This window comes from Streptomyces sp. NPDC003032, from assembly GCF_053591415.1.
On the sequence record NZ_JBSFTT010000002.1, the window covers coordinates 57,009 to 114,348 of the forward strand.

Sequence of the window (57,340 nt, forward strand, 5' to 3'; positions counted from 1 at the left end):
AAGGCCAGCTCGGTCACCTCGACGCCGCCGGTGCCCAGTGGGCGCCGCGCCAGGGCGTTCATCCGTTCACCGGCCGCGGGCGCAGGCCCTGCATGCCGCCGTCGACGGCGAGCGCGGTGCCGGTGGTGGCGCCGGACAGGGGGCTCGCCAGGTAGGCGATGGCGCCCGCGACCTCGTCGGCCGTGACGAGGCGGCCGGTGGGCTGGCGGGCCCGGAGCGCGGCCCGCTCGGCCGCCGGATCGGGCGCGGCGTCCAGGAGGCGGCCGACCCACGGGGTGTCGACGGTGCCGGGGTTGACGCAGTTGACGCGTATCCCTTCGCGTACGTGGTCGGCGGCCATCGCGAGAGTCAGGGAGAGCACGGCGCCCTTCGACGCCGAGTACAGGGCGCGCTGCGGCAGGCCGGCGGTCGCGGCGATGGAGCAGGTGTTGACGACGGCGGCCCGCGAGGAGGAACGCAGGTGGGGCAGGGCGGCGCGGGTGGTGCGGACGATCCCGAGGACGTTGACGTCCAGGACGGTGTGCCACTGGGCGTCATCGTTGTCCTCGACGGTGCCCTGGGCGCCGATGCCCGCGTTGTTGACGAGGATGTCGAGGCCGCCGAGGTCGGCGGCGGCCGAGGCGACCGCCTGCCGCACGGATGCGTCGTCGGCGACATCACCGGCGTACGCGCGCAGCGGCTTCTCCACACCGCTCGGGTCGAGGTCGAGGACGGCGACCTCGGCGCCGCGGACGGCGAGGAGGTCGGCGGTGGCGCGGCCGATACCGGACGCGCCGCCGGTGATCAGTGCCTTGAGCCCGTCGAAGTCGGTCATGCCGCTGCTCCCTTGCCCTGAGCGAGGTCGGCGGCCCAGAACGTGCCGCCCGGATAGGTGAACTCGGCGACGGACTCGGCCCGCATCGTCGCCGAGAAGCCCGGCGCGGTCGGGGCCGTGTAGTGGCCCCCGCGCATCACGACGGGGTCGATGAAGTGCTCGTGGAGGTGGTCGACGTACTCGATGACGCGGTTCTCCGTGGTGCCCGACAGCGCCACGTAGTCGAACATCGACAGGTGCTGGACCAGCTCGCACAGGCCCACGCCGCCCGCGTGCGGGCAGACGGGGACGCCGAACCTGGCGGCGAGGAGGAGGATCGCGAGGTTCTCGTTGACGCCGCCGACGCGCGCCGCGTCGATCTGGAGGACGTCGATGGCGCCCGCCTGGAGGAGCTGCTTGAAGACGATGCGGTTCTGGACGTGTTCGCCGGTGGCGACCTTGACCGGGGCGACGGCCCCGCGGATCACGGCGTGGCCGAGGACGTCGTCGGGGCTGGTGGGCTCCTCCACCCAGTAAGGGTCGAACGCGGCGAGGGCGCGTGTCCACTCCACCGCCTCGTCGACGTTCCAGCGCTGGTTGGCGTCGATCGCCATGCGGATGCCGGGGCCGATCGCCTCGCGGGCGGTGCGGCAGCGGCGGATGTCGTCGGCGAGGTCCGCGCCGACCTTCAGTTTGATCTGCGTGAAGCCTTCGTCGACGGCCTGGCGGGCCAGGCGGGTGAGCTTCTCGTCGCTGTAGCCCAGCCAGCCGGGCGAGGTGGTGTAGCCGGGGAAGCCGCGCTCCCGGAGGACTGCCTCACGATCGGAAGCGCCCTTACGCCCGGCCCGCAGCAGCTCAAGGGCCTCCTCGGGGCTGAGGGTGTCCGCGATGTAGCGGAAGTCGACCTGGGAGACGAGCCACTCGGGTGTGGCGTCGGCGAGGAGCTGCCACAGCGGCTTGCGCGCCCGCTTGGCGGCGAGGTCCCAGACGGCGTTGACGACCGCGCCGATCGCCATGTGCATCACGCCCTTCTCGGGTCCGAGCCAGCGCAGCTGGCTGTCGCCGATCAGATCGCGGTTGACGGTGCCGGGGTCGGCGCACAGCTCGTCGACCTCACGGCCGATCACGTGGTGGCGCAGCGACTGGACCGCCGCGACCTGCACCTCGTTGCCGCGGCCGATGGTGAAGGTGAAGCCGTGTCCCTCCAGGCCGTCGCCCGCGTCGGTGCGCAGCACCACGTAGGCGGCGGAGTAGTCGGGATCCGGGTTCATCGCGTCGGACCCGTCCAGCTCCCGTGAGGTCGGGAACCGTATGTCGTAGGTGTCGACCGCGGTGACGCGGGCGGGAGTCGGGGACACAGGAGGCCTTTCCGGAAAGGTGCGGGAAGCCGCGGACCGGTACGGGGTCGGTGGACCGGTACGGGGTCAGTCCTGTGCGCGGCCGGTCGTTGCGCGCGCGATCATCAGGGCGACCAGGATGATTCCGCCGTAGATGGCCTGGATCCAGAAGGACGGCACCTGGGCGAGGGTGAGCAGGTTCTGTACGACGCCGAGCAGCAGTACGCCGGTGAGGGCGCCGAACATGGTGCCCTTGCCGCCGTCGAGGCTGATGCCTCCGATGACGGCGGCGGCGAAGACCGTGAAGATCATGTTCTGGCCCTGGTTGGCGTTGATGGCGCCGACATAGCCGGTCTGCATGAGCCCGCCGATAGCGGCGAGGGCTCCGGCGACGACGAACACGCCGAGCATGACGCGCTCGACGCGGATGCCCGCGGCGCGCGCCGCGTCCGGGTTGCCGCCGATCGCGTAGAGGGCCCGTCCCACGCGGTGGTACTTGAGGACGAGGCCCGCGATGCCGAAGGCGGCCGCCGCGAGCCACACCGACAGGGGCATGGTGAGGAAGGTGGTCGTGGCGAGCGTGTGGAAGGCCTCGGGCATGCCGAAGAGCGTCTTGCCCTTGGTGGCGCCGACGAGCAGTCCGCGCAGCACGATCAGCATGGCGAGCGTCACGATGAACGCGTTGAGCTTCAGCTTCACCACGAGTACGCCGTTGAAGGCGCCGATGGCCGCGCCGACGAGGAGGATCGCGAGAAGCCCGACGGCGGCGGGCATGCCCGTGCCGAACCCGGCCTGCGCGGCGGGCAGGACGAGAAGCGCGCCGAGGGCGGGCGCGATGCCGACGACCGACTCCAGGGACAGGTCGAACTTGCCGGTGATCAGGACGAGCGACTCGGCGAGTACGACCATCGCGAGGGCGGCGGACGCACCGAGGATGGAGATGAGGTTCCGCTCGGTGAGGAAGGAGTCGTTGAGCAGTGCGCCGAGCAGCGTCAGCAGCACCAGTGCGGGCACCAGGGCGAGTTCGCGCGCCCGGCGCAGGGCGATGCTTTTCGCTGCGCGCAGCTGGGCGGGGCGTCCCGCGGCCGGGGTGGCGGCCATCGCGGCCGGGGCCTTGGTGTCAGCCATGGTGGTCTCCTTGTTCTTCGGCCGCGGGTGCGTCGTGGCTGGTCGCGCAGTCCCCCGCGCCCCTGACGGGGCCCGGCTGGTCCACGCCCTCGATCGATGCGATCAGGGCGTGGTCGGGCCAGCCCGCCGCGTGCTCCGCGACGATCCGGCCGTGGAAGAGGACCAGGACGCGGTCGCAGTGGCGCAGGTCGTCCAGTTCGTCGGAGACCACGAGCACCGCCGTGCCGTCCTCGCGGGCGTTGTCCACGCGGGCGAGCAGGGACACCTTGGACTTCACGTCGACGCCGGCGGTGGGGTTGATGAGGACGAGCAGGCGCGGGTTGGAGGCGAGGGCGCGGGCCATGACGACCTTCTGGGCGTTGCCGCCGGAGAGGTCGGACACCGGCTGGTCGGGGCCCTCCGCGTGGATGTCGAGGCGCTGGATGAGGTCGTCGGTGAACCGGCGCTTGCGCTCGGCGGTGACGAATCCGTACCGCCCGAGCCGGTCGAGGACGCTCATCGTGGCGTTGTCCCCGATGGACATGCCGGAGACGAGGCCCTGGCCGTGCCGGTCGCGCGGGACGCAGCCGACCCCGGCGCGCAGGGCCGCGCTCACGTCGCCGAACGGCAGTGGCTCGCCGTCCAGTCGGGCGGTGCCCGCCGTCGGCGTGTGCAGTCCGGCGAAGCTCTCCGCGAGGCTGACCTTGCCGCTGCCGCTCGATCCGGCGAGGCCGACGACCTCGCCCTTGCGGACGGTCAGGTCGATGTCGGCGTACGACTCGCTGGTCAGGCCCCTGACGTCGAGCGTCACGGGGGCGTCGGCGGGGACCTCGGTGCGCGCGACGGCCTCCTCGGCTTCCGCCTGATCGGTGATGACCTCGCCCGCCATGGCCGCCACCAGCGCGGTGCGCGGCAGTTCGGCGACGGGCGCGCTGGTGATCCAGCGGGCGTCGCGCAGCACGGTGACGGTCTGGCACACCTCGTACACCTCCTGGAGGTGGTGCGAGATGAACAGGAAGGTGACGCCGGACTCCTGGAGGGCGCGCATACGGGTGAAGAGGCGTTCGATCTCGCGGTTGTCGAGCTGCGCGGTCGGCTCGTCGAGGACGATGAAGCGCGCTCCGAAGCTCAACGCCCGGGCGATCTCGACCATTTGACGGTCCTCGACCTTGAGGTCGGCGGTGCGCGCGACGGGGTCGACGCGTACGTCCCAGGTGTCGAGGAGTCCGGCGGCCTCGGCGCGCAGTCTGCGCCAGCTGATGAAGCCGCCGCGGCCCGCGGGCTGCCGGTTGATGAAGAGGTTCTCGGCGACGGTCAGTTCGGGCACGACCGTCGGCTTCTGGTAGACGCAGGCCACCCTGCGTCGCCAGGCGTCGCGGTCGGTGAGCGCGGGCGCGGGCTCGCCGTCGAAGAGGACGGTGCCCGCGTCCGGCGCCTGGAGCCCGGTGAGGATGGTGACGAGGGTGGACTTGCCCGCGCCGTTGCGGCCGACGAGGGCGTGGGACTCACCGGGCAGGACGGTCAGGCGGCCGTCCCGCAGCGCGACGGTGGGCCCGTACCGCTTGGCTATGCCGGAGGCTTCGACGAGCGCGGTCGCGGCCCGGCCGTCCGCGGGGGGCTCGGTCATCGGCGTACTCATTGGACCGTGTTGCCCCACAGCTCGGAGTCGTCGACGTTCTCCTTGGTGACCAGGGGCGCGGGCAGCTGGTCCTCCAGGATGCCGCTGGGCAGCTTCACGATCTCGGAACCGTGGTCGGTCGGGCCGGGCTTGAACTTCTTCCCGTTCATCGCGGCCTTGATGTAGTACATGCCGTACTTGGCGTAGGCGTCGGCGGGCTGCGAGACGGTCGCGTCGATCTGGCCCTTGCGGATGGCGTCGAACTCCTGCGGGATGCCGTCGTTGGAGATGACGGTGATGTGCCCCTTCTTCCCCGCCTTCTTCAGCATGCCCTTCGACTTGAGGGTCTGGAGGGTCGGCGCGAGGTAGACGCCGCCCGCCTGCATATAGATTCCCTTGATGTCGGGGTTGGAGTTGAGCAGCGTGTCCAGCTTGGAGGCGGCCGTGTCGGACTCCCATTTGGCCGGGATCTCCAGGACCTCCAGCTCGGGGTACTTCTCCTTCACGCAGTCGCGGAACGCCTCGGACCGGTCGCGGCCGTTGACGGACGCCAGGTCGCCCATGATCTGCACGACCTTGCCGGTCCTGACCTGCTTGCCGAGGTAGTCGCAGGCCTTCTCGCCGTACGCGACGTTGTCGGCCCGCACCACCATCGCGACCTTGCCCTTCTCCGGCGCGACGTCGACGGCGACCACGGGCACGCCCTTGCGCTCGGCCTGGTCGAGTCCGGCGGAGACGGCGGCGCTGTCGAGCGGCGCCACGACGAGCCCTTTCACTCCTTGGTTCAGCTGGTTGTTGATGTCGGTGATCTGCTGCGAGGGGTCGCTATTGGAGTTGACGGTCTTCATCGCGTCCACTTCCTGCGACTTCGCCATCTTCGGCACGTAGTCGTTGTACGACTGCCAGAACGGCGAGGTCAGCAGGGGAAGGATCACCCCTACCTTGCCCTCGCCGCCGCCTTCGCCGCCGGGCGACGCGGTGTCCTTCGTACTGCCGCACGCCGTGAGCACGAGGCACGCGCAGGCGGCCGCGGCCGCGGCGCGCACCACCCGTGAACTGCCCCGCCTGCTCGGCTTGTCGCGCACTGTCCTGCCGGCCATCTGACGGCTCCTCATCGAGCGGGATCGGTCGGGATCGAGCGGGATCGAGCGGGATCGAGCGGATTCCAGCATCTGATGACGCGAATATTTATCAGACCACTTGGCGCCCACAACACCCCTCGACGCCAACTCTTCCCACTTTCAGGCCGTAGTGGTCGGACCACATCTCTGGCTAGACTGCGCCGCACCCGGCCAGTGGAGGAGCGTCACGTGGACAAGTCAGACCAGTCCGCCCCGCAGAAGGGCACCGTGACGCAGCGGGCCATCGAGCAGATCAAGGTGATGATCGGCGGCGGCCGTCTGGAGCCGGGCCAACGGCTGCCCACGGAGCGGGACTTGGCGGTGCGGCTGGGCATCTCCCGCAGCTCCATGCGGGAGGCGATCCGGGCGCTCACGGTGATGGGCGTACTGGAGGCCCGGCACGGATCGGGCATCTACGTCACGCAGTTGGAGGCCGGTGATCTGCTGGAGACCTTCGGAGTGGTGGCCGACCTGTCGCGCGGGCCGCGCCTGGTGGAACTGCTCGAAGTACGGCGGGTCCTTGAGTCGACGGCGACGGCGCTGGCCGCCGCCCGTATCTCCGCAGACCAACTGGCCCATGTGGAGAAGCACTTGGAGGCGATGAACGCCACGGACGATCCCGAGGAGATTCTCTCCCACGATCTGGCGTTCCACCGCGCGATCGCCCTCGCGGCGGGCAACGGCACGATGGCCGCGATCCTGGAGGGCCTGTCCTCACGGACGTTCCGCGCCCGGGTGTGGCGCGGCTACCAGGAGGAGGGCGCCTTTGAACGCACCCGCCGCGAACACGCCCGCATCCACCGCGCCCTGGTCGCCCGCGACCCGGAGGCGGCGAGGGCCGCGGCTGCGGCACATGTGGGCGAGGTGGAGGAGTGGCTGCGGGCGCAGTTGGATGGTTAGGCGGTTGACCCGCACCGGTGAAGCCCACCGGTGACGTCCACCGGGGAAGGCAGCCCAGGAGGGACCGGCACACGCGGGGCGGCGGTCATCGCCGCCCCGCGCGAGGGTCAGCCCCGCGTCAGCCGCAGCGTCACCAGCTCGAACGGGCGCAGCCTCACCGGGACCGCGTCGCCCGTGAGCTGCGGGGCGGCGGTGTCCGCGAGTGGGCGTTCGAGGAGGTCGGTCACCGTGACCGACGCCGCATCGAAGCCCGTCGTCAGGGTGGCCCTCGCGCGGCCGCCGCGTGACTCGTGGAAGCGGACGACCACGTCACCGCTGCCGTCGTCGGCGAGCTTGACCGCCGTGACGACCACCGCGTCATTGTCGACCGTGACCAGCGGCGCCACCTCGGAGCCGCCGACGAGACGCCGCTCGGGCAGGTTGACGCGGTACCCCTCGCGCACCGCGTCGCCGATTGTCGCGCCCGGCACCAGCGCGTGCCGGAAGCGGTGCACGCCCTGGTCGGTCTCGGGGTCGGGGAAGCGCGGGGCGCGCAGCAGCGAGACGCGCACGGTCGTGGTCGTGCCCGCGTCCTCGCCGCGGACCGCGCGGGTCACGTCGTGGCCGTACGTCGAGTCGTTGACCAGGGCGACGCCCCAGCCCGGCTCCTCCATGTGCACGAAGCGGTGGTTGCACGCCTCGAACTTGGCGGCCTCCCAGCTCGTGTTGGTGTGCGTGGCACGGTAGAAGTGGCCGAACTGGGTCTCCGACGCGTACCGCTCCGCGTGGATGTCCAGCGGGAAGGCGAGCTTGAGGAACTTCTCCGTCTCGTGCCAGTCGACCTCGGTGTCGATGTCCAGGCGCCCGGCACCGGGGGCCAGGGCGAGCACCTGGGTGAGCCGCGATTCGCCGAAGGTGCGCACGATCCGCACCGACGCGCCCTCCCCCGGCTCGACCTCGTCCACCTCGACGAGGTCGGTGACGGTGTTGCGGTAGAACTCATCGACGTCCCACGCGTCCCACATGTTCGGGAAGTCGGCGTGGATCTGCGGCAGGTTCGCCGCCTGGCCGGGCGCGACGGTCTCCCGGTCGGCCACCAGGTCGTACGCGGAGACGACCAGGCCCCGCGCGTCGATCTCGACCCGCAGCAGGCCGTTGTCGAGGACGAAGCCTCCCTCGGCACGCGAGGCGATCAGCGACTGCCCGTCGATCGCCGCGGGCCGGGCGCCGCCCGCGGGCACGCCGTCACGGGTGTGCGGCGTGGAGTTGAAGACCAGCTCGGCGCCGCCCTCGCCGGCGAGCGCGCGCTGCGCCTCGTCGATGATGCCGTTCAGCTCCCGCGCGAGCGCCGCGTAGGTCGCGCGGGCCTCGCGGTGCACCCAGGCGATGGACGAGCCGGGCAGGATGTCGTGGAACTGGTGGAGCAGCACCGTCTTCCAGACGCGGTCCAACTGCTCGTAAGGATAGGAGAATTCGGCGCACCGGACCGCGGCTGTCGCCGCCCACAGCTCGGCCTCGCGCAGCAGGTGCTCGCTGCGGCGGTTGCCCTGCTTGGTGCCGGCCTGGCTGGTGAGGGTCGCGCGGTGCAGTTCTAGGTAGAGCTCGCCGACCCAGACCGGGGCGTTCGGATACTCGGCCTCGGCCTTCTCGAAGAACTGCTCCGGCGTCTCCCACCGAACGGTCGCCGAGCCTTCGAGGTTCCGCATCCGCGCGGCCTTCGCGATCATCTCGCGGGTGGTGCCGCCGCCTCCGTCGCCCCAGCCGGTGGGCGCCAGGGAGTGCCGGGCGACGCCCTTGTCCTTGAAGTTCCTCGCCGCGTGGGCTATCTCGCTGCCCTTCATCGAGCAGTTGTAGGTGTCGACGGGCGGGAAGTGCGTGAAGATCCGGGTCCCGTCGATGCCCTCCCAGTTGAAGGTGTGGTGCGGGAAGCGGTTGGTCTGCGACCAGGAAATCTTCTGTGTGAGCAGCCACTTGGAGCCCGCCGCCTTGATGATCTGCGGAAGGCCCGCGGCGAAGCCGAAGGTGTCGGGCAGCCACGCCTCGTCGTTCTCGATGCCGAACTCGTCGAGGAAGAACCGCTTGCCGTGCACGAACTGGCGGGCCATCGCCTCCGAGCCCGGCATGTTCGTGTCCGACTCGACCCACATGCCGCCCGCGGGCACGAACCGCCCGTCGGCGACCGCCTTCTTGACCTTCGCCCACACCTCGGGCCGGTGCTCCTTGATCCAGGCCCACTGCTGCGCCTGGGACATGGCGAAGACGAAGTCCGGCTCGTCCTCGATGAGCGCGGTCATGTTCGACGTCGTACGCGCCACCTTGCGCACCGTCTCGCGCAGCGGCCACAGCCAGGCGGAGTCGATGTGGGCGTGGCCGACGGCGCTGATGCGGTGCGCCGAGGGCTCGGCGGGGGTGGTGAGCACGCCTTCGAGCAGGGCGCGGGCCGTGGCGGCCGAGCCGTTCACGTCCTGGAGGTCGACGGCGTCCAGCGCGCGGCCGACCGCGCGCACGATGTCGTAGCGCCGCCCGGAGTCCTCGGGCAGCTCCGCCATCAGCTCGCCGAGGACTTCGAGGTCGATGACGAGCTGCCACACCGTCTCGTCGAAGACGGCGAGGTCCATGCGCTCCAGCTTGTACTGGGGCTCGCTGCCGGCGGTCTCCTTGTCGCCCAACCGGGTGGGCAGGAAGGGGTGGTAGTCGAGGATGACGGGGTTGGACGCGGCCTCGATGTGCAGCCGCACCTCTTCGCCGCCCTCGGCGGGCGCGGCGACGCGCACCCACTGGTTGCGGGGGTTGAGGCCCTTCACCGGGGTGCCGTCGGGGCGGTAGACGAGCCCCTCGCACTGGAAGCCCGGCATGTTCTCGTCGAAGCCGAGGTCGAGGATGGCCTCGACGGTCTTCCCCGCCCACTCCTTCGGCACCGTCCCGGTCACGCGGAACCAGCTGGTCCCCCAGGGCGCGCCCCACCGCTCCCCGACAGCGGTCGGCGACGGCTCGGCGGCGAGCCCTTCGGCCACCGGCACGGGCTCGCCCGGCGCGTTCCACACGGCGACGTCGAGCGGCACGGAGGTGGGGTGGACGGCGGGCCTGATGCGCTCGTCCAGAACGCGCTTGAGGCGGGCTTCGACCAGGGTGCGGTCGTCATGCATGGGATTCTCCCGAGGCTGAAGGTGTGTAGCCCGTCCGGCGTTTGAGGACGAGCGCGGAGCGCGATCTGCGGTGGTCGTACCGGCCTAGCGGACCTCCTCCGGGTTCAGGACCTCCGTGATGCCCCTCGCGGCGAGATACCCGGCATCCGACACCCGCCCCGCAAGAACCACCGAGGGCCGCACCCCATCCGCCGCGAGGCGAGCGAACGCCTCGAAGACCACTCCCCCGGGGCCGCACTCGGAGCGCCGCTCCATGGCGTCGTCCACGACCACCGCCGTGGTCCGGGCCGCCGGCGTGTACGTACGGCCACGCCACTCCTCGGCGATCCGCGCGATGGCCGCGCCCGCCGGCTTGACCTGCCCGTCGTTGGTCAACAGGCCGAGGCTGTACTCCAGTTCGGGGAAGTCCGCGAGGCCCCGCGACACGTCGTGGGAGCACCACCACGTCACGCCCCACACGTCCTGGCAGTCGAGCGCCGCCTCGATGGTCGCCTCGGTGAACGCGGCCGCGTGCTCCGCGGGGATCAGCGGTGCGGGCGCGCCGACCTCCTGGAGCCAGACGGGGCGGCGCGGATCGAGCGCCCACGCCTTGGACAGCTCGATCATGTACGCGGCATGGGTGCGGGTGGCCGTGCCGGTGCGCCCGTGGCGCTGGGCGGTGCCGTTGAAGACCCAGGAGTGCACGGCGGTCGCGCCGCCGAGCCGGGCGGCCTGCGCCGGGGTGAAGGGCTGGTCGTCCTGGTACCAGGCGGCGTCGTACTCGGCGTGCAGGTGCAGCCTGCCGGGGGCGCCCTCCTCGCAGGCGGCGAGGACGGTGCGCAGCCAGGTGTCGGCCTGCTCCGGGGTGATGCGGTCGGGGTCGGGGTGCGGACCGGCCGAGAACTGGTTGATCTCGTTGCCGATGGTCATGCCGATGAAGTTCGGCCGGTCGGCGAGCGCGGCGGCCAGCGTACGGAGGTAGTCGGCCTGCCCGGCGACGACGTCCGGGTCGGTGAAGATGTTGCGCCGGTGCCAGGTCTGCGTCCAGGCGGGCAGGAAGTCGAAGCTGGACAGATGGCCCTGGAGGCCGTCGACGTTGATGTCGAGGCCGCGCTCGGCGGCGGCGTCGGCGAGCTGGACCAGCTGCTCGACGGCGCGGGGGCGGATGAGGGTCCGGTTGGGCTGGAAGTACGGCCAGACCGGGAAGGCCCGCACATGGTCAAGGCCCAGTGCGGCGATGGCGTCGAGGTCGGTGCGTACGGCGTCGAGGTCGAAGTCGAGCCAGTGGTGGAACCAGCCTTGGCTGGGCGTGTAGTTGGCGCCGAAGCGCGGGGCGCCCGAAGGGGTTGCGAGAGGCAATGCGGGTCCTGGTTCTTCGTAAGTTCGAGGTGGCGCCGTTCAGCCCTTGACCGCGCCTTCGCCGACGCCGCGGAAGAAGTACCGCTGCAGACAGGCGAAGAGGACGATCAGCGGGAGCACGGCGATGACCGTGCCCGCGGCGACGAGGCGTTCGTCGTTGGCGAAGGTGCCGTGCAGATAGTTCAGGCCGATGGTGAGGGTGAACCGCTCGGGGTCGCTGAGCACGATGAGCGGCCACAGGAAGTCGTCCCAGGCGCCCATGAAGGCGAAGATCGCGACGACGGCGAGGGTGCCCTTGACGGCGGGCAGCGCGATCCTGACGAACCGCTGCCAGACGTTCGCGCCGTCCACGAACGCGGCTTCCTCGATCTCGTAGGGCACGTTGAGGAAGGCGTTGCGCATCAGCAGGACGTTGAGCGCGGAGACACAGCCGGGCAGCAGCACCCCGATGAGGGTGTTGTTCAGGCCCAGCTCACGCATGGTCGTGAACTGGGCGATGATGATGCCTTCGACGGGCACCAGCATGGCCAGGATGAAGACGAGGGTGGCCGCCTTGCGGCCCCGGTAGCGCAGGCGCGCCAGGGCGTAGCCGGCGAGGGCGGCGCCCACGCAGTTGGTGACGACGTTGGCGGCCGCCACCTTCAGGGAGTTGAGGGCGTAGTCCCAGACGGGGATGGTGTCGGCGACCCGCTCGTAGTTGTGGAAGGTCGGGTCGGAGGGCAGGAACTTCGGGGGTGAGCTGAAGATGTCCTCGTGCGGGCCCTTCAGGGACGTGGAGAGCTGCCACAGGAACGGGCCGATCATCAGCGCCAGTACGGCGAGCAGCAGCCCGTAGCGGAGGATGATCTCCCACAGGGCCATCCGGCGGCCGTTCTCGTCGGTGATCCGGCGGCGCGGCCTCGGGGGTGCCTCGCGCTCGGTGGCCGCCGCGGGGGCCTTCTCGGTGACGCTCACGCGTCCTCCTTCCGGTCCGCCCGCAGCACGAGCAGCATGAGCACGACGGTGACGACGAAGATGACGACCGAGATGGCCGAGGCGTAGCCGACCCGTCCGGTCAGGCCGGTGCCCGTGCGCTGCACCAGCATCACCAGCGTGGTGTCCTCGCCCGCGGGGCCGCCGGTGGGCCCGGCCATCAGATACACCTCGGAGAACACCTTGAAGGCGGCGACCGAGGAGAGCGCGCCCACGAGCACCATGGTGGAGCGCACGGCGGGCACGGTGACGCTGAAGAAGCGGCGTACCGGGCCCGCGCCGTCGACCGCCGCGGCCTCGTGGAGTTCGCGCGGCACGTTGGCGAGCGCCGCGAGGTAAATGATCATGTAGTAGCCGAGGCCCTTCCAGACCGTGACGGCCATGGCGCTGAACAGCAGCAGCCACTGGTCGCTGAGGAAGCCGACCTTGCCGACGCCCACCGCCTCCAACAGGGCGTTGATCAGGCCGCGTTCGTCCAGCATCCACACCCAGATCAGGCCGACCACGACGATGGAGGCGACCACCGGGGTGTAGAAGGCGGACCGGAAGAAGGTGATGCCGGGGATGTGCTTCTGGACGAGCATGGCGAGCAGCAGGGGCAGCAGTACGAGCGCGGGGACGACCACGAGGACGTACAGTGTGCTGTTGCGCAGGCCGATCCAGAACATGTCGTCGTGCAGCAGCTCACGGAAGTTGGCCAGGCCCACGTACTCGCCGGGTATCAACGTCCTTTTGTCGGTGAAGGAGTTGTTGAGCGTGCTGACGAACGGATAGAGGCTGAAGACGGCGACGATCGCGAGCCCGGGAGCGGCGAACAGCCAAGGGCTCGTGGGCAGTTGGCGCCTGATTCTGGTCCTGCTGGCAGTACGGGTCTTCATGCTGGCAGTACGGGACTTCATGGCTGACGTCGTTCCCTGGTCATGGCTCGGCACGGCGCCGGCGCTCAGCTCTGCCGCAACAGCCGGTCGCAGCTCTTGACAGCGTTGTCAAGCCCTTCCTCGGGGCTCTCCTTGCCCTGCAGGGCCTTGGCGACCGAGTTGCGCAGCTCGACCTTCATCTGCTCGCTGAACAGCACGGGCGTGTAGTTCACCGCGGTCTTGATGGACTTGGCGGCCTCGACGCGGACCCGCGTCTCCTCCTTGCCGTCCTGCTCGGTGAAGTACGGGTCGTCGAGGGAGCCCTGCGTGCTGGGGAAGATCGCGACCTTCTTGGCGAACTCCATCTGGTGTTGCGCGTCGGTGACGAAGTGCGCGAAGGCGACGGCGGCCGGCGTCTGCTTGGTGCGGGCGTTGACCATCACGCCCATCACGTACATGTTGTCCTTGCCGGTGTTGCTGATCTGCGGGGTGATGCCGATGTTCTTGTAGAGCTTCGGCGCGTCCTTCTTGAACTTCTCCAGGTCGAGCGCGCTGCCCGGGTTCATGGCGACGGCCTCGGTGAGGAACTTCTTGCCGGTCGACTCCGGAGTGGCGGTCAGCGCCTGCCCGTCCAGCGCCTTGGCGTCGTACAACTTCTTGTACTTGGTGAGGAGTTCGACACCCTTGGCGTCGTTGAACGTGAAGCCGGTGCCCTCCTTGTTCATCAGCGGCACGCCGTAGCGCCCGAAGTCCTCGATGGTGGGGACGTTGGCGAGCGTGGCCACCTTGCCGTCGCTCTTCTTCGCCAGCTGGAGGGCCTGGTCGAAGAGCTGGTCGTAGGTCTTCGGAGGCTTGTTCTCGTCGAGACCCGCGTCCTTGAAGAGGCGCTTGTTGTAGAAGAGCGGCCCCGTGTTGAGGTACCAGGGGAAGGCGTACGTCCCTTCCTTGCCCGGTATCTGATGGCTCTGCCAGGCCCCGGCGAGGTACTCCTTCTCGTACTTGCCCGCCGCCTTGTCGAGGTCGAGCGCGAGACCGGCCTTGGCGAGCGGGGCGACCAGGTCGGGCGAGACGTTCACGACGTCGGGCAGTGTGCCCGCGGCGGCGTCGGCGCTGATCTTGTCGGCGTAGCCCTCGCCGGGCTGGTCGACCCACTTGACGTCGGTGCCGGGGTACTTCTTCTCGAACTCGGCGACGAGGCCGTCGAAGTAGGGCTTGAAGTTGGCCTTCAGATTCCAGGTCTGGAAGGTGATCTTGCCTTCGATCTTGCCCGAGGCGTCCGTGGAGCCGCCGCCGTCACCTCCGTCGCCACAGGCGCTCAGCGGCAGCAGGACGGCGAGGACGGCGCCTGCGGCGACCGCTCTGCGGGGAATGCGGGAGAGGGGAATGCGGGAGATGCGCACGGTGAAACGGCTCCTTTGCTCGGCCCAACGCGAGACGGCGGTGACTGTGCCCGTCGAAGCCGGACGATCCACGCCGAGGCAGACCCTGCATCCAACCGTGGCGCGAAGTCAATGGATTCGGGGGACCGAAATCGAAAATCTGTCGACGCGTCGAGCAACACCCCTGGTCAGGAGGGCAAGTTGAGAGGCTTGCGGCGGATGACTAATGCGCTTTAGAGTCGCTCCGCTCAAGCGCTTTACGTCGGGCCACTCAAGCGCTTTAGTACGGAGACTGACGGAGGCTGACGGAGGCCCAGGAAAGGGGCAACGGGTGCAAGGCAAGCGGTCACCGGCGCGCCGGCCGACCATGAAGGACATCGCGCGCCGCGCCGGGGTCTCCGAGAGCGCCGTCTCCTTCGCGCTCAACGACCGGCCCGGCGTCTCCGACATCACCCGGGACCGGGTGCGCCGGGTCGCGGAACAGCTGGGCTGGCGGCCCAGTACGGCGGCGCGCGCTCTGTCGGGCGAGGGCTCGGCGACAGTGGGCCTGGTCGTGGCGCGGCCCGCGGCGACGCTGGGCGTCGACTCGTTCTTCCTCCAGCTCATCTCCGGCGTCCAGGAAGTACTGGCCGAGCGGCACTTGGGGCTGCTCTTCCAGGTGGTGGACGACGTGGCCGCCGAGTGCGCGGTCTACCGCCGCTGGTGGGCCGAGCACCGGGTGGACGGCGTCCTGGTGGTGGACCCGCGCACGGACGACCCCCGGCCGGCGCTCCTCGACGAGCTGGGGCTGCCCGCGGTGGTGACGGGCGGCGTGCCCGACCCGGACGCGGGCCAGCCGGGTCTGTCCACGGTGTGGGCGGACGACGCGGGGGCGATGGCGTCGGTCGTGGGCCATCTGTACGCGCTCGGGCACCGCCGCATCGTGCACATCGCGGGCCTCGAAGGGCTCGCGCACACGGAGCGCCGTATGCGCACCCTGCGCGCGGAGGCGGCGAGCCGGGGCATGTCCGGCGTGCGTTCGGTGCCGACCGACTACTCCGACGCGGAAGGCGCCGCCGTGACGCGGCGTGTCCTGGAGTCCGCCGAACCGCCGACGGCCCTGGTGTACGACAACGACGTGATGGCCGTGGCCGGGGTCGCCGCCGCGTCGTCCCTCGGCTTCGGCGTGCCGGCCGACGTGTCGGTCGTGGCCTGGGAGGACTCGGCGCTGTGCCGCATGGTGCACCCGTGGCTGACGGCCCTCTCCCGGGACACCGTGGCGTTCGGCCGCACCGCGGCGCGCGAACTGCTCGCCCTCCTCGACGACGGCCCGGCGGCGACCGTGCAGGTGCCGTTGCCGCGGCTCATCGAGCGGGAGAGCACGGGGCCGGCGCGGGAGGGTGGGCCGCGGGGAGGGCGGTGATCCGCCGGCGGCACCGGCGCCGCACCGGCGCCGGCCTCCATGGACGACCCCGGCCGCGGCCTCCCCCGTCCGGCCGGGGTCTTTTCATGCTGTCAGGGCGCCCGCCAGCGCGTTGTGTACCACTTTGGAGGGTTTTTAGGGGAGCTTGGTGGCGGAATGCGGCACTTGCTACCGATGCGAGGAAGTAGATGACTGCGCAGACAGAACCGGTCACCTTGGTCCCGACCGAGGGGCGTCGCAGCCGGGGACAGGTGATCGTCTCCTGGGTGACCACGACCGATCACAAGAAGATCGGCCACCTCTACCTGATCACGTCGTTCGCGTTCTTCCTGATCGCCGGGGCCCTGGCCATGGTGATCCGCGCGGAGCTGGCCCGTCCGGGCATGCAGCTCCTCTCCAACGAGCAGTACAACCAGGCGTTCACCATGCACGGCACCCTGATGCTGCTGCTGTTCGCCACCCCGACCTTCGCCGGCTTCGCCAACGCGGTCATGCCGCTGCAGATCGGCTCCCCGGACGTCGCCTTCCCCCGTCTGAACATGCTCTCCTACTGGCTGTTCCTCTTCGGCGGCCTGATCGTCCTCAGCAGCTTCCTCACGCCCCAGGGCGCCGCCGACTTCGGCTGGACCGCGTACACCCCGCTGAGCGGTCCCGTCCGTAGCGGCTATGTCGGCGGAGACCTGTGGATCATGGGCCTCGCGCTCTCCGGATTCGGCACCATCCTCGGCGCGGTCAACTTCGTCACCACCATCATCTGCATGCGCGCCCCCGGCATGACCATGTTCCGGATGCCGATCTTCACCTGGAACGTGCTGCTCACCTCGGTCCTGGTCCTGTTCGCCTTCCCCGTCCTGGCGGCGGCGCTGCTGGTACTGGAGGCCGACCGGCGCTTCGGATCGCAGGTCTTCAACCCCGAGAACGGGGGCGCGATCCTGTGGCAGCACCTGTTCTGGTTCTTCGGGCACCCCGAGGTGTACATCCTCGCGCTGCCGTTCTTCGGAGTGATCACCGAGATCATCCCGGTCTTCTCCCGGAAGCCGATCTTCGGCTACACGGGGCTGATCGGCGCCACCATCGCGATCACCGGCCTGTCCGTGACGGTGTGGGCCCACCACATGTTCGCCACCGGCGCCGTGCTGCTGCCGTTCTTCTCCTTCATGAGCTTCCTCATCGCGGTCCCCACGGGCGTGAAGTTCTTCAACTGGATCGGCACGATGTGGAAGGGGTCGCTGTCCTTCGAGCCGCCGATGCTGTGGGCCGTCGGCTTCCTCGTCACCTTCCTCTTCGGCGGCCTGACCGGGGTCATCCTCGCCTCGCCCCCCATGGACTTCCACGTCACCGACAGCTACTTCGTCATCGCCCACTTCCACTACGTGCTCTTCGGCACGATCGTCTTCGCGATGTTCGGCGGCTTCAGCTTCTGGTGGCCGAAGATGACCGGCACCATGCTCGACACCCGCCTGGAGAAGATCCACTTCTGGACCCTGTTCGTCGGCTTCCACACCACCTTCCTGGTCCAGCACTGGCTCGGCGCCGAAGGCATGCCCCGCCGCTACGCCGACTACCTGGATGCCGACGGCTTCACCGCCCTCAACACCGTCTCCTCCATCGGCGCCTTCCTGCTGGGCCTCTCCACGCTGCCCTTCCTCTACAACGTCTGGAAGACGGCCAAGAAGGGTGAGCGGGTCGAGGTCGACGACCCGTGGGGATTCGGCCGCTCCCTGGAGTGGGCGACCTCGTGCCCGCCGCCCCGCCACAACTTCGTCACCCTGCCGAAGATCCGCTCCGAATCCCCCGCCTTCGATCTGCACCACCCCGCGGTGGTCAGGCTGGACCAGAAGGAGAACACCGGACAGCGCGACGTCTTCGACGCGTCGGGACACGAGAGCGACCGGTCATGACCGCCGCGGACCGGCCCGCGGCACCGCTGGACCGCCAGGGCGCCGCGCTCGCCGGCGAGGTCGAGGGCTACCTCCTGGTGCGGGCCGAGCGCGAGCAGGCGCGGCGCGAGGCCGCGGCCCTCTGCGCGCGCCTGCCCTGGCTCACCACGGCCCAGGCCGAGGACCTGACGGCCCATTACACCGAGCAGCGCCTGGGCCTGACGCGCCAGGCGCTGCGGACCGTCACCGAGCGAGCCGCACAGCTGCGCGAGGAGTACGAGGCCCGCTACGCCGCTCTGCGCCGCGAACTGCTCGTCCGGCACACCGTCTGCGTCGTACTCATGCTGCTCTGCGCCGGCATGGCGAGCGCGGGCTCGTACCTGCTGGCGCGCTAGGCCCGGCGGCCGCCGCGGAGGGGGAGGTGGGGCGGCTGTCCGCGGTCCGAACCTGAACCTGGGTGCCGGGGCCGAGGAGGCCGGCACCCTGCCGTGCGGTCCCGGCGAACTGCGCGTGGGACCGATTCCAGGCGGATGGGACCCCAGCTCCCGCGCATGGCCTCGGCGTCGCGTGCAGCCCGCCAGGACAGCGCGCCCAAGACACCCGGGGCTGCGCCACGCGCCCGTGCGTCGCACTCTTGAGGCATGACACCAGTACCGATAGTGGTTCACGGGCCGTCCCCCTCGGGCGGCCGACGGGTGACGGTGCGCGGGCAGATCCTCGGCCTCGCCCACAGCGACGAGGACGTCGTGGAGTTCCTGCGCAGGGCCGGCCTGACGGACGCGGAAGCGCTGCTCGACGACCCCTCGTGGATCACGTGGCGGGGCGGACGCGCGCACCACTATGAGGCGGCGTGACGCCTTACTGGACCAAGGGACAAGCGGGCTCGATCCCGAGGACCCGGATGAGGAGCTCGAACTGATCGAGTCGGCACCGCCAGGACTACCGGGCAACGGGTATCACGGTCGGGGCGGCCACGGCAGCTGTGCCAGGATCGGCAGGAGTGACTCCTCCTCGTAGTCGAGGTGGAGGTTCAGCTCATTCGACATACGCGCCAGTTCGGTACGGAACCGCTCCGGGTCCGCGCTCCCGATGTTCGCGAGCAGCGCGGCCAGCTCGCCCTGGATGCGGGCGACCGTACGGTGTTCCCGCGCGAGCCGGTCGAAGGTCTCGCGCAGCTCGGGATGGTAGCCCGCCATCGTCGGGAAGAGGTGCGTGTCCTCGCTGGTGTGGTGGAACTCCAGGGCGTCGCAGAACGCCAGGCAGTGCTGGCGGATCTGCAGTCCGAGGCCCGGCACCGGCGGCGCCCCGGATCCCTGATGCGCGGCGAGCGCCGCGAAGTGCGCCTCGGTCTCGTCCCGCACGTGCCGCAGCTGACCGCGCAGCCACAGGTGCACCTGCACCATCTTCTCCGCGAAGTTGCCGGCCTCTTCGGGGATGTGGGCCTCGTGTGCGGGCCGCTCCAGGACGACGACCGGCAGCGTCCGATCGGTCCGCGCCTGGTAGTCGCCGTATCCCGGCTCGGCGGCGACCACTGACTCGAAGAGCCGGTCGCGCCGCTCCCCCTCGGCGGGGACGGCGATCGCCTGGAACTCCTCGGCGCCCAGTTCCACGGTCACCGTGGGGTGGGTGAGGAGGTTGTGGTACCAGTCGGGGTGGTGCGGCGCGCCGAGGTTCGACCCGACGAGCAGGAGCAGTCCGCCGTCGCGGACGAAGCCGAGCGGGGTGGTGTGCTCCTTGCCGGACTTGGCTCCGGTGGTGGTGAGCAGGAGGAGATCGCCGCCTTCGAAGGGGCCGCCGACCTTGCCGCCGTTGGCGCGGAACTCCTCGATGACGGACTGGTTGAAGGGTGTGGGCATGGCTGTGTGAAGTCTCCGTACAGATGTGGGTACCGCGTCGACCGCCGCGCGCACCGCACGAGGTGGCGGCGCCGCGTCGACCGCGGTGAAAGGTGGTGGAGTGGTGGAGGGCCACGCTCGGTGTGACGGCGTGGCCGAGCGCTCGCGAAAGTACGTGAGAGGCGCGAGAGGCGCGCGAATCAGGCGGAGGCGAGAGCCTCTGGGTGTGAACTCACGACGTATCCATCGGCGTCGTCCTTGAGTGAAGGTGCTCGCCCGGTCACCGACCTGCCCACTGCTCTTTGGTCGGCGCCACGCGGCACGAGCACCATTACAGTCACCCACTGCCCCACCTGTCAACGCGGAATGTGCCCCCGAGGATCCCTCCGCTCACACCTGCGAGCGGTAGAGGCCGAATTCCGCGATGCGCACGGCGTGCCGTGACCGCGTCACCCGCAGCCGCCACCGCCGTGCCACCACCGGGGCCGTCAGCGTCAGCACGCGGCTCGCCCCCACCGTGTCGACCTCGGCCACCGCCCGCCAACCGTCGCCGGTACGGGCCTCGATGACCGCGTGCTCCAGCTGCTGCCCGTGCCGGACGTCCTCGGCCAGGCGAATCCGGTCGACGTCGCGGGCCCGGCCGAGGTCGACGGTGACCGTGCCGGCCTCCCGGTCGTGCCGGACGCGGACGCCGCGCGTGCGCGTGAGGTCCTTCGGCAGCTCGCGCCGGATCCGCTCGCGGAACTCCCGCAGCCGTGCCACGTCCGCGTCGGGCAGCAGTCCACGCTTGTCCGGCGGGATGTTGAGGAGCAGCACGGAGTTTCGGCCCACGGACCGGTACCAGATGTCCGTCAACTGCGCGACACTCTTGGGCCGTTGCTCCTCGTGGTAGAACCAGCCCGGCCTGATGGACACATCGCACTCGGCGGGCCACCACTGGAGGTACTGGGCGACGGACCGCGCCTCGGCGAGAGCCTCCCGGCTGCCCTGATCCGGGGCGTCGTACTTGAGGGCGTAGTCGATGCTGCCGTTGCCGGAGTCCTTGACGGGGACGACGCTCCACTCGTTCTCGCGCGCCAGGCCGCCCTCGTTGCCGACCCAGCGCACATCGGGGCCGCGCACGGCCACCGTGGCGTGCGGCGCGAGCGCGCGGATCAGCGTGTACCAGCTGTCCCAGTCGTACGCCTCCACCTTGTCCGGCGGGATGCGGCCCTGCGCGCCGTCGAACCAGACCTCGTCGACAGGGCCGTACTCGGTGAGCACTTCGTGGAGCTGGTTGAGCATGTGCGCGCCGTAGTCGGTGGCGTCGAGCGTGAAGGTGCGCGGGCGGTCGCCCGCCCGGTCGTCGCCTTCGACGAGCGTCGGGATGGTGCGCGCGGAGCGCTTGCTGCCGTTGGCGTAGACCCCGTCGAGGTACTGGTTCTCGTCGGCGGGCGAGATGTAGACGCCGACCTTGATGCCGTACCGCCGCATGGAATCGGCGAAGGAGCGCAGTACGTCTCCCTGTCCGTCGCGCCAACTGCTGTACCGCACCGTGTGTTTGGTGTAGCGCGAGGGGTAGAGCACGAAGCCGTCGTGGTGCTTGACGGTGAGGATGGCGAGCTTGAAGCCGCCGTCGCGCAGGGCACGCGCCCACTGGTCGGTGTCGAGGCCGGAGGGCTGGAAGACGTCCGGGTCCTCGTCTCCGGTGCCCCATTCGAGGCCGGTGAAGGTGTTCACGCCGAAGTGCAGGAACGCGGTCTGCTCCAGCTTCTGCCAGGCGATCTGCCGCGGCGTGGGCCGGACTTGGGAGGCCTTGGCGACGAGCGTCTCGGGCGAGTCGCCGGGGCCGACGGGGATGCGGTGGGGCGGTTCGGCGCCACTGTGGCGCGGGGCCGGGGGGACGGTGGTCACCGCCCGCGCGAGAGATGCGCTCGACGCGGTGACGGCCGTGGTGACGGAGGCGGCCATGAAAAGACGTCTGCTGAAGGTCATGGGCGTGCGGTCTCCCTCAGGATTCGTGACTCGTGAGGCGTACTAATGGCCCAGGACTCCAGGGCTCCAGGGCTCAGGCGGCGCGCGGTCAGTCGGCGGTCAGTCGGCGGTCAACGTCCATACCGCTGCCACCCGTTGGTCCTGCGGATACTGGAGAACCCGCCCGCCCTCCGTGACGTACGCGGCCATGCGCGTGATGGCGTTGACGAACCGGTGGCCGCCCCGCGCGCTGGTCAGCTGCCACCGCTGGAGCGTGTTGGCCGGATCGCAGGTCTCCTCGGTGACGGCCGTCCCGGGCTGGAGCGGCACGTTGAGCGTGAGCCTGCCGCTACGGGTCTCCAGGCACCTGCCGCTCGCGGCCGACCTGAGCGTGACGTAACCGTCTTCGGTGCGCCGCAGCTCGACGTCGAGTGGCTCGGCGCGGCCCTTGGTGTCGGACAGGGTGTACGTTCCGTCGGCGACCGGCACCCTCGTCAGGTCGCGCCATCCCGGCGCGTGCCCCACGGCCCTGGCGCGCGCCGTGAAGTCGGCGTACGTCGGGTCGGGACGTGCGGCACCCCAGGTGACCTGGGCGATGTGGTCGAGCGGCGGCGCCATGGCCGCCGCCACCTCGTTCTCGGTCTCGCCGCGGCCGTTGTCGGGCCACAGGCTGATCTTCGCACCGGTGACGCCGTCGCTCGTGGCGAGCTTCTCGCCCTCGAAGCTGCGCGGGTCCCACTTCTCGTCGTACAGCTTCTTCGTGTTGGTGTGGAATCCGCCGCGTACGAGATAGAGGGAGTAGGCCGCGTTCATCAACGGGTGCCCGCGGCCGATCAGTCGGCTCGGCTTCGTCTTCACGTCGAGCCAGTGCTCGACGGTCGTGCCGGGTGCGACGGGGACGGTGTTGTCACCGGTGAGGCCGTCGTTCCAGATGCGCAGCCGCTTGCCGTTGCTCTGCGCGTAGGCGTGCACGCGGTTCACGAAGTCGACGAACGCGTCCTGCGGTGTGGCGTTCTCGCCGTACTTCTTCTTCGCGTACTCCAGGATGTGCGGGTACTTGGCGAAGTCGGAGCCCAGCATGTACTCGTCGGCGCCCATGTGCCAGGACGTCGCGGGGAAGACGTCGGCGTACTCGTCGATGAGGCTCGTGTAGTACGCGAAGGACGCGTCCTTGGTGATGTCGAGGCGCGACGGCTGGGGCCTGCCGTCGGAGTCGGTGAGCTGGAGGTCGGGGCGGTTCTTTAGCCAAGGGTCCATGTGGCCGGGAGAGTTGATCTCCGGGACGATCGTGACGTGGTACTTCTCGCCGAGCGCGACGAGGCGGCGTATCCGGCTCTTTGTGTAGTAGCCCCAGGAGTTGGCCTCGGGGTGGCGGTCGCTCTTGACCTTGAGTTCGAGGAGCAGCTGATTCTGTTTGCGGTACGCCATGTCGCGTACGAGGTTCTCCAGCCAGGGCATGGAGATGTTGATGTAGCAGGCGCAGACTCCGACACCGCGTTCCTTGTAGCGCGGGACGTCGAAGGTGCGCCCCGCCGGTACGCGGTCGTCCTGGGCGAGGAGTTGGAGGAGCGTGCGGGTGCCGTAGAAGGCGCCGGTCCCGGTCGCGCCGGTGATCTCCAGGCGTTCGCCCGCGCGGAGTTCGTGGCCTTCGGCGCCGAGCGACTTCCGGGCGCGGTCGACGTCGATCACGATGTCCCCGGCGCGCGCGGCACCTCGCGTCACCGGGGCCCGGCGCTTCCCCGAGGCCTCCAGGTCGTCCGCGAGGGTGTCGGCGACGCGCCGTGACTGGGGGTCGCGCGCGACGATGCGGGCGCCGGGTCCGTAGCGGTAACTTCCCTCGGCGGGCGCCCAGCTCGTCAGGGCGGGGACGGTCCGTGGGGCCTTTCGGGGAGTTTCCTGGGTGGTGGCTGCCGCGCCCGCCGGGATCGGCGCCATGAGCAGCAGGGCCACCGCGGCGCCGAGAAGCCGACGCGGCCGGGGCACGGAGATCGAACGCAGTCCGGTCATGACATCCGATGATTGAAGGGTGCCCCGGAGGTGTCAATGCACACGCACGCCTCATCGCTTGGACATTTCCTGGTGACCCCTCGGACGAATCGGCCAAGGGGACGCCGGAGCACCTAGCGGCCGTCGCCCGTCGGATAGGGGCTGACCATCGTGTCGAAGTAGCCGTCGGGGGCCTCTTCGAGGAAGTCCGGCAGGTTGTCCAGGAATTGGCGCAGCGGCGGGTTCGCGTTGTGCCGGTCCAGGTCCTCCTGGGAGCGCCAGACCTCGTACAGGAAGAGCCGGCCGTCGTCCTGCGCGTGCAGGTGGTATTCCAGGTTGCCCTCTTCACGGCGCGTGGGCTCCACGAGGGAGGCGAGGAACTGCCGGACCTCGTCGGCGCGTTCGGGCCTGGGGCGCAGGAAGCCGTAGAGGGAGAGGGGTGCTCGCGTTGTCGTCATGCGGGCAACGCTAAGATCTCACATCCATGTGAGGTTCAAGTTCGTGACGTGTGAGGTGTGCCACATGAAGATCGGCGAGCTGGCCCGCGCGGCAGGTGTGAGTGTGCGCCTGCTGCGCTACTACGAGGAGCAGGGCCTGATCACCTCGTGCCGGACGGACGGCGGCCACCGCCAGTACGGCGCCGCCGCGTTGACGACCGTCACGCGGATCCGGACGCTGCTGGCCGCCGGGCTTCCCACGCGGATCATCCGCGACCTCATGCCGTGCTTCCTCGGTGAGGGCCCCGAACTCGACACCTGCGTCCTGGACCACCTCCAGACGCACCTGCGCGAACTGGACACGCGCATAGCGGACTTGCAGCACGCGCGCACCTCGCTCGGCGACCTCCTCGACGCTTCTACGCGGGCTTCCCGGGCCGCGGCATCGCCCGTGTGAATCTCCCCCCGCCACAGGGGTACTGGCGTGAGATGGCGACGGGGAGCGGACGGCCGTGGAGGGGACGGTCGTCCGCGCCACAGCGCACACGCCTGTGCCCCCGCCACAGGACGGGGGCACAGGGCGAAGCGGACGACCGGCGGTACCGATCAGTCGATACCCGGGAGGATGTGCGGCTCGGCGAGGTCGTCCTCGTAGCCTGCCAGCCGGATGGGGGCCGCCTTGGCCCACGCCTCCAGGTTGCGGAGCTTGGGGGGCCCGCCGGCCCGCTCACCGCCGCGTTCCGCCGGTCGCTTTTCCTGCTTCGTCAGTTCGGGTGTCACCGCGCACTCCTTTGTGTCGCGTAACGGAAGGACAAGGGCAGTTCGGTCGCGGTGGCGCCGGTATCTGGCGGGACCGCGGCCGTGATTGCCGGCCTGTCCCCGGGGTGGCCGAGAGATGTTCGTGGATCTCTCGTGGCCACCCGTATCGACCCAGGTTAACCAAATGAGCGCGGCCGCGCTCGATGGAAGCGCAGGACCGGGTTAATTCCGGACAAACACCGGGCGGTACGCATGGGGTCACAGAGAGGCAGTGAGGTCACAGAGACGTAGGTGACCGGGGAGCGAGCCCCGCCCGAGAATGCCCCCTGGGAACGCCCCCGAGAGTGCCCGCCCTACCACTTACCGGGCGCGTAGTCCTTCAGGAAGACCCCGTACAGGTCGTCGCCGGCCTCGCCGCGCACGATCGGGTCGTAGACGCGGGCCGCGCCGTCGATCAGGTCCAGCGGGGCGTGGAAGCCCTCCTCGGCGAGGCGCATCTTGTCGGGGTGCGGGCGCTCGTCGGTGATCCAGCCGGTGTCGACGGCCGTCATCAGGATGCGGTCCTTCTCGAACATCTCCTGCGCGCTGGTGCGCGTCAGCATGTTCAGCGCGGCCTTGGCCATGTTGGTGTGCGGGTGGCCCGCGCCCTTGTAGCCGCGGCCGAAAACGCCCTCCATGGCGGAGACGTTCACCACGTACGCGCGGCCGTCGTCGTCGGCCGCGGCGGCCGCCGCCATCGCGGGGCGCAGATGGCTGATGAGGATGAACGGCGCCGTCGAGTTGCACAGCTGGACTTCGAGCAGCTCGATCGGGCCGACCTCCTCGACGGTCTGGATCCAGCTGTTGGTGTCGTGCAGGTCCGGCACCAGGCCGCCCGCGTCGATGGCCGTACCGGCCGCGATGCGCTCCAGGGACGCCGACCCCGTGACCAGGGCGAGCCCGGTGACGTCGTCGGCGGTCAGCGCGCCGCCCCCGGCGACCGGCAGCGCGGCCACGGCGCCGGAGCCGAAGGTGCCGATCACCTCGGAGGCGGGCAGCTCGCCGGCGGGCAGCGGGGCGGACTCGGCGGCGACCAGCTCGCTGTAGGCCTGCGGGGAACGGCGTACCGTCTGCGCGGCGTTGTTGATCAGTACGTCGAGGGGACCCTCGGCGGCGACCGACTCGGCAAGGGCGACGACCTGCGCCGGGTCGCGCAGGTCGATGCCGACGATCTTCAGCCGGTGGATCCACTCGTCGCTGTCGGGCATCGCCTTGAAGCGGCGGATCGCGTCGCCCGGAAAACGCGTGGTGATGGTGGTGTGCGCGCCGTCGCGCAGCAGCCGCAGCGCGATGTACATGCCGATCTTGGCGCGGCCGCCGGTGAGCAGGGCGCGCTTGCCGGTCAGGTCGGTGCGGGCGTCGCGGCGCGCGCGGTTCTCGGCGGCGCAGGCCTGGCAGAGCTGGTGGTAGAACGCGTCGACCTCGACGTACCGCGTCTTGCAGGTGTAGCAGGAGCGCGGGCGCTGGAGTATGCCCGCGATCTCGCCCTTCGCCGAGGAGGAGGGCAGGACGCCCGCCGTCTCGTCGTCGATGCGCTCGGCGGAGCCGGTGGCGGTGGCCTCGGTGACGGCGCGGTCGTGGGCGGTCTTGGCGGCGCGGCGCTCCTGGCGGCGGCGCTGCTTCACCGTGCGGTAGATCCCGGCCGTCGCGCGGCGCACCGCGACGGCGTCGGGGTGGTCCACGTCCAGCTTGTCCAGCTCGTCGAGCACGCTCAGGCAGACGGCGAGACGGTCCGGGTCGATGCCGGGGCCGTACGCGACGGTCCCCTCGTGGCTTTCGTCTGTCACCGTCATCGCCGCTGTCCTCGTGTCATTCGTGCCGCGGCGCGCCTGGTCGTCCGCGGAAGCTCCAAAAGTGGAACTTTACGTAGCTCCGGGCCCCGTCACCAAACCCGAGCCCCGCGCGCACACCTCCACGAGGGTCTCGACCTCGTCCCGCACGCTCTGCGCGAGGAGGTCGAGGTCGGGTACGGCGGCGGCGTCCGCGACCAGGCCGTAGTGCACGCGGCCCCGGTACGTGGAGACCGCGACGGCGAGCGACTGGCCCCCGGCGAGCGGCGCGAAGGGGTAGACCTCGGTCAGGGGGCAGCCGCCGAGCCGCAGCCCGATGCCGGGCAGCGGGACGCTGGTGACGAGGACGTCGAAGAGCAGCCGCGCGGCCTGCGCCACGACCGGGCCACCGATCCGGTGCCCGAGCGGCGGCACGTGCTCGGCGAGCAGCGCGACGGCGCCTGCGCCCCGCTCGGGCCCCGCCTCCTTGTTCCGGTCCATGGCGGCACGCACGCGGCGCAGCCGCACGAGAGGGTCGTCGTCGCCGACCGGGAGCCGGATCAGATAGCCCGAGAGCCGGTTTCCCGGCGGTTGCGCGGTACGGGGGCGGCGGCGCGAGACGGGGATCAGGGCCCGCGGCTCGACGCCCTCGCTGCAGTCGCCGCGCTCGTCGAGCCAGCGCCGCAGGGCCCCGGCGACGACGGCGATCAGTACGTCGTTGACGGTGCCGCCCACGGCCTTGCGCACCTGGTGCACGTCGTCCAGGTCGAGGACGACGCCGGCGGTGCGGCGGGTGCCGGTGGCGGCGGAGGCGAGGGAGGCGCAGGAGCGTACGCCGAGGGTGGCGCGGGCGACCGCGGTGCCGATGCCGAGGGCCTGGCCCAGCTCGTTGACGGTGTCGCGGGCGAGGCCGGGCAGTCTGCGCGGGTCGGGCAGTGGCCACCGGGAGGCGGCGGGGGCCGGTGGGCGCGGCCGGGAGACGGGCAGGTCGACGGGGTCGAGGAGCGCGGCGCCGAGCGTCAGCGCGCGCAGCCCGTCGGCGAGCGCGTGGTGGAACTTGAAGAGCACCGCGAAGGACGCGCCGTCGGCGCCCGGCAGCACGTGCGCCTCCCACGGCGGCCGGTCGCGGTCCAGCTGACGCTGCATCAACTCCCCTGCGGCGGCGTGGAAGTCACTCGCGGGCTCGGCGAGCCGTACGTGCTCCAGTGGGTCGAAGGCGGGCACGGGTACGCGCCGCGCTCCGCCGATCGGCAGCCAGACGGAGCGTATGCGCATGCGAAGTCCCGGGACGGCCGCGGCGCGGGCCGCGAGGAGCGCGGTGGCGCGCTCGGCCGCGTCGGGGCCGTCGGCGTCGAAGACGCCGAGTGCCCCCAGGTGCATGGGGTGTTCGGCGGTCTCGATGTTCCAGAAGGCCAGATCGAGGGGTGCGAGCGGGTCGGGGGTCTCAGCAGTCGATGAGGTCATGGTGAGCGTGCAGTCAACCGCCGCCGGGCGATTACGGTCAAGTACGATCAGGCTACGCTGCGTTAAGAACAGGTTAAGACCCGCCTCTGCGAGAGAGGCGGGTCTCATGCGACGCATGTGGTGCAAGAGGCGGTGCAAAAGGTGGTGCAAAAGTGAATCAGCGCGTGTCCGTCTCGCCGCCCGTCACCGCGATGACCTCGCCCACGGTGAAGCTGGAGTCGGCGTCCGAGGCCAGATACACGTAGGCCGGCGCCAGCTCCTCGGGCTGGGCGGGCCGGCCGAGCGGGGTCTCGCTGCCGACCTGGGCGAGACCGTCCTTCGGCATGTGCGGGTCGGCGGTGTTGAGGACCGTCCACACGGGTCCGGGGGCGACGACGTTGGCCCGGACGCCCCGCTTGGCCAGATGTGGCGCGATCGACTTGGTGAAGGTGATCAGCGCCGCCTTGGAGGCCGCGTAGTCGATCATCGTGGTGCTGCCCTTGAGCGCCTCCTCCGTGGCGGTGGCGATGATCGCGTCGCCTCCCTTCAGGTGCGGCAGCGACGCCATCACCAGATGGAAGTAGGCGTAGACGTTCGTCTTGAACGTGCGGTCCCAGTCCTCGGCCGTCAGCTGTTCGAGCTCCAGCTTGCTGTTCAGATAGGCGGCGTTGTTGACCAGGATGTTCAGCTTGCCGAATTCGGCCACGGTGCGCGCGACGGCATCACGGCAGAAATCCGGGTCGCGCACGTCCCCGGGCAGCAGCAGGCAGGTGCGCCCCGCCTTCTCGACGGCCTGCCGGGTCTCCTCCGCGTCCCGCTGCTCCTCGGGCAGATGCACGATGGCCACATCGGCACCTTCGCGCGCGTAGAGCACGGCGACCGCCCTGCCGATCCCTGAGTCGCCGCCCGTGATCAGCGCGGCCTTGTCCAGCAGCTTGTCGGCGGCCTTGTACTTCGGTGCCTCGTAGCGGGGCCGGGGCGACATGTCGGCCTCGGTGCCGGGGGGCGGATCGTGCTTATCCCCGGGGAACGGAGGCCTCGGCTCCGACGTCACCTGTGGTGTGTCGTCCGGGGCGCCGGTACCGGTGCGGGAGTCGTCGTGCTGGCCTTGTCGCATGGGAAGAGGCCTCCTGCGGAACCTGCGGAAGTCGGGCGTGGACGGACGGCGGCGTGCCGCGGGACCGTCCAAGATCGTGACTTGCCTCGGGTTCCCCCTTGCACGTGCGGACAAACAGGAGAAAACGGCGTACGGAGGGTCAGCGGCCGCTCACTCGACCCGCTGCCCCTTCCCCAGCCCGATCACCCCGCCCTTCGACACCGTGTACAGCTCCTCGTCCCGGTCCGGATTGACCCCGATGGTCGCGCCCGGCGGTACGTCGACGTTCTTGTCGAGGACCGCGCCGCGCACCACCGCGCCCCGCCCCACCCGTACGTTGTCGTGCAGCACCGAGCCCTGCACGACCGCGCCCTCCTCGATGGTCACGCCGGGCGAGAGGACGGAGCGGGTGACCTGGCCGCGGATGACGCAGCCGGAACTGACGATCGACTCGCCCGCGATGCCGCCCGCGCAGAACTTGGCGGGCGGCAGGCCGCCCGGGTGGGTGTAGATCGGCCAGCGCCGGTTGTCCAGGTTGAAGACGGGGTGGTCGGAGATCAGATCCATGTGGGCCTCGTAGTACGAGTCCAAAGTGCCGACATCACGCCAGTAGCCGTGGTCGCGCGGGGTCTCGCCGGGTACGTGGTTGCCGTCGAAGTCGTACACCTGCGCGAGGCCCTGCTCGGTGAGCATGGGCAGGATGGAGCCGCCCATGTCGTGCGCCGACTCTTCGTCCTCGGCGTCCTGCTGGAGGGTGTCGACGAGGGTCTTCGTGGTGAAGATGTAGTTGCCCATCGAGGCGAAGACCTGGTTCGGGGCGTCCGGCAATCCCGGCGGATCGGCGGGCTTCTCCAGGAAGCTCTCGACGCGCGTCCCGTCGCGGGCCGGCGTGATGACGCCGAAGGAGGGCGCCTCGGCGCGCGGCACCCTGATCCCGGCGACGGTCACCGCGGCGCCGTTGTCGATGTGCTGCTGGAGCATCTGCCGCGGGTCCATGCGGTAGACGTGGTCGGCGCCGAACACCGCTATGTAGTCGGGCTGTTCGTCATGGACGAGGTTGAGCGACTGGAGGATCGCGTCGGCGCTCCCCAAGTACCAGTGCGGGCCGAGGCGTTGCTGTGCGGGCACGGGCGTGACGTAGTTGCCGAGCAGACTCGACATGCGCCAGGTCGTCGTCACATGCCGGTCCAGGGAGTGCGACTTGTACTGCGTCAGGACGCAGACGCGCAGGATGTCGGCGTTGACGAGGTTGGAGAGGACGAAGTCCACGAGGCGGTACGTCCCGCCGAACGTGACCGCTGGTTTGGCCCGGTCGGCGGTGAGCGGCATCAGCCGCTTGCCCTCCCCGCCGGCGAGCACGATTCCGAGTACCGAAGGTCCACCGCGCATTCCGGCCTCCTACTTGTCGGCCTCATGGGCCTTGTCGGCTATCTGTCGGCGTGCAGGGTCTCCTCGTACACCTCGACCGTGCGCCGGGCGACCGCGTCCCAGCCGAACTCCTCCAGGGCGCGCCGGCGTCCGGCCTCGCCCATCGCCGCGGCCCGCCCGGGATCGGTGGCCAGCTCGTTCAGGAGCTGCCCGAGGTCACGTTCGAAGCCTTCCGGATCCTTCACCTCGTACGGGACGAGCAGCCCTGTCGCGTCGTCCCGTACCACCTCGGGGATGCCGCCGACCCGCGAGGCGACGACGGCCGTGCCGCACGCCATCGCCTCCAGATTGACGATGCCCAGCGGCTCGTACACCGAAGGGCAGACGAACACCGTGGCGTGGGTGAGGAGTTGGACGACCTGCGGACGCGGCAGCATCTCGGGGATCCACCGGACGCCCGCGCGGGCGCGGCTCAACTCCTCGAAGAGCACGCGGAACTCGGCGTCGATCTCCACGGTGTCGGGGGCTCCGGCACACAGGACCAGCTGGACGCCCTCGCCCAACTCCCTTGCCGCGCGCAGCAGATGAGGCACGCCCTTCTGCCTGGTGATGCGCCCGACGAAGAGGACATAGGGGCGCGCGGGGTCGATGCCGAGCCGCTCCAGGACGTCCGTCCGCGGGTCGGGGCGGTACAGCCCGGTGTCGATGCCGTTGTGCACGACGTGGACCTTCGCCGGATCGACGGCGGGGTAGCAGGCGAGGATGTCCTCGCGCATGGCGTGGGACACCGCGATCACCGCGTCGGCGGACTCGGCGGCGGTGCGCTCGGCCCAGCCCGACAGGGTGTACCCGCCGCCCAGTTGCTCGGCCTTCCAGGGGCGCAGGGGCTCCAGGGAGTGCGAGGTCATCACGTGCGGGACGCCGTGCAGGAGCTTGCCGACGTGGCCCGCGAGGTTGGCGTACCAGGTGTGGGAGTGGACCAGTTCGCGCCCCGCGAGCGCGGCGGCCATCGCCAGGTCCACGGAGAAGGTGCGCAGCGCGTCGTTGGCGCCGTCGAGCGCGGGCCAGGGCCGGTGCCGCACAGGACCGTAAGCCGCGCCCTCGCCCTCGCTCCCGCCCTCGCCCTCGCCCCAGCAGTGCACGTCGAGGTCGACGAGGGGACGCAACTCCCTTGCCAGGAACTCGACATGGACGCCCGCGCCGCCGTAGACATCGGGCGGGTACTCCCGGGTGAGCAGTCCCACTTTCACGTAGAACCCTCCGTCGTCCGCCTGAGGTCGGCCGCGCCCCCTCATGGTCACCCAGAGGTGGCCCCGGGGGAAGACCGCTGCGGCGGCCGTTCGAAGCAGCAGTCGCCGCATACGCCACCGCCGGGGCACCGGTAGTAGAGACAGCAGCTGCGACGCCGGAAGGCGGTGCCGGCCAGGGTGCCGGTGCCGCGCAGGTCCGGGTGGTCGAAGAGCGCGGCGGCCAGGCCGAGGGCCCGCTCCCCCACTCCCTCGCGCCCCTCCCGTACCGCCCAGCCGTGCAGTTCGCGCGCGGCGCCCGCGAGCGCGGAGCCCGCGTTGCCCCACAGCAGCCCGGCGGAGATCCGGTAGCGGGCGCGCAACGCGTCGGCGAGCGGCGCGAGATGGCCGTGCTGTACGAGGTTCCGTACGGTCTCGGCGTCGACTGTGGCCGTGGCTGCGGTCTCGGCGTCAGCGTCGGCGGGCAGGGCGCGTACGTCGCTGAGCCACAGGTCGTCGGGCGAGATCCCGTCGGCGTCCCAGTGCAGGAGGGCGGGGTCGAGGTCGGGCACCGCGCCGTACAGCGCCGCGGAGCCGAGCGCGACGGACCAGAGCCGTGCGGCGAGCCCCAGCTGCGCCACGGACACCGCGATGCGCTCCTCGGGGGCGCCCAGTCGCCGCGCGACCTTCTGGACGCGGAACGCCAGCGGGTCGGCGGCGGCCGGTGGCCCGTACACGTCGGCGAGGGGGCGGGCGGCGCCGCCCGGCGCGGGGCCCGCGCGGAGGGCGAAGAAGCCGCCCACGGATCCGAGTTCTGCCAGGTCGATGCGGTTGGTCACCACAGCAGTACAGCAAGCGACACGCCGCCCGCACGCCCCGGGGTGCCTCCGTGGCGTCCCTCCGGGGTGTCCACCTCTGCCCGTAGGGGGTAACCCGCCCTGGGGAGGACACCGCCAGGGGCGTACTCCATCGGTAGTAGGACCGATTGCCTGCTCAGGTACGACGACGTGAGGCGATTTGCGGGGCATCGTTGTAACCATGGAAGCCGACCGTTCGCCTCGCCGGGACCACCGGACGCACCGCATGCCGCGGAGCACCTCATGAGTGCCCTCGCGCTGTCCGTGCTGCTCTCCCTCGTCTCCGCCGTGGCGTATGCCGGCGGGGCGATCCTGCAGGAGCGCGTGGCGGCGACCACGCCGGAGCAGCGGTACGCGCCGCTGCGCCGCGGCACCTGGTGGACGGCGATCGCCCTGAACGGCCTGGGCGCGCTCCTGCACGTCGTGGCGCTCGCCTACGGCCCGCTCAGCCTGGTCCAGCCGCTGGGCGCCCTGACCATCGTCTTCGCCCTGCCGATGGCGGCCGCGTTCGTGCGCCGCCGGGCCGGGGCCACCGCGTGGCGCGGCGCGATCATGGCGACGGTGGGGCTCGCCGGGCTCCTCTCGCTCACCTCGGCGTCGGGCTCGCACTCCCTGGACGACGCCGAACGCCTCATGCTGGCCCTGGTCACGGGCGGCGGCGTCCTCGCCCTGACGGTGGTGGCGCACGCGGTGCACCGGCACCCCGTGGTGCGCAGCGTGCTTCTGGCCTGCGCGGCCGGTGCGGCCTTCGGCATCGCCTCGGTCTTCACCAAGACGGTGGCGGTGGACTGGGAGCGGGACGTCGCGCTCGTCCGGCAGCTCCCGAGCCTCGGGGTGATCGCCGTGCTCGCGGCGGTCGGCGTGCTGCTCTCGCAGGCCTCGTACCGGGGCGCGGGCCTCGCGGCACCGCTGTCGACGGTGACCGTCGTGAACCCGGTGGTCGCGGCGGCGGTCGGCCTGACCCTCTTCGAAGAAACCTTCCGCTACGGCACCACGGGCACCGCCCTGGCGCTGGGCTGCGGCGTCGTCGCCGCGGGTGGCCTGATCCTGCTGACCACGGAGCGGATCGCGCGGGAGACGTCGACTGTGCCGGAGGCGGAGCCGACCGTTCCCGGGGCCGAGTCGACCGTTCCGGGGGCGGAGCCGACCGTTCCGGAGGCCGAGCGGCTTTCCGCGCCGCGGGAGACGGCGCCCGAACCTGTGCCCGCCCCGGCCGAGCCGCGCTTCGCCACGGCCCCCGAGACGCTCCCGGCCGTGCCGTCCCAGCCCGCCTCGGCGGCGCAGGCGCACCGCCGGGTCCAGCACCGGCACCTGAGGCGCCGCGAACGCATCAGCTCCTGAGAGGCACCCTCCTGGAGCTGCCGCTTCCGGTCCGCGGCCTCAGATCCGCACCCCGCGGGCCCGCAGATAGGCGAGCGGATCGATGTCGGACCCGAAGCCGGGCCCCGTCCGCACCTCGAAGTGCAGATGCGGGCCGGTGCTGTTGCCGGTGGACCCGGACCGGGCGATGCGCTGACCCGCGCCGACCTTCTGCCCGGCCTTCACGGAGAGCGCCGACAGATGCCCGTACTGGCTGTACTTGCCGTCGGCGTGCCGTATGACCACCTGGTAGCCGTAGCTGCCGCCCCAGCCGGCGGCGACGACCTGCCCGGCGGCGACGGCCCTCACGGACGTCCCGGTGGGCACGGCGAAGTCGACGCCGGTGTGGTAGCCCTTCGACCAGGAGCCGCCGGCCGCGCGGTAGGGCGTGCTCGGCGACGCGGCGACGGGCGCGAAGGCGGCGGACGACGTGGCGGGCCTGGCCTTCTCGGTGCGCGGCGAGGAGGACCGCGGCTTCTCCCGCTTCTTCTCGGCAGCTTTCTTCTCGGCAGCTTTCTTCTCGGCGGCTTTCCGCTCGGCGGCTTTCCGCTCGGCGGCTTTCCGCTCGGCGGCTTTCCGCTCGGCGGCTTTCCGCTCGGCCGCCTTGTTCTCGGCTGCCTTCTTCTCGGCTGCGTTGGCGGGCCGCTCGGCCTTGTCCGCCCCCTGGGGCGCCTGGGGCGCACGCTTGCCCTGGCCGTGTACGGAGAGCCGCTGCCCCGGCGTGATCAGGTCGGGGTCCCCGCCGATGACGCGCCGGTTGCTGTCGTACAACTGCCGCCAGCCGCCCCGGACTCGGCGCTCGTCGGCGATCCCGGAGAGCGTGTCGCCGCGTACCACGGTGTACATCTCGGCGGTGCCGGCGGTGGACTGCGGGGTCACCTCCGGCTTGACGTCCTTGACATCGCGCTTGGCCGGCTTCGGCTTGCCCGGGGCGCGGGCCGGAGCGACGTCGGGCGAACCGCCGCCCTTGGTGAGACCCGCCTTGGCGGAGCACACCGGCCAGGCGCCGGGCCCCTGCGCGTCGAGGACCTTCTCGGCCACGGCGATCTGCTGGTCCTTGGAGGCACGGTCGGCGCGCGGCGCGTAGACCGTGCCACCGTACGCCTCCCAGGTGGACTGTTTGAACTGGAGGCCGCCGTAGTAGCCGTTGCCGGTGTTGACGCTCCAGTTGTTGCCGGACTCGCAGGCCGCCACCTTGTTCCAGGTGTCGACGTCGGCGGCACCGGCGGTGCCCGCGACGGTCAGCGGCAGCGCCATGCCCGCACCGCCCGCGGTGACGGTGAGCGAGGCGCGGTTGATGCGGTTCGGCTGATACCGGCGATGCCGACCCCGTACGGCCATTGGGAGCCCCCTCGGACACACGTCATCACGGATTGCACACAGCGGACACACGACAAGCCCGCAAGCTAGCCGGTCGGACCAATCCATGACAAGGGCCGCGCGCCGAGAGGGCGTTGACCCATCAGCCCCTCAAATACCCCTCAAGCCACCGCAGTTGCACTCCTTGCTGGTAGGGGCCACCGCCCTCGTGATCGTTGAAGCGGTACACCTCCATCGAACGCTCGCTCCCCGCGTAGGCGTTGTGGGCGGCGAACACCGTCGAGGGCGGACACGTCTGGTCCTCAAGGGCGGCCGAGAAGAGGACGGGCGCCCGCCCCCGGGCGGCGAAATGCACGCAGTCGAAGTACGAGAGCGTCCGAAAAACGCACTCCTGCCCACCCCGACGCGCCTTCAAATACAGGCCGATCTCCTTGTAGGGCGGCCGGTCGGTGAGTGTCACGGCACGCGGAAAATCGCACAGGAACGGCACGTCGGAAGCGACGGCTGCCAGATCCGGCACGAGACCGCCGACCGCGAGGGCGAGGCCGCCGCCCTGGCTGACGCCGAGCGCGGCGACCCGCGAGGCGTCCACGAGCGGGTGGGCGCGGGCCGCCTCGACGGCGCGCACCGCGTCCACGTACAGCCGCCGGTAGTAGTACTCGTGCGGGTCCTCGATGCCGCGCGTCATGAACCCGGGGTACGCGGGCCCGCTGCCCACCGGGTCCGGGGTGTCGCCCTGCGCCCACCCCCCGCTGCCCTGCCCCCGGGTGTCCATGACGAAGTGCGCGTACCCGGCCGCCGCCCACAGCAGGTGCATGTGCGGCAGCCCGCGTCCGCCGCCGTATCCGATGTACTCGACGACGGCGGGCAGCGGCTCCTCGGCCCCGGCAGGCAGAACCAGCCACCCCTTGACGGAGTGCCCACCGAACCCGGCGTACGTGACATCAAAAACCCGTACGCCCTTCAAGGGCAGCTCCACCGCCTCGTACCGCACGCCCAAGTCGTACTGCCGAGCCTCCAGCAGCGTCTTCTCCCAGAAGGCGTCGAAGTCGTCGGGCTCGGGCAACTCGGGCCGGTATTGGCGCAGTTCATCGAGGGGCAGGTCGAACTGGGGCACGGGCGGCTCCTCCTTCAGACACGGTGCAGGAGACTCACGCTATGCCAGCCGCACCGCGTCCGACAGGATCGTTTTCCCGCCCGCGAGGGGGCAGGGCGCGTCGCCCCCACCCCCACACGCCAAGCACCGGACACCAACGTCAGGACATTGGCCCCGGCTGCGGCTCGGGCACCGGGTCGGGCCCCGGTGGCTTAGGGATCGGAGAGGGCGACGGCTCCGGCGGCAGCGGCTCGGGCCGCGGCACGGGGTCCGGGTCCGGGAAGGGCCTCTCCGGCTCCGGGAGCGGTCCCGGCGGTGCGGGATCAGGGTACGGATGGGTCATTACGATCCTCCAGCCAGTGGTTCGTCGGCTTCTCCCCCGCCTACCCGACACCCCCGCACCCAAGCCTGACACCATTCCGCGGGCGACGCCCCCGACGACGAGGCCCGCACCCGCCAGGAACCGCGGGCGAACGGGTGACGGCCGACAGCCCGCGGCCGCGAGACGACCGCAGGGGACGTGGCGGTATGTCCGCCCGGAGCACAGTGGTGCAGCGCCGGGCGCCGAAGCGGATGGGCGACGACACCAAGATGGCGAGGACGGACATACCGCCGCGGCCCCGCCCACACGAACCCGAAGGCGCCCCACGGCAGAGACCCACGCACCCCGCCAGACCATCAGCCCCCCACGACAGAGAGCCGACGCACCCTCTACGCCACCACAGCCGCCCCAAGCTTGGCCGCAGCCGCCGCAAGCCCCACCCGAGGACTGGAGAACACCGGCACCGAACCCCCGGCAACCAGCCCCTGCGCCCCCGCCATGGACGCCTGCGCCAGCACGACCGCGTCAGCGCCCCGCACCTCACGAACCGCCCGCGCCACGAGCGCGACGGACCCCGCCGAGTCCCCCGCCTCGAACCGCTCCCACGCCCCGCCCACCAAGACGGACCGCACCGCGACCTCACGCCCGGCCCGGCGCGCCTCTTCCTCGATCAGCGCCACGGTCGGCTCCAGGGTGGACTCCACCGTGGCCAGTACGACGACACGCGCCCCGGCGGCGACGGCCGCGGCCGCCATGGGCCGGTCGACCCGCAGCACAGGAACGCCCAGCTCCGGCCCCAGGGCCTCGGCGACACCACCGATGCTGGAACAGGTGCACAACACGGCTCCCACCCCACCCCCGGCGACCGCCCCGCCCCCGGCAACCCGCAGCAAGGCGTCCCGCACATCCGAAGCAACAGCCTCCGCCCCTTCGGACCGCGCCCGCGCCCGCGCCAGCAGCGACTCCACCACGTGATGCCGCAGCTCAAGCCCCGGATGGCGCGCGTCCCGCAGCCCGTCGAAGACCGGCACATGAACGGACGACGTATGCAGCAGCCCCAGTGTCTGGGCGCTCATCGGCTCTCCTCGCAGTTGATCCCGCCCCGCCCCGAGGACGACGAGCGGCCTCAGACGCTCAAGGGACTCCGCATCGTCTCCGGGTCCCCCGGCACGGCCTCGGCCGGATCGTCACCGAGGGCCACCACACGATTGGCCTCGTCCACATGCACGACCCGGGGCCGCAGCGCCCGCGCCTCGGCGTCCTCGACCTGGGCGTAGCTGATGATGATCACTTTATCGCCGGGGTGGACGAGGTGTGCGGCCGCGCCATTGATGCCGATGACACCGCTCCCCCGCTCGCCTTCGATCGTGTAGGTCTCCAGGCGAGCACCGTTGGTGATGTCAACGATGTGGACGAGCTCGCCGGGCAGCAGATCGGCGGCGTCGAGAAGATTCGCGTCGATGGTGACGGACCCCACGTAATGCAGGTCGGCCTGGGTCACCGTGGCACGATGGATCTTGGACTTGAACATAGTACGCAACATTGGGGCACTCCCAAAACTAGGCTCCCTGCCTGCTTTTTTGCAGGTCAAGGGCTATTTCGACACCCTACAACGAGTCGCACGTTCGGGCAGCTTTCCCCAGGTTTTTCAGGACTCATGCTGACCACTTGCCGACTTTTCTGACGTGTCGTCAGGCAATTGGAGGAGGGTTCCGCACGCTTCCATCCCGCACCGCGACGATGGCACAAGCCTACGGGGTCAGCCGGCCCAGGCCCCTACTATTCGCCTGGAAAGTGGCTTCCCATGGTTCATCGAGGAATCTGAGCGCCGAAGCGGCGCGGCAATACAGCAGCGGGCCGCCGGTTAGCGAAACCGGCGATTCTCATGACCATGGCTATAGCTCGTCCGGTGACTCTTGGCGGTGGCACAGGGCGATGTCAAAGACACGTGGAATTCGACCAGAGCGATGCGCGAGCCGATGCCGCGATCACGCTCAGGCCAGCCTCGAGGAGCCATCTTGTCCGTGGAGCCGCACTCACACCCCGAGACCCGCGCCGACATCAACTCGTCGCGCAGGCGCTGTAGCGTCGAGCCCGTCCTCCAGGACACTTCTGAGGTCGCTGCGATGCTCAGCATGTCCACTAGCTGGGTCTATAGGGAGGCATCGAAACTGGGCTCGAAGGGTTACAAGCTCGGCCGAGGGAGGAACGCCGAGGTCCTGTACAAGAGGGCCGAGATCTTCAAATGGTTGGAGCAGCAGAAGATCCATTAATCGCCGCTCCTGCCCCCGTGAGCCGGGCCAGGACTTCCGCCCGCTTCGCCTCTCCTCCACTTCCATGATCGGCGTCTCCGGCGCGTCCCGAAACCCTCCGGGACACCCACCCCGTTCCGAACGAGTGAACGCGGGCTTATCCGCGTCCAGGCTTGCCCGTCACGTCCACGCTGATCACGGCGGTGGCGCCACAAGCCCCGCGCGGTCCTGGAATCAGGGTGCCGCCTTCCGGCCGCCCACCAAGGAAGAGGTCGTCGTCGAGAAGGGCGGCATGATCACCGTGCCGTTGGCGGACACCAGCCTGGCAGCGGTGCTCAGCTGGTGCTGCAGAATCCAACCGGACGGACTCACCAGCCCGTACACCTCGCTGGGCTGGTCGGGATGCCGCGCCCGGGTATTGCGCCGGGCGGGGCGGAGGTCCACCACTGTATGAGCGGCTCTGTCCACCACTGTACGACCGGCTCGCTCGTCGCTGAATCCGGCCGCCGCTCCTCACTGCGTGGAGAGTGGTAGGACCTGTCCATCCGCGAACGCCGCAAGCTGGGCACGGTAGCCGTCGCCGTCGCGCGGTCAGATGGTGCCGGCCGTGCGGGGGCCGGGTATGCGTGCCTTCGCGAGCAGCGCGCGGCAGTGGTCCCGCAGTAGGTCGGAGTGGACCGCGCCGAGCGAGACGTCCTGGACGACCTGGCGCAGCTCCCCGACCGGGGAGCCGGCCAGCACTTGGAGCACTTCGAACTTGTTACGCATCGGCGCCTTGGGATCGGACACGAAGTCCCGGGCGGCGGCTGCCGCCGGTGCGTGCTGCAGCTGGGCCAGGGTGATCAGCACCTTGGTCTGGAGGTAGCGGTTGGGTTCCCTGGCCAGCCGTCCGAGCAGGTCCAGCACGTCCTCGCCGCCCAGGTGCTGCAACACCTGGACCGCACCGACGCGGACCATCGGCGACGTGTGCCGGGCGGCGGCGATCGCTCGGTGAGCGGCACTTGTCTCCGGCAGCAGGTGGCCGCGGGTCAGCGCCAGCGCGCGGATCCGGATCGCCGTCTCCTGGCGGGTGTCGGCCGCCACGTCGGGCAGCACCTGCCTGGCCCGCTCCGGGTGCGCTCGGCACAGCACCTCCAGTGCTCGGACGCGCGAATCCGCGTCGACTGACGCGTCCGTAAACAGCACCTCCAGAGCCCGGCGCCCGTCCTCCGGGGCGATCTTGCCCAGCGCGCCGGCAGCGCGGATCCGCACCGCCGGACCGAACGCCGACCGGGTGAGCCGCTCAAGGCAGCAACGTGCCCGGCCGTCGCCGAGGTCCGCCAGGAGCGTGCCGGCCCGCACCCGCATCTCTTCCAGCAGCTCCGGGTTGTCCAGCACAGACAGCAGGGCGTCGGCGGCCTTGCGCGTGCGGAACCGGTCGAGGCGCTCGGCGGCCTGTATCTGCGACGCCCGGGGCGCCGAAGGGTGCAGCGCGATGACGGTGAGCGGGTACAACGCCCGCGAGTCCCCTACGCCGTCCAGCGCCTCGGCGGCCTGCAAGCGCAGACCGGTCCCAGCCTCGAAGTCCTCGGCCAGAGCGCACAGGACGTCCTGGCCGCGCGGATCGGAGAGGGAGAGCAGCGCCCGGCCTGCCTGGAGCCGCTCCGGTCCGGTCAGCCGCTCCGTCGCCGCGATCGCGGCCAGCGCGTCGGCCGCTCTGGGGTCGCCATGCCGGGCCAGCGCCTCGGCCGCCCGCAGGGTCAGCGCCGGCTCGTCGGACGGCCCGGTCAGCAGGTAGGCCAGGGTGTCCACGACGCGGGGGTCCCGGATCCGAGAGAGTCCTTCGGCGGCCGACAACCGCAGGAGGCGGTCCTCCGAAGGGTCCTGGGCAATCTGGGCCAGGCACTCGACGGAGTCCTTTCCGCCCAACCATTCCAGCGCCTCCAGCGCCCGGCTTCGGGAGGACACCGGGCGCTCCCGGTCCCCGGCGGCCTCGCGCAGGTACCCGAAGGCGACGTGCAGGTGGAGTCGGGAGAGCGCTTCCACCGCAGCAGACCGGACATGGGGCAGGGTCGGACCGTCGACGGCGATACCGAGCAGGATGGCGACGGCGCTGTCGGGCGCGGTCCGGTCCAGGGACTCCGCAGCGCGCAGCCGGTCCACCCACCAGATCTCGGAGGACTGGGCGAGGTCCACCAGCGCCCGCGCGCCTCGCTCATCACCGAGCCGGCCCAGGATCTCGGCGGCCATGATCCTGCGCCCCGCGTCTGCTTCCTGGTCGCCGGCGACGGAGACCGGCAGCTCATGGGCGTCTGCGGCGCCGAGGTCCGCGAGCATCTCCGCGGCGTGCAGCCGGGAGCCCAGGTCGTGCGTGGGGAGCGCCGCGAACGCGGATATCTCCTTGGCGCCCCGGGCGTCCCCGAGGTCCACCAGCGCCCGGGCGGCCCGCAGCCGGTCGAACGGGTCACGCCGCTCGTCGCGAACCACCGCGAACAATTCCCGCCTGGCCGCCCGCGACACCCGCCGGGGAAGGGCTGCGCCCTCGCTGCTCAGCCGGGCGACGTACTGGGCTCCGTGCAGTTCCCTGGCCCAGCGCGCGAGCAGCCGTGCGAACCCCGGACGGCCGGACCAAGAGGAGACGAGGAAGTCGACGTAGGGACTTTCGACGGCGGCCAGCGGGGCCATCCGGCGTCTGCGCGGCCAGCCTCCGACGATCGAGCGGTAGGCCGTCCGGTTCCGCTCGGGGTCCCCGACCGTGGCCTGCGCCGCGAGGTGTTCGAGCAGCGTCTGATGGATGAACTCCAGACCGCTGCCCCGCCGGACGACCAGCCCGCCGCGCAGCAGTACCTCCTCGCACAGCGCGCTCCACCGCTCGGGACGGAGCGAGGCGGGACGCAGGTGGCCCGTCCACCGTTCAATCAACTGCCGTTCGGGGGTGATGTCTCCGCGGTACTTGGCCAGCGCCAGCTCCCTGAGGACGTGATCCGTCAGGACGCCGAGTCCTTCCGCCGCGCGGGTCCCCTCGGCGCCATGGCGGTCCAGAACGGCGTGCGCCTGCTCCAGCACGTTGGCCCCCTCGCCGTACTGCTTGGCGCGGAGCAGGTCCATGAACCGCGTGTACAGCGCCCAGCGGCCCCGGGGCAGTGGCTCCTGACCGGAGTCGGCGTGCAACTGGCAGAGCATGGTCGCCATCAGCGGCACCGTCGCCAGGTGCCGCACGCTGGGGACGCTGATGTGATCCAGGAAGGCCGTGGTCCTCACCTCTGGCTCCGGCAGGCCCAGGGCAGTGAACCAAGCGCGGGCGAACCCAGGTAGCTGCTGGAGGTCGAAGGGCAGCAACGAGCAGCAGCGGACCTGAGGTTCCGGTATGTCCCGGACGTCGAGGGTGGGCCTGGTCGCCAGGACGAACCGGAACTGGTGCGCGTACGCGTCCTGTTGCCGGATCGAGGCGAGCTTGCCCAGGACGCGCTGCCGCCCCTCCGGGCTCATTACCTCGTCCAAGCCGTCCACCAGCAGCAGCCAGCGCACGCCCGGCGCCGGTGGAGCGGTGAAGAGGTCCTCGCGGATAGGCCTGACCAGCCCGGCGCCGCTCAGCTCCCGGGAGACGGTGTCGTGCAGGAGGCTCGCGAAGGGCCGGTCACCGACCAGGTCCGCAGCCCTGACCAGGACGGGAACCGAGTGGTAGAAGTGCTCCTCGGTCCACCTGCGGGCGACGGTGGTGATCCAGGAACGCAGCAGACTGGACTTCCCGAAGCCCGGTCCGCCGAAGATGATCACGTCGTCGGGATAGTCCAGGAGCCCGTCGGCGGGGGTCCGCGCCTCGTCGTCCGGCACCGGGTCGAGGCCCCGGTACGCCGTCGCATGCTGGTGGACGTAGACCGTGGACAGCGGCGGCGGCACCGTGCCGGGGACCACACCAGGGTACGGATGCTCCCGGGCGGCCCGCGCGGAGATGTCCAGGAACTCGCGCAGCCGCGGTCCGAGGAAGGGCCAGCCGCCCGCCTCGATCTGCGCGTCCGACAGCGTGCCCAGCCAGTTCCGGCAGTCGGTGCTCCACCGGCTGTTGCACCAGATGGGATCGAGCCGGGCGGTCAGCTCACGCGCCCCGACCATGTGCGAACTGCCGGTCCGGTCCGCAGTGGTGAGCATGCCGGCCACGCACCCCGTCCGGCGGTTGAGCACGGGGCTGCCGCTGAACCCGGCGGTCACCACCGCGCCGCGCAACCGGTGCAGGCTGTTCGGCCGCTCGAAGGCACGGGCGGACGTGCCCTCGTAGGTGAAGGTCGCCGACTGCCCGGCGCGGAACATGCCCGACGGGTGCCCATGGGTCCACAGCTCGTCCCCGACCGCCAGCCGGTCCGACAGCGGCAGGGCGGCAGGGCCCTCCCGCCGGTCGGCATCGGTGACCTGGAGGAAGGCCAAGTCGAGCCCGTCCCCCGGTGTCAGGAAGTACCGCTCCGGACGTGCCTGGAGTTCCAGGACCAGCGAGCGCGAGGCGATGCGGCCCACGATCCTGCGCGGCAGCTCCGCCGCCGAGGCGGCCACCACGTGGGCGCACGTGGCCACCACGCCGGGCGCCACGAAGAAGCCAGTACCCACGGCGAGCGGTTCGCTGTCGGGCGAGGGCACTTCGAGCGCGACGACGGAGTCCAGCAGCGCCGATTCCTGCCTCCCCGGGGGATGGCCCGTCACGCCGAGGTGCTGTCCCATTCGAGCGTGACCTTGAACGCCGACTTGGCGCTCGCCTTGCCGATGGCGGCCACCAGAGAGCCCGACTCCAGGGCGATGTCGCAGCCGAACTCCAGCGTCACTTTGCTCGCCGTGCTCTGCCGGGCCTGCTCACCCACGGCCCGCGCCACCGCGTTCAGCCCGGATATGACCTGGCCGAGGTCAGGGCGACGGGCACCGATGTCGGTCTCCTCGCCATCCGCCGCGGCCTCGGCGGAGCCCACGAACACCTGGATTCGCACCCCGTCCTGTGTGACCGGGACCATCACAGTCTCTCCCACGGTGCGGTCGTGCTCTGTCATCGTGCATCCCTCCAGGCGTCGGCCCGAATCTCTGTGACCAACCCTAAGCGGGCCGTAACGAGACATCGTGGCACAGCCCACTGACAGCGCGTAGCCACCGGAGCGATGATGGTGGACTTGCCCGCGCCGTTCGGGCCGAGGAACCCGAAGATCTCCCCCTTGGCCACGGACAGATCGACGCCCGCGACGGCCTCTGCGGAGCCTGGGTAGGACTTCGTCAAGCTGCGGGCGCCGGTGCCGTCTCCGCCGAGTGCCGAGGCGCCCGGCCCCTGCCGTGGATGGGGCTGGCCAGGGTCCTTCCCTGTGGTCATCGAAGCTCGGGCGGGGGGACGGTGAGCAGAATGCGGTAGGAGGCGGTGTTGGCGGGTTCGCCGACACGTTTGCCGTCCGTTTCGACCCAGGCGTGGGCGGAGGAGGGCGGGGTGCGGACTCCGCTGCACCAGGTGGGCCAGCTTCCGCGCATGCGGCAGAGCAGGGCCGTGGCCAAAGAGCGTTGCAGGCAGTATGTGCCCGCGCGCTGAGTGCTGGTGCCGGTGATGCCGGACCGGGCGCGGTGGCTGGTCAAAGGTGGCGGGGGCCGCGCGGCGGCGCAGGAAGTGGAGCACGGCGACGATGCGGCGCGGTGGGAGGCGCGCGAGGAAGCAGGCGGCGGCCACCGCGAGGCGGGCGCCCACTCGACGGCTGATCGGTGGGCGGTGGCCGCTCATGTCGAGGACCTGGCTCATGGGGCTTCCCTAAGGTTGTAGGCGGTCCAAGAGGGCCGGGCTGAGCCAGGCGCGGTGCAGTGCGTGCGGGCCGGCCAGCCCCGCGGCCACCAACCGGGAGTCCTCGCTCCAGCGGGCGAGTTGCCGCTGGTGGGATTTGACATTAAGCGAGCGACCGGGTACGAGCCGGCCGCGGTGATGATCTCCATTCCCTTCGCCCTTCGGGATCACCGTGTAGGTGCTCGATAGTGGGTATCGCCGCTTCGTCAGACGTGTTGGTCACACGCAGCCGGTCCCAGTGGTGGCTAGCCGGTGACGTGAAGTACCCGGCCCGCTAGAGCCCGGCTATACGACCGTGGCCGTCGCTTTGCGGTGCCGGACTGAGGAGTGAGCCCGTGGTCGCACTAGTGCAGGAGCAGCGGCTGGAGGTGTTCGTAGACGATTTCACGTTCGCGTTTCAAGAGTCGTGGGATGCTGAACTGCCGGTCGAGTATCCAGACGGCATCAATGTGGATGTGTTCGTGAATACGTTTCCAGGCCGGGTGGATGTAACCAGCGCTGGTCACATTCATACCGCCGAGGTATTGGTCCAGGTGTGGGACGGACCTCCGCCCGCCGAAGATGTCACGGCATGGGATGCGTATGCAGAGGCGGAGATTGAGTCGATGAGCGGTGATGTTGCCGTGTGGACACCAACCATGGGTCGTACCGACGAACTGATCAAACTCGGCAGAAAGGGCTCGTGGCGAGTTCGCGTCCACTGCGTAGGTCGCGCTGAAGTGGCTGCGCTGCGGAACTCAGAGGAGTCTGTCGTCGGTGTCGAGCGCTACCTGGTGCAGTTCTTCCCGGCACACTGACCAAGGCAGGGGCGGCCGGCGCACACCGGCCGCCCCCGATTCGTCACGTTCTGATCTCCATGAGGAAGGCGTCGTCCTCGGTGTCCGCGAGTATCCTGTTCTTGGCGTAGAAGCCCTTGAGCAGATGTCCGGCACTACGGTTGTGCTCTTTAAGAACGGGCTTTGCGGAGAAGTTGAACTTTAGCGCGTCCCCGTCGTAAGCATGCTCGGCGGCACCTTCCAGCGTGGAGCGGAAGGGGTACTCGTCGCACTCCTTCTTGCCGCCCTCCGTGTAATTGGGGCCCCAGTACCTCTTGCATTGGGCGATGGCGGCCTTGCCGTTGTCGTCAACGCGTCCCTTGTCCCTTGTCCGATGCAAGGGGGTATCGCCGGCGGAGTTGGCCAAGTAGCTGGCGGCTTCCCAGCGAGGCGCGAGCATGAACATCTTCGTGCTGGTGGGCGGCTGCGCAGTCCAGGGGGCGTGCCGGGCATGGTGCCGCCGTAGGTGTAGCGAACGCCGGACGGCCAACTCTGGGTGATCTTCGGCTTCACTGTGATCTCGAGGGCGTTGGCAGGGATGTCTCCTGACTTGCCCATCTCACTGAAGTGAAATTTGTAGTTGATCTTCCGGCTGTTCTTGGCGACCGTGCCCACGACGCGCAGATTGAACCAGCTTCGCCCCTTAGGACGGCCGTTCTTGAGCCAGGTCTGGATCCCTTGCGGCATTCGTCCAGCGACATCTTCCGTGATGGCTCGGGGTAAATGGCATCCCCCCAGGGGCCTTCGTCCCGGTCGGCCGGACCGTGCCAGGGTGCTCCTACCCTTCTGGGGCCGCATCTCCATCTGCGGAAGCGCGGCGGACATCCGAGGGGCGCAGCCAATGAGAACCACAGCATGATCACTGTGTCCGAGCCGAGTGCGGTGGAGATGCTCTATGCCGACTGGCTGCGCGAGCGCATCGCCATCCGCGAGCCAACGCCAGCCCCTGGGCCTTCGTCACCTTCCCCGGCCCGATGGGCGATGCCGGCGGCGATGCGCTCAGCCCCCGGCGGATCCATTTTTGGGACTGCTCGCCGACCTTTCCGTCCGGGCCGGGCTGCGCCACCTCCATCCGCACATGCTCCGGCACACTTCTCCCGCAAGTTCTTCACCACCGTCTTCACCCAGCTGCCCGAGCTCCGCCAGGTGCGTGACGCCAAGGCCGAACAGCTCCTACGGCTGGAGGCCGCCTACGGCAGCGTGCTCGCCCCGGGCCCCCTGAGCAGAGCCAACGTCGAGCTCCTGCGCCAAGAGCTCCTCCCGCTCGACGAACTCATCGGCAAGCGCGAGACCGACCTGGGCTCCCTGACCCAGGACGACAGGGCCACCGTGGAGTCGTGGCTGCACAGTCAGGAGCGGTTCCTCACCGTGATTCCGGTCGCCGCTGTCATGCGGGCCGCCAGCACACCGAAGACCCGCGTCATGGTTGGTGCCCGGGGGTAGGAACCCCAGGCTGAGGGCAGCGAGGGAACGCCGGTAGGAGGGGGAAGGAGAAGGCCAAGTTCCTGGCGGCCGGCATGCCAGCCCCTCGTGCGGTCGGCACCAACGGTGGAGCATCTGAAGAAGCAGACTGGAGTCGCTGTGGACAACCAGCCGAGGACGAGGCCGTACCCGTCGGGGGATGCGGTCGGAGGCTTCTACGACCAGATGGGGGCGTTCTTCGCGACGCTGTTCGGGGACAATATCCACTTCGGGATATGGGACGGTGATCAGGACTGGTCCATGCTGGCGGCGCAGACCCGCCTGACCGATCGCTTGATCGACATCCTGCAGCTCCAGGAGGGTGACTATCTGCTGGACGTGGGATGCGGCACCGGGCATCCGGCGCTGCGGCTCGCCGAGCGCACGCAGGCCCGGGTCCTGGGCGTGAGCGTCAGCCCGTCGCAGGTGCAGAGCGCCGTCGGCAACGCCCGGCGGGCCGGGCTGGCGTCACGGCTGGAGTTCGCGCGGGCGGACGCGATGGCCTTGCCGTACGCGGCGGCGACGTTCGATGCCGCGTGGGCGGTCGAAATGCTGTTCCACGTGCCCGACCGCCTGAAAGTACTGCGGGAGATCCACCGCACCGTGAAGCCGGGAGGGCGAGTGGTCCTTACCGACTTCGTTGAACAACAGCCCCTGACGGGCAAGGAGTGGGATCTCCTGTCGCAGGGGTTCGCCTTCTCCTCCCTGCTGCGCCCGGAGGAGTACGGCGATGTGATCTCCAGGTCCGGGTTGGAGGTTCTCAAGGTCCACGATGTCACAGCGGCGACGAGGCCGAACATGCGCTGGATCGAGTCCCGGTACGAGGCGGACAGGAAGCGCCTGGCCGAGCACTACGGGTCGGACTTCGGGGACCAGATGGACCGGCTTCTTCCGGTCGGGATGTCGATCTACACGGAGAAGCTCGGTTACGTGATCGCCGAAGCCCGCCGCCCTATCGACGGGTAGGTGAACTGCTGTTTTCGCGCACCGGCAGGGGCAGCGTCGAGGCGATCGTGCCCGCGCGCTCCGGTGGGTGGTGAGGGGATGGGCTTGTGTGGGCCAGGCGGTGGTGGAGATGCCCCAGGGCGAGAAGGGTGAACGTGTCCGCGAGAGCGGGGACGGCAAAACGGAAGGGGCGCGGCCCGATCGAGTCCGGCACGCTGGCGATGGACCCGTCCGGCCTCTGCCAGGTGAGGAGGAAGGCGGCACCCCGCGCGGCTGGGCCCGATGTGTCGGGGCCGAACAGGGCGGTCAGGGCGGTCAGGGCGTAGGCGGTACTCAGGGCGTCGCTCGGGACCCCGTCCTGCTGACCCCAGCCACCGTCGGCGTTCTGCGTACCCAGGACCAGATCCTGGGCCCGTCTGACGATGCGCGGGGCGCTGGCGGGCGCGCCGGGCAGACGGCCGGCAGCCAGAACGGCACGGAAGACGGTGTGATGGCGGCTGCTGCTCCAGTCCGGCGGGAAGGAGCCGTCCGCGTGCTGCCGGTCCGCCAGGAAGTCCAGGCCCTGCTCGATGATGCTGTTCTGGGCCTGGCCCTGGGTGCTGAGGGCGTTGATGGCGGCTGCCGTCATGCATGCCTCGGACGGTGCGCCGGCCAGGTAGGTGGGAAAGCCTCCGTCCTCGCCCCGCACAGCGCTCAGGGCGTGGATGGCCCGGGACATCGGGGCATGGTGGTTGCCGGGGCTGGCGAGGTGAAGGACTTCGACGGCCACCGAGGTGCAGTCCACGTCCGTGAGGCGGGCGGGTTCGCTGTAGGACCAGGCGCCACCCGGGTGCTGTAAGCGCAGCAGGCGCCGGGTGATGGCGTCGAGTGCGGCCCTGGGGGCGCCGGCGGCGTGCAGCGCGATGCCGGCGGTTGCGGTGACCCACGTGTCCTCGTCGCAGATGAACGGCATCCCCCCGTCGGCCCGCTGGTGCGCCAACACGGTACGTATCCCGTCTTGGACCATGTCCTGATGGCGTGGAGTAAAGGCGAGGGCGTGCAGCACGAACAGGTGGATGAGGAGATTTCCCTCCCACAGGACCCCGGGGTGCTGCGTGGAGAGCAGCAGCTCAAGGTCACGCTCATCCACCAAGTGGGGACGTCCGCCGGTGTGGGCCAGGACGGCCTTGACGGCGATGACCTGGACGCGCGCCCAGCTGTGCAGGCCGTGCAGGCAAAAGGTCTGGGGGGCGGGCAAGTCCGCGCTGGCCGGTGCGCCGAGCAGGAGGAGCACGGCGTTCAGCAGGGCGTGTTTGCGCGGGCCGGTGAAGTTCGGTGCCTGGGACAGGAACGGTCCCAGGTCGAGATGGCCGGCCGGGCCGGGCTGCGGGCCGCCGAGCGCGGCGCGGGCCAGGAACCGGTCCAGCGGCTCGCGGGAATCACACTGCCCGCTCAGGTACGCGGCCAGGCGGCTGCGGGCGGTCGGCTCCAGGCGGGTGCGGTCCAGCAGGGCCAGCAGCAAAGCGGATTCCAACACGCGGCTGCGGCACGGTTCACGAACCGCACCGTCGGCGTCGATCCGGTTCTGGAGATGACAGCTCAGCCGTGCGGTGGCGGCCCGCAGAGCGACAGGGAACGCGGCGGCCGGCCAGCGGGCCAGGCCGTCGGGGAGCGGGGCAAGGCGCATGAGGGTCCGTTCTGCAGGTCAGGTCGGCAGCGGCCGGGCCGGCCGGTTCGGCCCACGATGTCGCAGGCCGCTCGGTTGCTGGGCGGGTGTCTACGCGGCCGGCTCGCCTGGGGGCGTGGTGAATCGGCCGGTGCACGCCAGCCACCGCAGTGTCGCGGCCATGAACGTTTCCACCAGGTCCACATAGCGGCGGAGCTGCGCAGTCTCGACCGGCGCCAGTGCGGTGGTGCCGCGCAGAGCCTTCGCGGTGGCCCGGAAGCCAGTGCGGCGTTCCTCGATCATCGCCGCCACCCGCATCCGGGCAAGGTCCCTGGAACAGCCCCGCTCCCGAGCCAGGATCGTCACCAAGTTGTCCTGGCCGACCGCCTTGTCGTCGGCGTGCGAGGCCAGATCGTTCGCCCAGCCGGCGACATCCGCCACCGCCCCACGCAGATCCGCCAACCGGGCATTTAGCACTGGCGCCTCCACCAAGAGGGCACTTCCGGTGCGTTCCAGCACATCAAGCATCGGCAGCAACGTGATCGTCCGCCGTCGCAGCCGCAGGTACGGCTCCAGCCGGAACCGGGCCCCGGCACAGCGCAGAGCCACCTCCTGCTCCGTGGCATCCAGGAAGTCCACGTAGTCATTGGTGAACCGCTCACGCCACCGGTCGGGCATGTTGGGGGCCGTGCGCTGCCACAGCCCCGCCAGCACCACCGCGTGCGGGGCGGCCGCCGGCACGCTCAGCCGCCCGGCACCAGCCAGAACCTTGCGCAGGGGTGCGGTGAACCGCTGCACCGCACCGCTGGTTGTCCCCAGGCCGGGCCGGTCCACCTGGTCGTCCACCCAGCATATGAACGCCGCCCACTGGGCCGTCAAGGCCAACTCCGCCGCACTGTGTCCAGGCAGAGCACCGTGGGCCAATACCCCCAGTCGCATCCCAGCCAGCCGCCGCTCCTGACGGCCGTCTGCCACCAACCCGGCATCCCGAGCCCACCACAACACCGCCCTGGCCGTGCGAGCGGGTAAGCCTGATAAGGGGTCCGTCATGCTGAATGCCTACCCCCATCGAAACCGCTCTTGATGCGGACATGCCCCGCGCGGATGCTCTCCGCTCGCGCCGAGTACTTGCCTTGGCCGGTACCGGGCGAATGACGTCTCGAAAGCCCACCAGGAGATCAGTCCAGGCAGGGGTGCCGTTAACGAGCGGCGAACCAGGGGGTTCTGAGGTGCCGGGCTGGAGGTTGCGGTGCTTGAGTGGAGAGCGCCGGGCGATGTCCTCGCCCGAGATCTCATGATCCTCGGCGCGGAGCCGGGCGACGGCGGCGTCGATGTACCGGCTTTTTACAGCCAAAGGTGTTGGATCGGGTCACCCCACCTCACCCCCTCTGGCTACGATCAGTGCCCTATCGGGCACTCTCGGTAGAACGCTGGGTTCCGTACGGAGGCATGCATGTCCGCAGCTGTGTCGAATTTCTGGGGCGACCTCGACCCGAACACCCCCGCCTCGTTTCCCGAAGCGCCGAACCCCGACGACTCCTGGTCGCTCCAGGGCGGCAGCGCCTGGATCTACCGCGCCCCGGGCCACCAGGCGATCCGGCGCCCCGTCGTGCTCTCCGACGGCTTCTCCAGCCTGACCAGCTCGTGCAACGAGCTCTACTACGGCCTGGAGGGCGCCGGCACGGACTACAAGTTCATCTCCGCCCTGCACGAGCGCGGCTACGACCTGATCCTGGTTGGCTACGACGACCGCACCAAGTCGATCTTCGACAACGCGAAGACGGCCACCGACGCCATCATGAACACCATCGCCCACCGTGAGGGCAACACACTCCTCACCGTCGGCGGCTTCAGCATGGGCGGCCTGATCACCCGCTACGCGCTGGCCAAGATGGAACACCAGAAGATGGACCACCAGACCGAGCTGTACCTCTCCTACGACACTCCGCACCGCGGGGCCTGGCTGCCGGCCGGCATCCAAAAGCTCATCCCCTTCCTCCTCGGCGACACCCGGCTGCGGGGCCTGGTGAGCAGCCCGGCGGCGAAGCAGATGCTGCGCTGGCATTCGGAGCAGTTGGAGGGTGAGCCGGTCCCGCACAAGGACCGCGTGGACTTCCTCAAAGAGCTTGCCCGGGTGGGAAGCTGGCCGCGCCGCCCCCGCCTGATCGGTGTGGCGAACGGCGACGGCCGGGGCGTCGGCAACGGCATCAAGGCGGGCGAGGTCGCCCTGTCCGCCGAGGGCGCCCTCGCCGGAACCCGCCTCTACACGCAGCCTCCCGGCCGCAACGCACTGGTCGCGGAACTGGTGATGAAGGACCGGGACCCGATCAGCGTCCGCACCGACACCATCCCCGAGATGGATGGCGCCCCCGGCGGCACCCTCCACAACTTCAGCCTGGTCGCAGCCCTGCTGAGTCAGTTCGGCGCACCGGCGACCGCACACCACCCGTCGACCTGCTTCGTGCCGTCCGGCAGCGCTGTCGACCTGGCGGACTTCGACCTGGCGACGCCGGAGGCGGACCCGTTCGCAGACCTGAGCAACCTGCCGGAGGAATACAGCGGGCTGGACGAGTTCCTCTGCGCCTCCACCAGCGGGACGCACACGTCGATGACGCCGGAGCTGGGATCGTGGATCGTCGACCGGCTCCCCCGCTGAGCACTGTCCGCTGTTCCGGGTGTGAGTAGTAGGCGAACAGGAAACCATCGCTTTCTGAACCCCGTACAGCCGTTCATGATCTGGGGCCATGACGACCGCTCAGGGGCCAGCAGACGGCGCGGACGTGTTCGTCGCCGAGCCGCTCGTGCGCACCGAGATCAAAATCGGGTACGCCCGGGTGTCGACCGGCGGGCAGAAGCTGGAGCGGCAGCTCGACGCGCTCAGCGCCGCCGGGTGCCGGAAGATCTTCGCGGACAAGAAGTCCGGCAAGGACGCGCTCCGTCCCGGGCTGAAGGCGTGTCACGCGTTCCTCGACGCGGGCGACACGCTCGTGGTCCCCTCTCTCGACCGCTACGGCCGCAGCCTCCAGGACCTCGTCAGCATGGTCGCCGAACTGCGTAGGCGCGGCATCGGCTTCACCTCGCTGCACGAGAACCTGGACACCACCACCCCCCGGCGGCCGACTCGTATTCCACGTCTTCGCCGCGCTCGGAGAGTGCATCAGCGAACTCACCGTCAAGGGATCATCACCTCTCTGCGTGCGGGCACCTCTCAGGGCCTGCTGAACACTTACATGGCCAGACGGGCCATGGGCGCGGCTGTACTTGGCCATTCGGCCCTCGGGGTCTCCGCCCCCGTCGCTGCCGGTAATACCGGCCTGCCGGCTGAGATGTCCGAAACAGGCCAGTGGATCGCTTTCTTCGCTTCTGTGGCGATGACAGGTCGGCCAGGCGGTGCCAGAGTGTGCGCGCACGGTACGTCGTGGGACTCCGGCCGGACCCCTCCCCGCACCCTGGTGCCCGCTTCCTGTGGCGCCAGGGCCCGAGAGCACGTCTCACTTCAGCATGCCCCTGCCCGTGATTCCGGGGCGGGGCCGGAGAGGGAACGCGATGGGTTCATGGAAGTGGAACGACCAGGAAAGGCCCACCACCACAGTCGGTGTCCGGGCCACGATGGGCGCCGTCACCATGAAGGACGACCCGCAGGCCGTGCAGCGGCCGTACGTCTTCGTGCGTGGCTATGACTCACGTCTGCACGTCAACTGGTGGGACGGCAAGGCGTGGCACTGGAGCGACCAGGGCACGCCGGCGGGGCGCACGGTCATCGAGAAGGTCGGCGCCGTCACCATGCAGAACGACGCCGACGCGCAGCAGCGGCCGTACGTCTTCGTCATCACCGACGACTCGAAGCTGCACGTCAACTGGTGGGACGGCTCCAAGTGGCACTGGAGCGACCAAGGAGCGCCCGCCGGACGTCTGATCCGTGAGGGTGTCGGCGTCATCTCCGCCCGGGACAATCCGAGCGCGGCGCAACGCCCGTACGCCTTCGTCATCACCGACGACTTCCGCCTGTGGATCAACTGGTGGGACGGCTCCAAGTGGCACTGGAGCGACCAGGGCACCCCGCCGAACCGCACCATCTCCCGGCCCATCGGCGTCACCACGATGAAGAACGACCCCAGTGCCTTCACCCGCCCCTACGCCTTCGTCATCACCGACGACTCCAACGTCTGGGTCAACTGGTGGGACGGGTCCAAGTGGCACTGGAGCGACCAAGGCGCACCCGCCGGGCAGCCGGTCAAGAAGGGCGCGGGCGTCATCAGCGCCCAGAACGACCCGGACGCAGCGGAACGGCCCTATGTCTTCGTCCAGGGCTACGACTCGAAGCTGTACGTCAACTGGTGGGACGGCAAGGCGTGGCACTGGAGCGACCAGGGTGCGCCCAGCGGGCGGCTCATCCTCGACTCCGTCGGCGTGGTCACGATGAAGGACGACCCGAACGCCTTCACCCGTCCTTATGCCTTCGTCATCGCCGACGACTCGAAGCTGTACGTCAACTGGTGGGACGGCAAGGCGTGGCACTGGGCCGCCCAGAACACCCCACCCGGACGCGTCATCGAGCGCCCCGGCGAGGCGCTCACCATGCAGGACAATCCGAACGCCGCACAGCGTCCGTACGCGTTCGTCACCACCGATGACTCCGACCTGTGGGTCAATTGGTGGTCGCTGCCCTAAGCAGCCCCATGGGTAGGCCGCCAGGAAAGACCCGGTGGCCTACCCGACAACTGCCACTGCGTCCCGGGCCTGTCAGAGCACAGAGCCCCGCGCCGCTCAAACGGTTGCTCGGCGGCTGCCTCTGGTCTGGACGCTAGCCGTATCCCTGGCGTAGTCGTCACGGGAAGCATGGTCAGAACCAATTACGTGGTTCTGGCCGCGTTCCCGTGATGACTGCGGTCGAAGGAGGATGCGGGCTCTGAGTAGAGCGAATGAGGCTCGACCGTGGCTGAGCGTTTCCTCGGGCCTCATGATCCATGAGGTGATGTCGCGAGGGCTGGGTGTCAGTGCCCGGGCGGGTCTCGCGAGGCCCTTCCTGATGGCCGCCACGTAGCGGTTCACGACGTGATATCCGCCGGTGCAGCCAAGGGCGAGCACCTCGCGATAGAGCGAGCTGCGTTGAACCGGTGCACCCTGCCTGGAAGCGGTGCTGGACGTGTTCGACGAACGGGTCGAGAAGACCGTGCCCGCGGTCTTGCGCCGAGGCGAGAAGCCCTTCAAGGTCCTTGTTCCGGTAGCGCCGGACCGTCTTGCGGTCCAACCGTAGACGGCGGCCGATGCGCGTTGAGCGACAGACCGGTGGCGGCGAGCTCGTTAACCTCCGCGTGGCGTCGTCGGATCCGGTCCAGAAGTGCGCTCTCCCGTGTGACCAACGCCGTGGTGGACTCTGATGCGGCTGGCGGCCGTAAGCACGCGCGGTGCCGACGGCAGGCCTTTTCGACGGCCGTCGAGAGGTTTCTGAGGAGGTGCCAGCGATCTGCCACCTCCAGCGCGGTCGGGGCGGCCTGTCTGATGGCTTTGGTGAATGCCATCAGGCGGTCTCGGCAGATGATTTCGGCGCCGGGGTGCTCCTGAAGCCAGGCGGCGACTGTGTCAGTCTCGCGATCGGGTAGTACGTCGTCCACCGGCCTGGAGGACTCGACGTCGACGAGGACGGTGCCGTAGGTGTGGCCCTTGCGGAACGCGAACTCGTCGATTCCAAGGATGCGTGGGGCCCATGCTGGCCCAGGCGGGGCAATCAACTGTCCCAGAATGGTTGTCCGCCGGCCGTAGAGCCGCAGCCTTGTGCAGAGGCGTGCGCCCGGTCGGCCGCCGAGTTCCACTGCGACCGCCCGCATCGCTGACCGCGCCGCTGTCGAACTGCGACGTCGTGGCTCGGTCAGGCCCTCCACCTGTTCCACAAAAGTCCGACGCCGGCGCCGGTTGTGATCGCAGAAGAACCGACGGACGTGGAGACGGACGATCAGCCGGTGGCCGCCGACGGGCAGCCCGGCTATGTGACGCCAGTACCGGCTGTGGACGCGTCCGGCGGGATGCTGACACTGGGGACATGTTCCTGGCGGCCCGCAGCCGGCCGCGTCGATCACCAAGCCGCTCCTCAGCGCATGTTGCCAGGTGCGACGTGCTGCAACTGGGCGATCAAGAAGCCTGGTGGAATGGGATGGGTATGTCGTGAGCCTTCAGAGCTGCCGAGTAGCGAGCCAGCAGTTCGTCAAGGTTGGAGAGGAGGATGGCCGCAGCCTCGCGGGCTTCACCGACGTCGCCCTGGTCAAATGCCTCAACGATTTCGGCGACGTCTGCGCGGATGATCGACAGGGAATCCCCCTGGATCAGTACGCCCGGAAAATCACGCGGGGGCAGACGGACGACCGCGTCGTTACCCGGATCCGTGAACAGTTCAGCCTCGATGCGTTCCATCTGGTCATCCAACCTCAGACCTACTCTCTTCTGCAGACGTAGCCGTCACGGAAGAGCGGTCAGAACCATCTACCATGCGCACTCACAGTGCGGCGGCTCCGAACGGTTCTGCCCGGCCGGGCGTGGGCGCAATGATCAAGGCACGCAGCGGTCGGATACCGGGCCCGGAGTCGGCACCGTCCTCCGGCGAGTCGCCCTTCTCTCCGAAGGGAGGTACCTGCATCGGGTGCGACTCCGTTCGGATAGCTGGTACCCGTCACGTATTCGTAGTCCGCGGTACTCGCATCCCACGCAGCCAGCACCTGCCCCTGGTCCCCCGCACAGCGCGAGTCAACGACTTCCTCGACGACACCGTCGGTGAAGGGCGTGGGCGACGTCGAGGGCGCGGGCGACTGCATACCACCTTCGCTTCGGCCCACTGTTCTCGCACGCCTGCGTGCGTCACGATGCAGGCATGCGCTGGATACGCCGCAAAAGTCGGCCCTCGCGAACTGCGGACGACTCCAGTCGGGTCGACCCGTTGGGTTCCCGTCAGAAGGCGGCTCTTGAGAAGGCTGGGTGGCACATCGAGAGCGTCTCGTACGGCATGGCCCCCCTACTCGGTGGAGAAGCCCTTCCGGCTGTAGAGATCGTGGCGTTCCGGCAGTTGTCAGATGACATGCATCGACGTCTGCGCCTTGTCGGATGGGCCCGCGGCGGTGACGACCCCCGCGAAGAATTCTGGCAACTGGGTCCGGCATCCAGATCGGTCAGCCCGTACGGCACTACGGCCGTGAAGAGATTCTACTTGTTGGCGCACAGCGACTCCGGGCTGGCTGCCCAAGTAGATATGCACATACGTCTCGCGCGCGATGTGCGGATGGATGTGGACTCGGTCCTGGGGAACCCTGTTGCCACCGTCTCGGTGTTCACCCTCACTGGCGCCTTCCTGGCCGCTATGGCGGCGCGGGCAGCCGAGGACGCTTACCGGGTCTTGTGTCGACTTCTCTCCAGGGCTACGCCGATTACTCGCGAAGGAGCTGCCGCAGGAGGGCCTTGGGCCGTGGTGCACGATGTCGAGCACAACTGTGTAGTTGAGTGCCCGAAGGAAATTCCCGCCGAAGCTGCCATCCGGTTGGCTCAACTGGCGCGTGAGGGGCAACTGTCCCGCACTCACGTCCGCTGGGAACCAGAGAACGGCACCTGGCTGACGGTCGGTTCCCTAAACGGGGCTCCGCCCTCGCTTCCGCCAGAAGAGGGCGCTCCGGCGGAATAGGGACAGTTGTTACCACGCAGTCATCGATGCGTCTGCTCCTCAGAAAAACCCAACTCAGGACCGGCTACTCCCATATCAGCTGCCGGTTCGAC

The 57,340-nt window shown here is 70.0% G+C and carries 48 protein-coding genes and 2 pseudogenes (1 of these 50 running past the window's edge); 14 read left to right on the plus strand and 36 right to left on the minus strand.

Features of this window, described 5'->3' with window-relative positions; genetic code table 11:
* The 6 genes from ACWDZ7_RS02770 to ACWDZ7_RS02795 all read right to left on the minus strand — a co-directional run.
* Positions 1–62, minus strand: partial view of an aldo/keto reductase gene (locus ACWDZ7_RS02770; RefSeq protein ID WP_451794238.1) — the beginning only. The gene continues 958 nt to the left of window position 1, outside the view; 62 of the gene's 1,020 nt are visible here — the first part of the coding sequence; it begins with the start codon at positions 60–62; the stop codon falls past the left edge of the window.
* Positions 59–814, minus strand: a complete 756-nt coding sequence (locus tag ACWDZ7_RS02775) for an SDR family NAD(P)-dependent oxidoreductase (RefSeq protein ID WP_451794239.1) — start codon at positions 812–814, stop codon at positions 59–61. The genes ACWDZ7_RS02770 and ACWDZ7_RS02775 overlap by 4 nt, the downstream gene beginning before the upstream one ends.
* Complete coding sequence (locus ACWDZ7_RS02780) at positions 811–2,151, minus strand: L-fuconate dehydratase (protein ID WP_451794241.1); 1,341 nt, start codon at positions 2,149–2,151, stop codon at positions 811–813. Before ACWDZ7_RS02780 ends, ACWDZ7_RS02775 begins: the two co-directional genes overlap by 4 nt.
* Before the next feature lie 66 nt (positions 2,152–2,217).
* The gene (locus ACWDZ7_RS02785) at positions 2,218–3,258 is read right to left on the minus strand and encodes an ABC transporter permease (protein ID WP_451794242.1); all 1,041 of its coding nucleotides are present in this window, start codon (positions 3,256–3,258) and stop codon (positions 2,218–2,220) included.
* A complete protein-coding gene (locus ACWDZ7_RS02790; RefSeq protein ID WP_451794243.1) occupies positions 3,251–4,864 on the minus strand; it encodes a sugar ABC transporter ATP-binding protein in 1,614 nt (537 codons plus the stop codon). Before ACWDZ7_RS02790 ends, ACWDZ7_RS02785 begins: the two co-directional genes overlap by 8 nt.
* 8 nt (positions 4,865–4,872) lie before the next feature.
* The gene (locus ACWDZ7_RS02795) at positions 4,873–5,955 is read right to left on the minus strand and encodes a sugar ABC transporter substrate-binding protein (RefSeq protein ID WP_451794244.1); all 1,083 of its coding nucleotides are present in this window, start codon (positions 5,953–5,955) and stop codon (positions 4,873–4,875) included.
* Positions 5,956–6,165: 210 nt separating this feature from the next.
* Here ACWDZ7_RS02795 and ACWDZ7_RS02800 point away from each other — a divergent pair, with 210 nt between their 5' ends.
* Positions 6,166–6,876, plus strand: coding sequence for a FadR/GntR family transcriptional regulator (locus ACWDZ7_RS02800; RefSeq protein ID WP_451794246.1), 711 nt, complete (start codon positions 6,166–6,168; stop codon positions 6,874–6,876).
* Between the two features lie 107 nt (positions 6,877–6,983).
* Here ACWDZ7_RS02800 and ACWDZ7_RS02805 read toward each other — a convergent pair whose 3' ends face one another.
* The 5 genes from ACWDZ7_RS02805 to ACWDZ7_RS02825 form a co-directional block, all read right to left on the minus strand.
* The gene (locus tag ACWDZ7_RS02805) at positions 6,984–10,001 is read right to left on the minus strand and encodes an alpha-mannosidase (protein ID WP_451794247.1); all 3,018 of its coding nucleotides are present in this window, start codon (positions 9,999–10,001) and stop codon (positions 6,984–6,986) included.
* Between the two features lie 84 nt (positions 10,002–10,085).
* Positions 10,086–11,339 carry a glycoside hydrolase 5 family protein gene (locus ACWDZ7_RS02810; RefSeq protein WP_451794248.1) on the minus strand — a complete coding sequence of 418 codons (1,254 nt, stop codon included), beginning with the start codon at positions 11,337–11,339 and terminating at the stop codon, positions 10,086–10,088.
* 39 nt (positions 11,340–11,378) lie between these two features.
* Positions 11,379–12,293 carry a carbohydrate ABC transporter permease gene (locus ACWDZ7_RS02815; RefSeq protein WP_451794249.1) on the minus strand — a complete coding sequence of 305 codons (915 nt, stop codon included), beginning with the start codon at positions 12,291–12,293 and terminating at the stop codon, positions 11,379–11,381.
* Positions 12,290–13,189: a carbohydrate ABC transporter permease gene (locus ACWDZ7_RS02820; RefSeq protein WP_451794250.1), complete on the minus strand. Its 900-nt coding sequence runs from the start codon at positions 13,187–13,189 to the stop codon at positions 12,290–12,292. Before ACWDZ7_RS02820 ends, ACWDZ7_RS02815 begins: the two co-directional genes overlap by 4 nt.
* Before the next feature lie 65 nt (positions 13,190–13,254).
* Complete coding sequence (locus tag ACWDZ7_RS02825; protein WP_451794251.1) at positions 13,255–14,568, minus strand: extracellular solute-binding protein; 1,314 nt, start codon at positions 14,566–14,568, stop codon at positions 13,255–13,257.
* Positions 14,569–14,878: 310 nt separating this feature from the next.
* Here ACWDZ7_RS02825 and ACWDZ7_RS02830 point away from each other — a divergent pair, with 310 nt between their 5' ends.
* The 4 genes from ACWDZ7_RS02830 (at position 14,879) to ACWDZ7_RS02845 (ending at position 18,683) form a co-directional block, all read left to right on the plus strand.
* Positions 14,879–15,949: a LacI family DNA-binding transcriptional regulator gene (locus ACWDZ7_RS02830; protein ID WP_451794252.1), complete on the plus strand. Its 1,071-nt coding sequence runs from the start codon at positions 14,879–14,881 to the stop codon at positions 15,947–15,949.
* A 188-nt stretch (positions 15,950–16,137) separates the two neighbouring features.
* Positions 16,138–17,850: an aa3-type cytochrome oxidase subunit I gene (gene ctaD / locus ACWDZ7_RS02835; protein ID WP_451794253.1), complete on the plus strand. Its 1,713-nt coding sequence runs from the start codon at positions 16,138–16,140 to the stop codon at positions 17,848–17,850.
* On the plus strand, positions 17,847–18,224 hold the full coding sequence (locus ACWDZ7_RS02840) for a hypothetical protein (RefSeq protein ID WP_451794255.1): 378 nt from the start codon (positions 17,847–17,849) through the stop codon (positions 18,222–18,224). Before ctaD ends, ACWDZ7_RS02840 begins: the two co-directional genes overlap by 4 nt.
* 246 nt (positions 18,225–18,470) lie before the next feature.
* Entirely contained in the window at positions 18,471–18,683 is a 213-nt protein-coding gene (locus ACWDZ7_RS02845; RefSeq protein ID WP_451794256.1) for a hypothetical protein, read from the plus strand.
* A 102-nt stretch (positions 18,684–18,785) separates the two neighbouring features.
* On the opposite strand, the gene ACWDZ7_RS02850 is transcribed toward ACWDZ7_RS02845, so the two are convergent.
* The 4 genes from ACWDZ7_RS02850 to ACWDZ7_RS02865 all read right to left on the minus strand — a co-directional run bounded on the left by ACWDZ7_RS02850 (position 18,786) and on the right by ACWDZ7_RS02865 (position 24,061).
* Complete coding sequence (locus ACWDZ7_RS02850; protein WP_451794257.1) at positions 18,786–19,685, minus strand: nitroreductase/quinone reductase family protein; 900 nt, start codon at positions 19,683–19,685, stop codon at positions 18,786–18,788.
* 369 nt (positions 19,686–20,054) lie between these two features.
* Complete coding sequence (locus ACWDZ7_RS02855) at positions 20,055–21,638, minus strand: alpha-L-fucosidase (protein ID WP_451794258.1); 1,584 nt, start codon at positions 21,636–21,638, stop codon at positions 20,055–20,057.
* A 99-nt stretch (positions 21,639–21,737) separates the two neighbouring features.
* Entirely contained in the window at positions 21,738–23,624 is a 1,887-nt protein-coding gene (locus tag ACWDZ7_RS02860; RefSeq protein WP_451794259.1) for a family 20 glycosylhydrolase, read from the minus strand.
* 113 nt (positions 23,625–23,737) lie between these two features.
* On the minus strand, positions 23,738–24,061 hold the full coding sequence (locus tag ACWDZ7_RS02865; protein WP_451794260.1) for a putative quinol monooxygenase: 324 nt from the start codon (positions 24,059–24,061) through the stop codon (positions 23,738–23,740).
* Between the two features lie 64 nt (positions 24,062–24,125).
* Here ACWDZ7_RS02865 and ACWDZ7_RS02870 point away from each other — a divergent pair, with 64 nt between their 5' ends.
* Positions 24,126–24,497 carry a MerR family transcriptional regulator gene (locus ACWDZ7_RS02870; protein WP_451794262.1) on the plus strand — a complete coding sequence of 124 codons (372 nt, stop codon included), beginning with the start codon at positions 24,126–24,128 and terminating at the stop codon, positions 24,495–24,497.
* A gap of 149 nt (positions 24,498–24,646) precedes the next feature.
* Here ACWDZ7_RS02870 and ACWDZ7_RS02875 read toward each other — a convergent pair whose 3' ends face one another.
* The 7 genes from ACWDZ7_RS02875 to ACWDZ7_RS02905 all read right to left on the minus strand — a co-directional run bounded on the left by ACWDZ7_RS02875 (position 24,647) and on the right by ACWDZ7_RS02905 (position 32,579).
* Positions 24,647–24,820, minus strand: coding sequence for a hypothetical protein (locus ACWDZ7_RS02875; protein WP_451794264.1), 174 nt, complete (start codon positions 24,818–24,820; stop codon positions 24,647–24,649).
* 332 nt (positions 24,821–25,152) lie between these two features.
* Complete coding sequence (locus ACWDZ7_RS02880) at positions 25,153–26,631, minus strand: SDR family NAD(P)-dependent oxidoreductase (RefSeq protein ID WP_451794265.1); 1,479 nt, start codon at positions 26,629–26,631, stop codon at positions 25,153–25,155.
* Between the two features lie 69 nt (positions 26,632–26,700).
* A complete protein-coding gene (locus ACWDZ7_RS02885) occupies positions 26,701–28,071 on the minus strand; it encodes a wax ester/triacylglycerol synthase family O-acyltransferase (RefSeq protein WP_451794266.1) in 1,371 nt (456 codons plus the stop codon).
* A gap of 157 nt (positions 28,072–28,228) precedes the next feature.
* Positions 28,229–29,167: an SDR family oxidoreductase gene (locus ACWDZ7_RS02890; protein WP_451794268.1), complete on the minus strand. Its 939-nt coding sequence runs from the start codon at positions 29,165–29,167 to the stop codon at positions 28,229–28,231.
* 150 nt (positions 29,168–29,317) lie between these two features.
* A complete protein-coding gene (glgC, locus tag ACWDZ7_RS02895; RefSeq protein WP_451794269.1) occupies positions 29,318–30,535 on the minus strand; it encodes a glucose-1-phosphate adenylyltransferase in 1,218 nt (405 codons plus the stop codon).
* A 38-nt stretch (positions 30,536–30,573) separates the two neighbouring features.
* Entirely contained in the window at positions 30,574–31,764 is a 1,191-nt protein-coding gene (glgA, locus tag ACWDZ7_RS02900) for a glycogen synthase (protein ID WP_451794271.1), read from the minus strand.
* A 47-nt stretch (positions 31,765–31,811) separates the two neighbouring features.
* Positions 31,812–32,579 carry an IucA/IucC family C-terminal-domain containing protein gene (locus tag ACWDZ7_RS02905; RefSeq protein ID WP_451794273.1) on the minus strand — a complete coding sequence of 256 codons (768 nt, stop codon included), beginning with the start codon at positions 32,577–32,579 and terminating at the stop codon, positions 31,812–31,814.
* 261 nt (positions 32,580–32,840) lie between these two features.
* On the opposite strand from ACWDZ7_RS02905, the gene ACWDZ7_RS02910 reads away from it, so the two are divergent.
* Entirely contained in the window at positions 32,841–33,938 is a 1,098-nt protein-coding gene (locus ACWDZ7_RS02910) for a DMT family transporter (protein WP_451794275.1), read from the plus strand.
* 39 nt (positions 33,939–33,977) lie between these two features.
* On the opposite strand, the gene ACWDZ7_RS02915 is transcribed toward ACWDZ7_RS02910, so the two are convergent.
* The 4 genes from ACWDZ7_RS02915 to panD form a co-directional block, all read right to left on the minus strand.
* Positions 33,978–35,297, minus strand: coding sequence for a transglycosylase family protein (locus ACWDZ7_RS02915; protein ID WP_451794277.1), 1,320 nt, complete (start codon positions 35,295–35,297; stop codon positions 33,978–33,980).
* A 121-nt stretch (positions 35,298–35,418) separates the two neighbouring features.
* Positions 35,419–36,393 (minus strand): acetylxylan esterase, encoded by a 975-nt coding sequence (locus ACWDZ7_RS02920; RefSeq protein WP_451794279.1) that lies wholly within the window; start codon positions 36,391–36,393, stop codon positions 35,419–35,421.
* A gap of 690 nt (positions 36,394–37,083) precedes the next feature.
* Positions 37,084–37,770 (minus strand): aspartate/glutamate racemase family protein, encoded by a 687-nt coding sequence (locus ACWDZ7_RS02925; RefSeq protein WP_451794280.1) that lies wholly within the window; start codon positions 37,768–37,770, stop codon positions 37,084–37,086.
* A 50-nt stretch (positions 37,771–37,820) separates the two neighbouring features.
* Positions 37,821–38,237, minus strand: a complete 417-nt coding sequence (gene panD, locus ACWDZ7_RS02930) for an aspartate 1-decarboxylase (protein WP_451794282.1) — start codon at positions 38,235–38,237, stop codon at positions 37,821–37,823.
* Between the two features lie 481 nt (positions 38,238–38,718).
* Between panD and ACWDZ7_RS02935 the strand changes: the two genes are divergently transcribed.
* A complete protein-coding gene (locus ACWDZ7_RS02935) occupies positions 38,719–38,967 on the plus strand; it encodes a helix-turn-helix transcriptional regulator (RefSeq protein WP_451794754.1) in 249 nt (82 codons plus the stop codon).
* A 570-nt stretch (positions 38,968–39,537) separates the two neighbouring features.
* Here the strand turns inward: ACWDZ7_RS02935 and ACWDZ7_RS02940 are convergent.
* The 4 genes and pseudogenes from ACWDZ7_RS02940 to ACWDZ7_RS02955 form a co-directional block, all read right to left on the minus strand.
* Complete coding sequence (locus tag ACWDZ7_RS02940; protein WP_451794283.1) at positions 39,538–43,635, minus strand: HEAT repeat domain-containing protein; 4,098 nt, start codon at positions 43,633–43,635, stop codon at positions 39,538–39,540.
* Positions 43,614–43,955: a CU044_2847 family protein gene (locus ACWDZ7_RS02945; protein WP_451794285.1), complete on the minus strand. Its 342-nt coding sequence runs from the start codon at positions 43,953–43,955 to the stop codon at positions 43,614–43,616. The genes ACWDZ7_RS02940 and ACWDZ7_RS02945 overlap by 22 nt, the downstream gene beginning before the upstream one ends.
* Complete coding sequence (locus ACWDZ7_RS02950) at positions 43,952–44,266, minus strand: ATP-binding cassette domain-containing protein (protein ID WP_451794286.1); 315 nt, start codon at positions 44,264–44,266, stop codon at positions 43,952–43,954. Before ACWDZ7_RS02950 ends, ACWDZ7_RS02945 begins: the two co-directional genes overlap by 4 nt.
* A pseudogene (locus tag ACWDZ7_RS02955) lies at positions 44,263–44,577 on the minus strand (lasso peptide biosynthesis B2 protein); the annotation flags it as partial. The pseudogene ACWDZ7_RS02955 and the gene ACWDZ7_RS02950, both read right to left, overlap by 4 nt.
* A 477-nt stretch (positions 44,578–45,054) precedes the next feature.
* On the opposite strand from ACWDZ7_RS02955, the gene ACWDZ7_RS02960 reads away from it, so the two are divergent.
* On the plus strand, positions 45,055–45,516 hold the full coding sequence (locus ACWDZ7_RS02960; protein ID WP_451794287.1) for a hypothetical protein: 462 nt from the start codon (positions 45,055–45,057) through the stop codon (positions 45,514–45,516).
* 43 nt (positions 45,517–45,559) lie between these two features.
* Here the strand turns inward: ACWDZ7_RS02960 and ACWDZ7_RS02965 are convergent, their stop codons facing one another.
* Positions 45,560–45,940 carry a NucA/NucB deoxyribonuclease domain-containing protein gene (locus ACWDZ7_RS02965; RefSeq protein WP_451794289.1) on the minus strand — a complete coding sequence of 127 codons (381 nt, stop codon included), beginning with the start codon at positions 45,938–45,940 and terminating at the stop codon, positions 45,560–45,562.
* Positions 45,941–46,680: 740 nt separating this feature from the next.
* Here ACWDZ7_RS02965 and ACWDZ7_RS02970 point away from each other — a divergent pair.
* Together ACWDZ7_RS02970 and ACWDZ7_RS02975 are read left to right on the plus strand one after the other, a co-directional pair.
* Positions 46,681–46,977: a hypothetical protein gene (locus ACWDZ7_RS02970; protein ID WP_451794290.1), complete on the plus strand. Its 297-nt coding sequence runs from the start codon at positions 46,681–46,683 to the stop codon at positions 46,975–46,977.
* 138 nt (positions 46,978–47,115) lie between these two features.
* Positions 47,116–47,961 (plus strand): SAM-dependent methyltransferase, encoded by an 846-nt coding sequence (locus ACWDZ7_RS02975; RefSeq protein WP_451794291.1) that lies wholly within the window; start codon positions 47,116–47,118, stop codon positions 47,959–47,961.
* On the opposite strand, the gene ACWDZ7_RS02980 is transcribed toward ACWDZ7_RS02975, so the two are convergent.
* Positions 47,948–49,606 (minus strand): prenyltransferase/squalene oxidase repeat-containing protein, encoded by a 1,659-nt coding sequence (locus ACWDZ7_RS02980; protein ID WP_451794292.1) that lies wholly within the window; start codon positions 49,604–49,606, stop codon positions 47,948–47,950. The genes ACWDZ7_RS02975 and ACWDZ7_RS02980 overlap by 14 nt on opposite strands.
* 90 nt (positions 49,607–49,696) lie before the next feature.
* Entirely contained in the window at positions 49,697–50,635 is a 939-nt protein-coding gene (locus ACWDZ7_RS02985; RefSeq protein ID WP_451794293.1) for a terpene synthase family protein, read from the minus strand.
* A gap of 403 nt (positions 50,636–51,038) precedes the next feature.
* On the opposite strand from ACWDZ7_RS02985, the gene ACWDZ7_RS02990 reads away from it, so the two are divergent.
* The gene (locus ACWDZ7_RS02990; RefSeq protein ID WP_451794294.1) at positions 51,039–52,241 is read left to right on the plus strand and encodes an esterase/lipase family protein; all 1,203 of its coding nucleotides are present in this window, start codon (positions 51,039–51,041) and stop codon (positions 52,239–52,241) included.
* A gap of 99 nt (positions 52,242–52,340) precedes the next feature.
* On the opposite strand, the gene ACWDZ7_RS02995 is transcribed toward ACWDZ7_RS02990, so the two are convergent.
* Positions 52,341–52,511 (minus strand): hypothetical protein, encoded by a 171-nt coding sequence (locus tag ACWDZ7_RS02995; protein ID WP_451794794.1) that lies wholly within the window; start codon positions 52,509–52,511, stop codon positions 52,341–52,343.
* Between ACWDZ7_RS02995 and ACWDZ7_RS03000 the strand changes: the two are divergent.
* Both ACWDZ7_RS03000 and ACWDZ7_RS03005 read left to right on the plus strand, forming a co-directional pair.
* Positions 52,441–52,638, plus strand: a pseudogene (locus ACWDZ7_RS03000) (recombinase family protein); the annotation flags it as partial. The gene ACWDZ7_RS02995 and the pseudogene ACWDZ7_RS03000 overlap by 71 nt on opposite strands.
* 493 nt (positions 52,639–53,131) lie before the next feature.
* Positions 53,132–54,256, plus strand: coding sequence for a hypothetical protein (locus tag ACWDZ7_RS03005; protein ID WP_451794796.1), 1,125 nt, complete (start codon positions 53,132–53,134; stop codon positions 54,254–54,256).
* A 536-nt stretch (positions 54,257–54,792) separates the two neighbouring features.
* Here the strand turns inward: ACWDZ7_RS03005 and ACWDZ7_RS03010 are convergent.
* On the minus strand, positions 54,793–55,662 hold the full coding sequence (locus ACWDZ7_RS03010; protein WP_451794295.1) for an ISL3 family transposase: 870 nt from the start codon (positions 55,660–55,662) through the stop codon (positions 54,793–54,795).
* A 52-nt stretch (positions 55,663–55,714) separates the two neighbouring features.
* A complete protein-coding gene (locus ACWDZ7_RS03015; protein ID WP_451794297.1) occupies positions 55,715–55,993 on the minus strand; it encodes a DUF6959 family protein in 279 nt (92 codons plus the stop codon).
* Between the last annotated feature and the right edge of the window lie 1,347 nt (positions 55,994–57,340).

Coding starts and splice junctions, on each gene's coding strand:
- ACWDZ7_RS02820 (WP_451794250.1), bottom strand. CDS start 13,189: ATGAAGACCCGTACTGCCAGCAGGACCAGAATCAGGCGCCAACTGCCC.
- ACWDZ7_RS02850 (WP_451794257.1), bottom strand. CDS start 19,685: ATGCCCACACCCTTCAACCAGTCCGTCATCGAGGAGTTCCGCGCCAAC.
- ACWDZ7_RS02865 (WP_451794260.1), bottom strand. CDS start 24,061: ATGACGACAACGCGAGCACCCCTCTCCCTCTACGGCTTCCTGCGCCCC.
- ACWDZ7_RS02945 (WP_451794285.1), bottom strand. CDS start 43,955: ATGACAGAGCACGACCGCACCGTGGGAGAGACTGTGATGGTCCCGGTC.
- ACWDZ7_RS02940 (WP_451794283.1), bottom strand. CDS start 43,635: ATGGGACAGCACCTCGGCGTGACGGGCCATCCCCCGGGGAGGCAGGAA.
- ACWDZ7_RS02840 (WP_451794255.1), top strand. CDS start 17,847: ATGACCGCCGCGGACCGGCCCGCGGCACCGCTGGACCGCCAGGGCGCC.
- ACWDZ7_RS02785 (WP_451794242.1), bottom strand. CDS start 3,258: ATGGCTGACACCAAGGCCCCGGCCGCGATGGCCGCCACCCCGGCCGCG.
- ACWDZ7_RS02870 (WP_451794262.1), top strand. CDS start 24,126: ATGAAGATCGGCGAGCTGGCCCGCGCGGCAGGTGTGAGTGTGCGCCTG.
- ACWDZ7_RS02980 (WP_451794292.1), bottom strand. CDS start 49,606: ATGCGCCTTGCCCCGCTCCCCGACGGCCTGGCCCGCTGGCCGGCCGCC.
- panD (WP_451794282.1), bottom strand. CDS start 38,237: ATGTTGCGTACTATGTTCAAGTCCAAGATCCATCGTGCCACGGTGACC.
- ctaD (WP_451794253.1), top strand. CDS start 16,138: ATGACTGCGCAGACAGAACCGGTCACCTTGGTCCCGACCGAGGGGCGT.
- ACWDZ7_RS02990 (WP_451794294.1), top strand. CDS start 51,039: ATGTCCGCAGCTGTGTCGAATTTCTGGGGCGACCTCGACCCGAACACC.
- glgC (WP_451794269.1), bottom strand. CDS start 30,535: ATGCGCGGTGGACCTTCGGTACTCGGAATCGTGCTCGCCGGCGGGGAG.
- ACWDZ7_RS02805 (WP_451794247.1), bottom strand. CDS start 10,001: ATGCATGACGACCGCACCCTGGTCGAAGCCCGCCTCAAGCGCGTTCTG.
- ACWDZ7_RS02880 (WP_451794265.1), bottom strand. CDS start 26,631: ATGACGGTGACAGACGAAAGCCACGAGGGGACCGTCGCGTACGGCCCC.
- ACWDZ7_RS02985 (WP_451794293.1), bottom strand. CDS start 50,635: ATGACGGACCCCTTATCAGGCTTACCCGCTCGCACGGCCAGGGCGGTG.
- ACWDZ7_RS03015 (WP_451794297.1), bottom strand. CDS start 55,993: ATGGAACGCATCGAGGCTGAACTGTTCACGGATCCGGGTAACGACGCG.
- ACWDZ7_RS02790 (WP_451794243.1), bottom strand. CDS start 4,864: ATGACCGAGCCCCCCGCGGACGGCCGGGCCGCGACCGCGCTCGTCGAA.
- ACWDZ7_RS02795 (WP_451794244.1), bottom strand. CDS start 5,955: ATGGCCGGCAGGACAGTGCGCGACAAGCCGAGCAGGCGGGGCAGTTCA.
- ACWDZ7_RS02965 (WP_451794289.1), bottom strand. CDS start 45,940: ATGTTCATGCTCGCGCCTCGCTGGGAAGCCGCCAGCTACTTGGCCAAC.
- ACWDZ7_RS02860 (WP_451794259.1), bottom strand. CDS start 23,624: ATGACCGGACTGCGTTCGATCTCCGTGCCCCGGCCGCGTCGGCTTCTC.
- ACWDZ7_RS02950 (WP_451794286.1), bottom strand. CDS start 44,266: ATGACCACAGGGAAGGACCCTGGCCAGCCCCATCCACGGCAGGGGCCG.
- ACWDZ7_RS02925 (WP_451794280.1), bottom strand. CDS start 37,770: ATGAGCGCCCAGACACTGGGGCTGCTGCATACGTCGTCCGTTCATGTG.
- ACWDZ7_RS02775 (WP_451794239.1), bottom strand. CDS start 814: ATGACCGACTTCGACGGGCTCAAGGCACTGATCACCGGCGGCGCGTCC.
- ACWDZ7_RS02915 (WP_451794277.1), bottom strand. CDS start 35,297: ATGGCCGTACGGGGTCGGCATCGCCGGTATCAGCCGAACCGCATCAAC.
- ACWDZ7_RS02890 (WP_451794268.1), bottom strand. CDS start 29,167: ATGCGACAAGGCCAGCACGACGACTCCCGCACCGGTACCGGCGCCCCG.
- ACWDZ7_RS03005 (WP_451794796.1), top strand. CDS start 53,132: ATGGGTTCATGGAAGTGGAACGACCAGGAAAGGCCCACCACCACAGTC.
- ACWDZ7_RS02885 (WP_451794266.1), bottom strand. CDS start 28,071: ATGACCTCATCGACTGCTGAGACCCCCGACCCGCTCGCACCCCTCGAT.
- ACWDZ7_RS02855 (WP_451794258.1), bottom strand. CDS start 21,638: ATGACCTTCAGCAGACGTCTTTTCATGGCCGCCTCCGTCACCACGGCC.
- ACWDZ7_RS02845 (WP_451794256.1), top strand. CDS start 18,471: ATGACACCAGTACCGATAGTGGTTCACGGGCCGTCCCCCTCGGGCGGC.
- ACWDZ7_RS02910 (WP_451794275.1), top strand. CDS start 32,841: ATGAGTGCCCTCGCGCTGTCCGTGCTGCTCTCCCTCGTCTCCGCCGTG.